Consider the following 57090-nt stretch of genomic DNA (forward strand, 5'->3'; position numbering starts at 1 on the left):
GCGAGTTGAACTGGTTGACCAGCCAGTAGACGTTCCCGTCCTGGGTGCGCAGGTAGCCGCCCCGGCAGCCGTTGCCGCCCAGGATCAGCCGGTCGGCCGGCACGGGGATGCCGGCCGGGGCCGGGAAGACCGCGCGCCAGGCGTGATGGCCCTCGTGCTCGCGGGCCTCCGCGCCCGGCACGAGTTGCGCGCGTACCGCCGAGTACGCCCCGTCCGCCCCGACGAGCACGTCGCCCTTCTCCTCGCTGCCGTCGGACAGCCGGACCGTGACGTGGTCCGCGTGCTCGTCGTAGGCGTGAAACCCGGTGTCCAGGCGGATGTTGGCGCGCCCCACGGCCTCGGCGAGCAGGTCGTTCAGCTTCGCCCGGTGCACCAGCAGGTACCGATGGTCCTCGGCCCCGAACTCCGGGGTTTCGAGCAGCCGCCCGGCCGGGTCGTGGAAGTACATCTCGGCGGGTTTGCCGACGGCGCGTACCTCGTCGCCGATGCCGAGTTCGTCGAACACCGCAAGCGCGTTGGCCCACAGCCCCAGCCCGGCCCCCGCGGCGCGGATCTCCGGCGCCTGCTCACAGATCACCACCTCGATCCCGGCACGGCGCAGCGCGAGCCCGGTCGTCAAGCCCACGATCCCGCCACCGATCAGCACAGCCCGCATCACAGCCCCCTTGGTCGTTCTCGGCACACGTTCCTTGTCGCGCTGCCCACCGTAGGAACGGCTCCGGATTAGCACCAGTGCAACATCGGTATGGAGTCTTTTCGCGTGTGATAATCGGCGGATGGACCACGTCGATCTCAACCTGATCGAGGCGCTGGACGCGCTGCTCGCCGAGAACAGCGTGACGAAGGCGGCGGCGCGCCTGCACACGTCGGCGCCGGCGATGAGCCGGGCCCTGTCGCGGCTGCGCCGCGCCTTCGACGATCCGCTGCTCGTACGCGCCGGGCGCGATCTCGTGCCCACGCCCCGGGCCCTGGAGCTGCGCGGCGAGGCCCACGCGATCGCCACCCGGGCGCGGGCCCTGTTCGCGCCTTCGACAGCGGCCGATCCGCGTACGGCGGTGCGCGTGTTCGACATCCAGGTCACCGACATGTTGTCCACGACGTTCATCCCGGCCCTCATCGACGACCTGCGCGTCGAGGCGCCGGGCATCTCGCTGCGGCTGCGGCCGGAGAACCTGGAGGACACCCCGGCCCTGCGCGAAGGGCTGGTCGATCTGGAGATCGGGATGATCCGCCCCGGCGATCCCGAGATCCGCATGGCGACGCTGGTCACGGAGGAGCTGGTCGGCGCGGTGCGGCCGGGCCACCCGCTGGCGGAGGCGGCGGCCGTCACGCCCGAGGGGTTCGCCGCGGCCGATCACATCGTGGTGTCGCGGCGCGGGCGGGCGCACGGCCCGATCGACGAGCAGCTGGCCGGCCTGGACCTGCGCCGGCGGGTGGTCGCCGTGGTGCCGACGTTCGCGGGGGCGCTGTTCCTGGCCCGCGAGACCGACGTCGTCTGCGTGGCTCCGGGCCGGCTGGGGCGGCCGATGCTGGACACGCTCGGGCTGCGTACGTTCCCGATCCCGTTGACGTTGCCCGCCGTGACGATCGGCATGGCGTGGCATCCCCGCAACCACCACGACCGCACGCATCAGCTGCTCCGCGAGCGCATCCGCCACATCATGGCCGCCGTGGCCGGCCTGGAGTGAAGCCACGGATTGCGTCTCGGTAAATCATTCGTTCCATCAGTTGCATTTGCCGTTATTTAGCTGAGTGCCTAGCGTCTCGGGCATGCATCTCACCGTTCTCGCGGCCTCGGGCCGTACCGGACTCGCCCTCACCCGGCAGGCGCTGCGGCGCGGCCACACCGTCACGGCCATCGCCCGCGACCCCGCGCGCATCGCGCTGCCCGACACGCCCGGCCTGACCAAGGTGGCCGGTGACGTGCACGATCCGGCGAGCATCGCCGCGATCGTCGGCGGCGACTCCGTCGTCCTGTCCGCACTCGGCACCGAGCAGGCGGGCGTCCTGCTCGCCGGCGCCAAGTCGGTCCTCGCGGCCGGGCCGCGGCGGGTCATCTGGCTCGGCGCCTACGGCACGGGCGACTCCGCCGGCGTGGCGGGACCGGGCGCGGGCGTCCTCGTGCGGTTGCTGGGCGACCGGCTCGCGGACAAGGTCGCGGCCGACGGCGCCGTGCTCGCCGCTGGGGGCACGGTCTTCCACGCCGGGGTGCTCGGCGACGGGCCGGAGGATCCGGGCAGGCGCACGGTCGGGCTGGACGCCGCGCCACCGTTCGACCTCGGCGCGAAGGTCAGCCGCGAGAGCGTCGCGGCGGCCATGCTGGACGAGGCCGAGTCGCCCCGCTTCCCCGGCGCCGTGGCCCTGCCGCTGCCCGCTTAGACGATCTCCGCCAGGCAGGCCCGTACCTGGTCGCGCAGCCAGGCGTGGGCGGGGTCGGAGTCGTAGCGCTGGTGCCAGTTACAGCTGATCACCGCCGCCGGGAACTCCACCGGCAGCGGCCGGACGACCAGCCCGAACGCCTCGACGTACGGGCGGCTGAGCCGCTCCGTGCAGGTGACCAGCACCTCGCTCCCGCGCGCCATGAGCAGGGCCACGGGCAGGCTCGCCACGGCCGCGACCACCCGGCGGCGCAGGCCCTGGGCGGTCAGCACGTCGTCGATCGGCGCGGTGAGACGGCCCCGCCGCGAGACCACCACGTGCGGTCGCGCCGCGTACGCGCGCACGTCGAGGCCGCCGGCGCACGGGTGGTCAGGGCGCATCGCCACGACGAGCGGATCGTGCCCGAGCGGCTGCGACCTGAACTCGGGCTGATCGGGCCGGCCGCCGCCGAGTTCCAGGTCGACGCGCCCGTGCCGCAGGTCGTCGGTGTCGGCGGAGTGCTCGCCCAGGACCCGGAGCCGTACGGCGGGGGCCTGCTCCTGGATCCTGGCGACCAGCGCGGGCACGAGCGTGGCGGCGAGCGCGTCGTGGCACCGGATCGTGAACGTGCGTTCCAGCGTGGCCAGGTCGGGGCGGCGGGCCGGCGCGAGCACGTCGTGCGCCTGCCCGACCAGCCGGTGCACGTCCTCCCTGATCGCCAGCGCGTACGGGGTAGGGGTCATCGTGTGACCGGTACGGACGAGAATGTCGTCGCCGGTGACCTTGCGCAGCCTGCCGAGGGTCCGGCTGACCGCGGGCGACGACAATCCCAGCCGCTCGGCCGCCCCCATCACGCTGCCCTCTTCGAGCAGGGCGTCGAGCACGGTGAGCAGGTTCAGGTCCACGTGCATGCCGGTGATTCTCCTCGTCCGTGCCTTCGTCGCACCGCGGTCGCACCCGCCGGCGGAGCGCCGTCAGCGGATCACCAGCACCAGCCTGCCCCGTACGTGACCATGCTCGCTGACATGACGGGCCCGGGCGATCTCGGCGAGCGGGAAGGTCCGCTCCACGGGGAGCCAGAACCGCCCGCTTGCAATGAGTTCGCCCACCTCGGCCAGCGAGTGGAAGGCGTGCCCGTCGACGAACCCGTTGCTGAAGTGCACGCCGTGCTCCTTGGCGCCGTCGAGCGCGGCGTCGACGCCGCCGGGGGCCAGGGCTCGGTCGCCCACGGCCACGGCGGTCACGCCCGCGCCGACCTCGTCGACGACCCCGGCGACGTCGCGGCCGGTCGTCTGGGGCAGCTCCGCGCCGAACGTCAGCGTGCCCGCGCGCAGCTTGACGTCCGTCGCGCTGATCCCGGCCGCGTGCACCACGATCCGGACCTGGCCGGGGCCTGGATGCGGGTCGGGAAGGTCCACGATCTCCAGGACCTCCGGCCCTCCGTACCGGCTGAACTGTGCTGCCTTCATGATGCTCCTTCTCCTGTACGCATGCCGGACACGCATGCCGGACGCGCATGCCGACGCACGGTCCGTCTTATGGAGTGAGGCCGCCGAAGAGCAGGCCGAGGGTGAAGTCGAACCGCGCGTGGCCCTCGCCTGAGGTCAGCTCCTCCGCGTGCGCGACCGTGATCGGGAAGCGGTCCGGCGGCAGCATGCCCAGGCGCTCGACGACCTCGGCCCTGGTCGCGGCCTGTTCGCCGGCGTCCTCCTCGGGATAGCGCCGCAGCGACACGGCGCTGTAGGCGCCGACGTAGAGGAACGCCGCGTCCGCCGCCCACGCGGCGCTCCGCAACGACGCCCCTCCGGCCAGCAGGATCGCCAGCATCCCCTCGTTGAGCCGGAGCGTGTGCAGGCTGTGCGGGGCGGCGGCGAGCGCGGCGCGCGAGATTCCCGGGTAGCGGAGATACTGGTCGCGCAGCTGCCCGCACACGTCAATGGCCTGCTCGGTCCACCGCGCGGGATCCGGCCGGGGCAGCGTCACCCGTGAGCACAGCTCGCCGATCATCAGGTCGTCGAGTTCCGCCTTGTCACGCACGTGCACGTACAGCGCTCCGGGGCTGGCCTTCAGCGCGGCGGCGACCCGGCGCATCGTCAGCTCGTCGAACCCTTCCGCCTCGACCAGCTCCAGCGCGGCGGCCACGATCCGGCCGGCCGTGAGGGGTTCCCTGCGGGGACGTGACGCACCGGGCGTCTCGGTCAGCGCCGCGACCTGTGCCGCCCACTCGTCACGGGAGACGATGCCGCGCGACGTGCTCTTCTTGGCCATGACCCGACGATAGCACCAAATGAACACCGTTCATATAAAGAATAATAGTCATTCGATGAACATCGTTCATCGACAGTGGCGCTCCCAGGAGCGAGGGCCGGGTTCAGGAGTCGCCGAGGAGGTCGACCGTGAGGCCGAGGTCGCGTCGTTCGGCTTCGCGGTAGGCCAGCAGGCTGAGGGCGAGGTCCTGCCAGGGCAGGCCCACCGGACCGTACACCGTGACCTGATCGGGGTCGGTGCGGCCCGGGTGGTCGCCGCGCAGGATCTCGCCGAGAGTGGCGTGCGCCGCCTCCGCCGGCAGGTCCGCCGCGGCGAGGACGCCCATGGCGGCGGCGAGCGGCCGATCATCTACGGCGAGTACGTCGGCGGCCCGCAGCATGGACGGCGCCAGTTCCTGCTTGCCCGGTTCGTCCACGCCGAGTGTGGTCAGGTGCCGGCCGGGGCGGACGTCGGAGAGGGTCAGCAGCGGGGTACGGGACCAGGTGGCGAGCACCACGATGGAGGCGTGGGCGGCGACCTCGGCCGCCGAGCCCGCGAGCCGGCCGCCGTGCCGGTCGCGGAAGGCGGCGGCCCGTTCCGGGGACACGTCATGAATGATCAGGTCGCTGACGGGACGCAGCCGCCGCAGTCCGGTCACCACCAGGTCCGCCTGAGCCCCCGCACCGACCACACCCACGACATCGCCCACGCCGTCGCCCGAGACCTGCCCCGCGACCTCGCCCGAGCCGTCGCCCGCGAGATCGCTTCCCCGGGCGGCCAGGGCGTCGGTGCCGAGGGCGGCGGCCAGGCCGGTGCGCCACGCCGTGATGGTGGCGCTGTCGAGCAGCGCCAGGAGCTCGCCGTCCTGGCCGTCGTGCAGGCAGATGACCCCGCGCAGCGCCGGGCGGGCCGCCGGGAACTTGGCGTTGACCTTCACCGTGTACGCGTCGATCCCGGGCAGCAGACCGGGGATCAGCGCGGTGGCCGTACCGGGGAACGGTAGCTCCGTCCGGATCCTCTGCCCGGGAAACCCTGCGTCACCGTCTTGAACGAAACCGTCGCGCAGGGCCGCGAGACAGGCGTCAGGATCGAGCAGGGTGAGCAGGTCGCCACGGGTGAGGATTCTGGTCATGGCGGTCATGATGACAGGCGCGGCACACCCGGGAGCCCCCGCCCCCGCACAGGTCAGGCGCGCAGTTTGACCACGTAACGGTAGCGGTCGCCGCGGGCCGCCGAGCGGGTGTACTCCACCGGCCGCCCCGCCCGGTCGTACGTCCACCGCCTGATGACGATGAGCGGGCTGCCGACCGGGACGCCGAGCACGCCCGCCTCCCGCTCGTCGGCGGCCTCGGCGTGGATGCTCTCGGTGGCCTCCGCGACCCGGGTGTCGAGGTCCTCGGCGAGGGAGGCGTAGAGCGACTGGCGCTCCGCCAGCACCTCGGGGTCGATGCGGGAGCCGATCCGGTCGGGGAGCCAGGAGTCGAGCAGCGCGAACGGGGAGCCGGAGCCCGTGCGCACCCTGCGGACCAGCCACACGGCCTCGGAGGGGAGGAAGCCGAGGATCTCCAGCGGCGGGGCGGGGTCGCGGCGGATCTCGACCCCGGTGATGCCCGGCTCAAGCCCGAGGTCGCGCAGCAGCGTGGTGAAGCTGCGCAGGCTGCCGAGCGAGTGGCTGATGCCGATCTCCACGTTGACGTAGCTGCCCGAGCCGCGGCGCCGGGTGATGAGGTTGGCCGCGGCCAGGCGGTCGAGCGCCACTCTGACGGTGTTCCTGCTGACGCCGTACTCGTCGGTGAGCGCCTCCTCCGACGGCAGCCGCTCGCCTGGTTTGTACCGGCCGTCCAGGATCTGCGTGCGCAGAGAATCGGCGACGATCTCGTGCGCGTGGCGCTTGGTCATCCGGGCATCTCCCTCGCTCACACAAAGCCGGCGCAGACCGAAGTATCAGTAACAGTCGACCAACACAACTTATACCAACAGAAATCAGATTAGTACCTACAACTCTTGACATTGTTAGGTACTGATTTCTAGCCTGGGGCCCACAGGCGGCACGGGGCGCGCCTTCGTGACCAGTCAGTCGTCTCGTGAGGATGCGATATGCGAAAGATCAGAGCCGGGATCGTGGCCACCCTGTCGGCGTTCGCGCTGGCGGCCTGCTCGACGGTGGGCGGTTCGGCCAGCCCGAGCGCCGCGCCGGACGGCGGCGGTGGTGGCGAAGGGGGCAAGAAGGTCGCCTTCGTCTCCCAGGTGGAGGGAGTCCCCTACTTCTCCGCCTTCAAGCAGGGCGCCACGGAGACGGCGAGCTCGCTCGGCATGTCGTACACCCAGGCCGGCCCGGCCACGGCGGACGCGACCGAGCAGGTCCGCATCTTCAACAGCCTGGTCCAGCAGGGCTACGCCGCCATCGCGGTCTCCCCGCTCGACCCGCGCTCCATGAACCCCGCCATCGCGGCGGCGCGCAAGAAGGGCATCGTGGTCATCACCTCCGACGCCGACGCGCCCGACAGCGAACGCCAGGTCTTCGTGCAGCAGGCCACCGACGCCGCTCTCGGCGCGACCGTCATGGACCAGATCGCCGAGAAGGTGGGCGGCCAGGGCAAGTACGGCATCGTCTCCGGCGCGGCCGACACGCAGACGTTCAACAGCTGGGTGGCCGAGGCGCGCAAGCGGCAGGAGGCGGCGTACCCGAAGATGCAGCTCGTGGGCGGAGTGCGCTACACCACCGACACCGCGCAGGCGCTCAAGGAGGCACAAGACCTCATGACCGCCAACCCCGACCTCAAGGGGCTCATCGCGGTGCCCTCGACGGCCGTGCCCGGCGTGGCGCAGGCCGTCCAGAACGCCGGCAAGGCCGGGCAGATCGCCGTCTCCGGTTTCGGTTCGCCGAAGACCGCGCGCACGTACGTCGACTCGGGCGCGATGACCTCCACGGTGCTGTGGGACGTGCCGCAGCTCGGCATCCTGACCGTCTGGGCGATGAAGCAGCTCCTGGACGGCAAGGAGTTCACCGCGGACAACACCGTGCCGGGGCTCAAGCAGCCGGTGAAGTACGACGCCGGCCACAAGACCCTGGTGCTGGGCCCGCCCATGGTCTTCACCAAGTCGAACATCGCGCAGTTCGACTACTAGGAGCGACGTGCGCACGATCCTCTCGGTGACCGGGCTCTCCAAGAGCTTCGGAGCCACCGCCGCGCTCACCGATGTCGGCTTCACGCTGGCGGCCGGTGAGCGGCTGGCCCTGCTCGGCGAGAACGGCGCCGGCAAGTCCACCCTGATCAAGCTGATCGCCGGCGTGCACCGGCCGGACGCCGGCGAGATGACGCTCGACGGCGAACCGCACCGGCCCGCCTCGCCCGGCGACGCGCTGGCCGCCGGCGTCAGCGTCGTCTACCAGGAGCCGTCGTTCTTCCCGCGCCTGTCGGTGCTGGAGAACCTCTTCGTCGGCCGGGAGCCGCGCGACCGCCTGACCCAGGTCGACTGGGGCGAGATGCGCAGGCGCGGCGTGGAGCTCTTCGGGCGGCTCGGCCTGCCCGTGGAGCTGCTGAACCGGCGGATGGACTCGCTCAGCCTGGCCGAGCAGCAGCTCGCCCTGATCACCAGGGCCGTGGACGTGGACGCCAAGGTGCTGATCCTGGACGAGCCCACCTCGATCCTGACCGACGCCGAGGCCCGCCGGCTCTTCCGTGTGGTCCAGCGCCTGTCGGAGGCGGGCGTGGCCATCCTCTACATCACCCACCGCTTCGAGGAGCTGGAACACGTCGCGGACCGGTTCCTCGTGCTGAAGGACGGGCACCTGGCCGGCGACCTGCCCGCGGCGGCGGCCGACCACGACCGGATCCTGGAGATGATGTCCGGCCGTCCGGTCAACGCCACGATCAGCCGGACGGTCGCCGACCCGGGCCCCGTGGTGCTGGAGGCCGACGGGATCACGGTGCCGGGCTCGCTGTCCGGCGTCGGGCTAACCGTGCGCGAGAGCGAGGTCGTCGGCCTGTACGGCCTGGTCGGCGCCGGGCGTACGGAGCTGGCCCTGACCGTCTTCGGCATGCTGCACCCCACGGCCGGGTCGATGCGGGTGCGGGGCGAGCCGTACGCGCCGAAGAGCCCGCGCGACGCCATGGCGCGCGGGATCGCCTACCTGCCCGAGGACAGGAAGACGCTGGGGCTCTTCCCCGGAATGGACACGATGAGCAACCTGACGGCCGTGCTGCTGCCCGCCCTGCTGGGGCGCTTCGGCGTCATCCGGCGGGCCAAGGAACGCGAGCTCGCCTCCACGTGGGTGCGCTCGCTGCGGATCAAGGCCCCGACGCTCGACTTCCCCGTCACCGGCCTGTCCGGCGGGCACCAGCAGAAGGTGCTCTTCGCCCGGCAGCTCGTCACCGGCCCGGAGATCCTCATCCTGGACGAGCCGACCCGCGGCATCGACGTGGCCACCAAGACCGACATCCAGCAGCGGCTGGTGGAGGTCGCCCGCGAGGGCACGGCGGTGCTGGTCATCTCCAGCGACCTGCCGGAGCTGCTGGCCGTGTCCGACCGCGTCTACGTCATGCGCGAGGGCCGGATGGCCGCCGAGCTGCACGGCGACGACCTGACCGAGGACGCCGTGCTGCGTGCCACGATGGGGGTGAGCCGGTGAGCACCACCGCCCTGTCCCCCGTGACGGCGCCGTCGGCGCGCGGGCTGACCCTGCTGCGCGACGCCCTGCTGCCGATCCTCCTCGTGGCCGAGGTGATCTTCTTCGGTCTGGCCGCCCCCGACTTCCTGTCCGCCTCCAACCTCGCCAACGTGGTGATCAACTCGGCCGACCTGGCTCTGCTCGCGGCCGGGATGACGCTGGTCGTGCTGCTGGCCGGGATCGACGTGTCGGTCGGCCCGATGCTGGGCGTGGTCGCCTGGGTCGGCGCCTCGCTGTTCGTGGCCGGCCTGCCACCGCTGCTCGTGGTGCTCGCCTCGGTGCTGCTCGGCGGGCTGCTCGGCGCGGTCAACGCCGGGCTGATCGTCGGCGGGCGGATCTCCCCCATCATCGCCACGCTGGGCACCGCCGCCATCTTCAAGACCGTGCTGTTCGTCCTGTGGAACAGCACCGACGTGTTCGCCGGGCCCGTCGTGCCGGTGCTCGGGCCCGCGCGGGCGGGCGGCGTGCCCCTGGTGGGCGTGGTCGTCCTGGTGGTGTTCGGGATCTTCGCGTACGTCCTGCGTCATCGCGTGTTCGGCCGGCGGCTGTTCGCCATCGGCAACGACGCCGAGGGCGCGCGGCTGCTGGGCGTGCCCGTCGGCCGTACCTCGTTCGCTGCGTACGTGCTGGTGGGAGCCCTCGTCGGCATCGCGGCCCTGATCTACGTGGGCCGGGTCGGCGTGGTGCAGGCCACCGCCGGGCAGGAGCTGACCCTGCCCGCCATCGCCGCCGTGGTCGTCGGCGGCACCAGCATCCTGGGCGGCGAGGGCGGCGTGCTGCGCACCCTCGGCGGCCTGGTCTTCATCGCCTTGCTACAGAACGGGGTCGTCCTCATGGGCGTGCCCCCGCTGTGGAACGGGGTGCTGGTCGGCCTGGCCGTCGCCCTCGCGGTGGCCTTCGACGTCCTGACCAGACGCACCCTCGACAAGCGGATCGGAGCGCGTAAATGACAACGACAGCCGTGGCCAGGCGCTCGCTGCGCGACCGGCTGAGCGACCGCCGGACGTTCCTCGCGGTGCTCGTCGTCGCGCTCGGCGCCCTGATGAGCGTGCTGTCGCCGTACTTCCTCCAGGTGAGCAACCTCCTGGCGATGACGCAGTACGGCGCGGTCATCGGCCTGCTGGCCCTCGGCCAGGCGTTCGTCATCCTGGGCGGCAGGGGCGGCATCGACCTGTCCGTGGGGTCGGTGCTGAGCCTGTCGGGCATCGTCATGGGGCTGCTCGCGCAGGACCTCGGTCTCAGCCCGTGGCTGGCCGCGCTGGTCACCGTCGCCGGCGGCGGCCTGCTCGGCTCGGTGAACGGCTTCATGATCGCCCGGCTCGGCCTGCCGCCGCTCATCGTCACGCTGAGCACGCTCTTCCTGTACGGGGCCCTCGCGCAGGTGCTGACCGGCGGCGGCCAGCTCGGCGGGTTCGACGGGGGCGGCTTCCCCGCGCTCGGGCAGAGCGCGATCCTCGGCGTCCCCACCCAGGTGCTCCTGGTCCTGGCGCCGATGTACGCCGTGGCCATCTGGGCGCAGAACCGCACAGCGTTCGGCCGCCGCCTGCACCAGGCCGGCACCAGCGACCGGGCCGCGGGCCTGGCCGGGATCGACGTGCAGCGGCTGCGGTTCCGGCTCTACGTGCTGTCGGGCGCGCTGGCCGCGCTCGGCGCCGTGGTGACCAACGCGTGGCTGCTCACCGCCAGGCCCAGCGCGGGCACCGGGATGGAGCTGCAGGCGATCACCATCGCGGTGCTCGGCGGCATCGACATCTTCGGCGGCCGGGGGCATCTCAGCGGGGTCCTGCTGGCGCTCGCCGTCGTGGTCGTCCTGTCGTGGGGGCTGCAGCTGGCGCAGGTCGGCAACTCGGTGCAGACCGGCATCCTCGGCCTGGTGCTCGTCGGCGCGGCCCTGCTGAACAACCTGATCGGCAGGAAGGCCGCCGGATGACACCCCAGAACGACCAGCCCTCGGACGACCGGGCCTCGGACGACCAGCCCGTGAACGACCGGCTCCCGGACGCCCGGCGATCGGGCGACCGAGCCTCGGACGACCGGCCCGTGGATGACCGGCCCGTGGATGACCGGCCCGTGGATGACCGGCCCGTGGATGTGCTGGCCGTCGGTGACGCCAGTGTCGACTACTTCGTACACGTGCCGCACATCGCGGTGGCCGACGACAAGGCGATCGGCCGGCTGGCCGGCGTGCACGGCGGCGGCATGAGCGCCAACCTGGCCGCCGCCGCGAGCTTCGCCGGGGCCCGCGCGGCGCTGGCCACGGCGGTGGGCGCGGACGACCTCGGCCGCCAGGCCCTCGACCGCCTCGCGGCCCAGGGCGTGGACGTCTCCCCCAGCGTCCGCGTACCCGGCGGGCACACCTGGTTCTGCGTGATCCAGCTCGACCCCAGCGGCGAGAAGTCCCTCGTCGGCGCGGTGACCGAGGTGAAGATCCCGGAGGTCGGCCAGATCTCCGACGAGCTGCTCCGCACGGCGCGGCTGGTCGCGCCGCTGGCCGACGACCTCGACTGGGCCATCGGCCTGGCCGGGCGGGCCAGGGCGGGCGGCGCGAAGGTGGCCGTGGACCTGGAGCCCGACGCGGTCGCCGGCCGGCTCGATCAGGTGCGGGAGCTGGCCCGGCTCAGCGACCTCGTCTTCTGCAACCAGCGCGCCGCCGACGTGCTGGCCGGCGGCGACCCCGAGCGCTGCGCCGCGCTGCTGCTCGCGGCCGGCGCCGGCGCCGTCGTGGTGACCAGGGGGCGTGACGGCGCCCTCTGCTTCGCCCCCGGGCAGAGCTGGTCGGCGCGCGGGCCGCGGGTCGAGGTCGTGGACACCACCGGCGCGGGCGACACGCTGGCCGGGGCGTTCACCGGGTCCTGGATCCGCGGGCGCTCCCTCGCCGACAGCCTGCGCGCCGGGGTCGCCGCGGCCTCGCTCTGCGTCGGCCATCTCGGCTCACGCGCCTATCTCGATGCCGGAACCGGCATCGACTCCCTCATGCGGAACGTCACCCTCGACGCCGCTCCTCCCCTGCAAGGATTCTGATGATCACTCTTCTGGACCGCATCCACGGCAGCCTGGCCGCCGCCTGCATCGCCGACGCCCTCGGTGCCCCCACCGAGGAACGCTCCATCCCGGAGATCAGGCGGCTGTTCGGCCGGCGGGTGGAGAGCTTCCACGCGCCGCTGCCCGACGCGCCGTACGCGGTCGGGCGCGGGCCGGCCCAGATCACCGACGACTCCAGCCAGATGCTGCTGCTGGCCGAGGCGTTCATCGCGCACGACGGGGAGGTCACCCCCGAGGTCATGGCGGACCTGCTCATCGGCTGGTCCGGCAACCCCGACTATTTCCCCCACTTCGCCGGACCCACCACGCGCCGGGCGATCGAGCGGCTCAAGGCCGGCGAGGACCCCTGGGAGGTCGGCCGGTCGGGCCGCATCATGAGCGAGGGCGCCAGCAACGGCGGGGCCATGCGGGTCGCCCCCGCCGGTCTGGTGCACCCCGGTGACATCGAGGGCGCCGTGCGTGCCGCGCACCTGACGTGCGTGCCCAGCCACCACACGAACATCGGCGTCGCCGGGGCCGCGGCCATCGCCGCCGCCACCGCCGCGGCGTGCGTGGACGGCGCCGACCTGTTCCAGGTCGTCCGGGCCGCGCGGCACGGCGCGGAGCTCGGCGAGCGGCTGGGCTCCGAGCAGGGCCGGCACGTCCCGGGGCCGTCGGTGGCCGAGCGGATCGACCTCGCGGTCACGCTCGCCGTGCAGTCGCGCGACCTGGACGACGCCATCGAACGGATCGCGGCCGTGATCGGCACCGGGTTGCCCGCGGCCGAGGCGTGCCCGGCCGCCATCGGCCTGCTCGTGGCGGCCGGCGGCGACCCGTTCCAGACGGCGGTCGCGGCGGCCACCGCCGGCGGCGACTCCGACACGGTGGGCTGCATGGCGGCGGCCGTCGCCGGCGCGCTCAACGGCGTCGCCGCCCTGCCCACCGAATCCGTCGCCCGGGTCGAGCAGGCCAACAAGCTCGACCTGGCCGGCGTGGCGGCCCGCCTGACGGCGGTCGCCCGCCCGGTGCCCGCGGGCCTGGTCAGCCCGTCCTGAGCTGGTCGAGGAGCGGGGTGCGGATGTCGCAGTTGGCGAGTGCGAACGAGTCGGCGAGCGCGATCAGGTCGTCGTCGCCGAGCCCCCGGAACAGCTCGGCGTACTCGTACGCCAGCGGTTGCGCGACCGCGATGTTGAGGATGAGCGTCCTGACCCAGTCGAAGCGGCCCCACGGATAGGGGTCGAAGCCGGGGACCTCGCGCGCGATCAACTCCTGGAACGGCTCGGTCACCTCCGCGACGCCCCGGCCGTCGCTGCCCCACTGGTCGGCGCCCAGGCGGTTCTTCTTCGCCACGAAGTCCCCGAACCGGGTCAGGTACGCGGAGTCCGGCCGGACCATGACCACGCCCTGCCGGCCGAGGTCCTTGTACATCCAGATCGACCACCCTGCCCCGTCCTGGCGGTAGATGTCGAGCTGGTCGTCGAGGAGTCGCCGGCGCATGGCGTCGATCCGCTCGTCACCGGTGTAGATGGGGCCGAACTCCCCCACCCAGACCGGCGTCCCGGTCCGGCGGCAGTACGCGGTGCGTTCGGCGTACTTGGCCGCCAGCGCCGCCTTGTCGTAGTGCCTGCCGTCGGTGAGCCCCGGGTAGTCACCGCCGCGCCCCAGGCCGGGGGCGGCGTAGTCGTGGCAGGCGTAGACGGTGTTCTCCCAGGGCTCGGCGAAGACGTCGAACTCGGTCGAGTACGTGTTGCCGTCGAGGAACAGGATGTGCCGCTCGTCGATCTTCCTGATGGCCTCGACCAGACGCCGGTAGAAGGGCCCGACCACGGCTCGCGACTCGTCCGCCGGCTCGTTGATCGGGTTGTACCCGGCCACCCACGGGTTGTCCTTGTAGTGGTCGGCGATGCGCTCCCACATCGCCACCACGCGGTCCTGGAAGTGCGGATGCTCCCAGAACGCGGCCCGGTGCGTGGGGTTGTCGGAGTGCCAGTGGTGGTTCTGCCCGCCCGGCAGCGCGTGCAGGTCGATGACCGAGTAGACGCCGTGCCGCGCGCACGCCTCGACGGCCCGGTCGAGGTGCCGGAACCCGTCCTCCTTGAACACGAACGGCGCACTGTCGTCCTCGAAGTGGTGGTAGTTGACCGGGATCCTGACGCAGTTCAGTCCGGCGCCGGCCAGCAGTTCCGCGTCGGCGTCGGCGAAGAACGCGGTCAGCAGCCGGTCGAAGAAGAGCTCGTAACGCTCGTCGCCGAGCACGGCCCGGACGGTGGCGCGCATCAGCGACTCGTTGCCGGAGTAGCCGGTGATGAAGTTCTCCATGTTGAGCCAGCCGCCCACGGCGACGCCGCGCAGCCGTACGGTGGCGCCGCTCTCGTCGACGAACCGGCGGCCCTCGGTGCGAAGAAACGTCATGCCCTCTCCTACTTCAGGGCGCCGGCCGCCAGGCCGCGCTCGAACAGTCCTTGCAGGCAGAGATAGGCCGCGATCTCGGGGATCGCAGTGATCACCGCGCTGGCCAGGACCTTGGTCTGGTCGTTGCTGAACTGGCTGACGAAGAACTGCGGCAGCAGCGTGATCGTCTGCTTGGCCGGGTCCTGGATGAGGACCAGCGGCAGCAGGTACGAGTTCCACGCGCCGATCAGCGTCAGCACGATGATCGCCGCGCCGATGGGCCGCGTCATGGGCAGGACGATGTAGCGGAAGGCGGTAAAAACGCCGGCGCCGTCCACCCGCGCGGCGTCGAACAGCGAGTCGGGCACCCCGTCGATGAACTTGCGAGTGAGCAGCACGGCGAAGGGGATCTGCAGCGCCGCCAGCGGCAGCACGACCGCCCAGTACGTGTCGTACACGCCGAGGGCCAGCGTGGTCGCGAACAGCGGGGTGAGCAGGACGACCTCGGGCAGCGTGAGCGCGGCCAGGATCAGCCAGAAGTAGACCTCCTTGCCGCGGATGCGCAGCTTGGAGAAGCCGAACGCGGCCAGCATGGTCAGCACGTACACGATCACGATGGTCGAGACGGCGATGATCGCGCTGTTCCTGAAGAACGTCCCGACCGCGCCGACCGCGAACACCGCCTGGTAGTTGCCCAGCCCCTCGCCCGCCAGCGAGCCCTGGACCATGGCGACCAGGGGGAACACGTACGGGATGATCAGCAGGGTCGCGAAGAGCTGGAGGAGCAGCCGCGTCGAGCGGCGACGGGCCTCAAACACCGGGCTCACGGTCCTTCCTGTTGGCACGGGCGGCGACGGCGATCGCGCCGAGCAGCGCCAGGACGAGCAGCATCACCGACAGCGCCGCCCCGTAACCGACGTGCGCCTGCGGGATGCTGACCCGGTAGATGTAGGTGCCGAGGAACTCGGTGGCGTAGTTGGGCCCGCCGATGGTCACCAGGTACGGCACGTCGAACGTCTTCAGCGCCCCGATCACGCCGAGCATGGCGAGGGCCACCGTCGTCCCCCTGACGCCGGGCCAGACGATGCTGACCAGGATCCGCAGGTTGCCCGCGCCGTCGGTGCGGGCCGCCTCCAGGGTCTCCGGGTCGATCTGCCCCATGGCCGCGTAGTAGAGGACGAAGGTCAGGCCGGTGAACTCCCAGACGGTGATGAACATGATGACCGGCATCGCCGTGCTCGACTGGGCCAGCCACGGCTGGGCCAGGAAGCCCAGCCCGAGGTGCTCCAGGGTCCAGTTGAGCTGGCCGTCGGCGGCGAACATCTGCCGGAACACCGGCGCCATCGTGGCCGGCGCGATGACGACCGGGGTGAACACGAGCACCTTGTAGACGGCGGTGAGCCTGATCTTCGAGTGCAGCACCGCCGCGAAGACGAACCCGATGAGGGTCTGCACGGCGAACGTCACCACGAAGAACAGCACCGTGTGCCAGAGCGCGAGCCAGAACACCGGATCGGCCAGGATCTCGGCGTAGTTGCGCGCGCCCACCGGCGTCGGGGTCGGGCTCGTGCCGTCCCAGTCGAGCGTCGAGAGGTAACCGGTCTCGATGATGCAGTAGTAGATGAGGCCGACGACGAGCACGAAGGCCGGGGAGATCCACGGCAGGCCGGAAGGACGCAGGTTCTTCCTGTTCCGGCGGGCCGTGGGAGGTGTGGCGGACGGAGGGCGACGGGTCTTGGTGATGGAGGTCATGAGCTTCCCGCGCGGCTACTTGATCTTCTCGGCGGTGCTCTGCAGAGTCTTCGCCGCCTCTTCCGGCGTGGCCTGCCCGGCGGCCACGGTGGTGGACGCGACGCCGATCGCGGTCTGCAGGTCGGCGCTCACGGTCGCCAGCCGCGGCTCGCTCGACTTGCCCGCGTCCGTGATCAGCTTCTCCAGCGCCGGCCGCTGCACCTCGGGGTTGACCAGCTTGACCGCGTCCCAGTTCGGCTGGGCGGTGGTCAGCGCGGGGATGTCGTTGAGAATGTCGGCCACGGCCTGCTGGCCCTCCTTCGAGGTGCCGAGCCAGGTGACGAAGGTGGTGGCGGCGGCAATGGACTTGGATCTCTTGTTGACGGCCAGCCCGAAGTCCGCGTCACCGTAGAGTGCGCCGACGTTGCCGGTGCCCGCCACGTCGGGGAACGGGATCGGGAGCTGGGTGAACGGCTTCGGGTTCGCCACCCCGGCGCCGGAGATGGCGTTCGTGCTGCCTTCGACCGTGGAGTACTGCATGTACCAGGTGCCCATCATCACCATGGCGTACTTGCCGGACATGAAGCCGTTGTTGGCGTCCGGGTACTGCTGCACCCCGAGCGCGCCCTCCTGCATGATCCCGTCGTCGAACAGCTTCTTCCAGATGGTCAGCGCCTCGACGATGGCCGGGTCGGTCCAGGAGGCCTCGCCCTTGAGCGCCTTCTCCCACACGCCCGGCTTGACGTTGTCGGTGATCGCCTGCAGCGTGTCCTCGTTGAACGCGGGCTGGCCGGCGCCCTGCACGAAGCAGCCGACGTCGTGGGACTTGAAGGTCGCGCAGACCTTCTTCCACTCGTCGTACGTCTTCGGCGGGGTGAGCTGGTACTTGTCGAACAGGTCCTTGTTGATCCAGACCGTGCCGGCGAAGACCGAGCCGACCGACAGGCCGGCGAGCTTGCCGTCCGTGGTCAGGCTCGACACCCCGATCGGGGCCAGCTTGGACTTCCAGTCCGATCCGAGGGCCTTCTCCACGGCGGGCGTGAGGTCGACGGCGTTGACCCCGTAGATGCCGACCGAGCCGTTGGCCGCGCCGGGCGCGACGGCGAAGACGTCCGGGCCGACCGTCGAGGCCAGCGCCGGCCGGATGGCGGCGTCATAGCCGTCGATGGTCAGCTTCTTGAAGGTGACCTTGATCTTCGGATACGCCTTGTTGAACGCCTTGATGTACGTTTCGGCGGGCGCGGCGTCGGGCGTCCACCCCCACCAGGTGATCTCGCCCGAGTCGGCCGCGCCCTTGTCCGCGGTCTCGGTCGAAACTCCGCCCGCACACCCGGCGAGCGCCAGCCCGGTGGCCACGAACAGGGCGGCGGTCCTGCGGAGGCGGCGATTCCTGGGTCGAGGGGATCCCAGCATGTGATCTCTCCTTGCACGTGATGGCACGTACGGGTCGTTTCGACGCCGGGCCACCCGCCGGGGAAACGACGCGGGTCGGGCTCGGGCTCGTGGAGACAGAACGGCCGGACGAACGAGGCCGGGCGGCTCTGCGGTATCAGAAAGTTTCGAAAAGGGTCTGTGCTCGTGAGCAGCGAAACACCGGACGACGTACAGTGTCAAGAACCTCACTCGAATTCGTTTCCGAGAAGTTTCGAAGAACGCACGGTCAAATGCCCTCGTTCCGACGGGGTCGGGACGGGCGCACGAGATGGCGTCACCGCCGGGCGCTTCGGTGAATATCCCGCTTCACCTGGCCTTATATGCTCGCGGACGGAGCCGGTGACTCGGCCGGCGGCGGTGCTACGGTGAAAGAAAGTTTCCGAACCTTCCAGCCTGAGAATGATGAGAGGTGTCGTGGCGACCGAGCAGGAGGAGACCGGCGCGCGGAAGCAGGTGCGGCACGTGGCGCGGCGCCGGGGCGGCGACCGCGTCACGATCGCGGAGGTCGCCCGCGCGGCGGGCGTGTCCGTGCCGACCGTGAGCAAGGTGCTCAACGGGCATGACGCGGTCGGCCCGCGGACCCGCCGCCGGGTCGAGGACGCCCTGGCCGCGACCGGCTACCGCCGCCGCGGCAGGTCCGAGCCCGGCCGGGCCGGCCTGGTGGACTTCGTGATCACCGAGCTGGACACCGCGTGGGCCTGTGAGCTGCTGCGGGGCGCCGAGCAGGAGGCGTACCGGCTGGGTGCCCGCCTGGTGCTGACCGTCACCCACGACCGTCAGGCCCATCCGCGCGAGTGGTTCAGGAGCCTCGCCTCCCGGCGCACCGACGGCGTCGTCCTCGTGCTGTCCAGCCGTACCCGCCTGATCGCCGCCGAGCGGCTGCGCTCGATCGACGCGCCGGTGGTCGTGATCGACCAGATGGGCGGCTACGACCAGGACGTTCCCGCGATCGGGGCCGCCAACTGGGCGGGCGGCTTCGCGGCCACCGAGCACCTGACCGGGCTCGGGCACCGCCGCATCGGCATGATCACCGGCCCCGACGACGTGCCGTGCGGCCTTGAACGGCTCGACGGCTACCGCGCCGCGCTCGGCCGGGCCGGGCTGTCGCCCGAGGAGGAGCTGGTGCGGCGGGGCGACTTCTACACCAGGGGCGGGCGCCGCGGCGCGGCCGAGCTGCTCGACCTGCCCGACCCGCCCACCGCCGTCTTCGCCGGGTCCGACCAGCAGGCGATGGGCGTGTACGACGAGGCCAGGGCCAGGGGCCTGCGCATTCCCGCCGACCTCAGCGTGGTCGGGTTCGACGACGTCGACATGTGCGAGTGGGTGACGCCGCGGCTGACCACGGTGAGGCAGCCGCTCGCCGAGATGGCCGTGCTCGCGGTGCGCAGCGTGCTGGAGGGCGGGCACGCGCCGGGCGAGCCGCCGCCGCGCCTTGAGCTGTCCACCCGGCTGGTGGTGCGGGAGAGCACCGCGCCGTGGCGACCGCCGGCGCGGGCCGCCCGCCGACGCAGGTGAAGGCTTTGACGGCAGGTCAGGGCCGGCGGGTCAGGGTTGCGGGATCAGGCTGCGCGGTCAGGGCTGGGGGACGCCGAGGGCCTCGCGCCAGGTGTGGCGTGGTTCGTAGCCCAGCTCTTCGCGGGCCTTCGCGCTGCTCAGCAGGCTCTCGTACCCCTCCAGCGGGCGACGGGCCGGCACGCCGGGGAACATCGACTCCACCAGCTCGGCCGAGGGCCGGTCCATGAGCGTGTCACGCGCGGCGATGACGTACGCGGGAGCGCCCGTGACCTCGGCGGACAGCGCCAGCCGGCAGGCCAGGGCGGCGTCGCGGACGTCCACGTAGCTCCACAGGTTGAACGCCCGCGCCAGCGGATCGTCCCAGCAGGACGGGAGCTTGCGGTAGTCGGCGGCGTCGTGCACGTTGGACAGCCGCAGGCCGACGATCGGGATGCCGGACCAGGCCGAGACGTGCTCGGCCAGCGTCTCACCGATGACCTTCGACAGCGCGTACGCCGAGTGCGGGTGCGGGTAGTGCTCCTCGTCCACGGGCAGGTAGCGCGGCGGCGCCTGCGGCCCGAACGGGAACCCGAGCGTGGTCTCGCTCGACGTCCACACGACCCTGCGCAGGCCGAGCTTGGCCGCGGCCAGGAAGACGTTGCTGTTCATGGCCGTGTTGTCGGTGAACGTGCGGGCCTCGGGGGCGAAGCCGGGCGCGGGGATGGCGGCGAGGTGGACGACGGCGTCCATGCCGGTCAGCGCGTCGACGGTGTCGCCGTAGTCGGTCAGGTCGGCCCGCATCAGCGGGGTGCCCAGCTCTTCGAAGAAGGGGCCGCGGTCGCCGGGCGCGCCGGTCACGTCCACGGCACGGACGTCGTGCCCGTGCGCCAGCAGATCCTGGACCACGGCGCGCCCGGCCTTGCCGTTCGCCCCTGTCACCGCGATGTTCACGGCCAGCCTCGCTTTCCCGATGGTGTCGATGGGTACGGGTGAGTCGTCGATGCAGTGTCGCAGATCCGGCCGATTCGTCGAAACTCTCCGCATGGGTTCGGTCGCCGCAGGAAGGGCTCTGACCGGCGAAGACACGGCTGGAGCCGGGGAATCTCGGTGGGCCTGCTCCCTTGACGTGCTTCGACATCCGGCTCTACGTTGTGAACGAGCGGTAGAAGTTTCGGAGACATTTTCGAAACGTTTCGACGCGATCCGGAGCCCGAGCCGAGCGCGTCAGGACGACTCACAGATTCCGGAGACTCGTAGTGAAGGTTCTCTACATCGGCGGCACCGGCACGATCAGCTCGTCCTGCGTGGCCGAGTCGGTGCGCCAGGGCATGGATGTGCACGTGCTGAACCGGGGCCGCACCGCCGGTGTCCGGCCGCTCCCCGACGGCGTCACCACCGTCACCGGCGACGTGCACGACCCGGAGTCCATGCGCGCCGCCCTCGACGGCTCCTCGTACGACGTCGTGATCAACTTCCTCAGCTACGGCGCCGAGGACGCCGCGGCCTGGGTGGACCTGCTGGCGGGCCGGATCGGCCAGTACATCCACATCAGCACCGCCTCGATGTACCACAAGCCGGTGCGCAAGGTGCCGATCGTGGAGTCGACCACGCGGTACAACCCCTACTCGACCTACTCCCAGGACAAGATCGCCGCCGAGGACGTGCTGCGGCGCGCGTACGAGGAGCGCGGCTTCCCCGTCACCATCGTGCGGCCCTCGCACACCTACGACGACGCGCGCCCGCCGCTGCCCGGCGACTGGACGGCATGGGACCGGATCGTGCGCGGCGACGAGCTGGTCGTCCCCGGCGACGGCACCAGCCTGTGGACGTTGACGCACGCCGAGGACTTCGCCGTGGGCCTGGTCGGCCTGGCCGGGAACTGGCCGGCGATCGGCGAGGACTTCCACATCACCTCCGACGAGGTGCTCACCTGGAACGAGATCTACGACGTCATCGCGAAGACGGCGGGGGCCGAGGCGCGGCTGCTGCACCTGCCGTCGGAGTTCCTGCCGATCGTGGCTCCCGACTGGTTCTGGTCCAGCCTGATCGTCGGCGACCTGTCGCACAGCGCGGTGTTCGACAACAGCAAGATCAAGCGGTTCGTGCCCGCGTTCCGTCCGGTGATCACCTGGCCGGCCGGCGCCAGGCGGCTGCTGGAGTGGCGGGCCGGGCACGCCGAGCACGCCCGCCCCGACGCCGGGACGGACGCGCTGCTCGGCCGCCTCGTCGAAGGACACCAGGCCGCGGTGTCCGCGGTACGCAAGCTGGCGCCGTGACGCGGCGTACCGGAATGGACTCAGGATCGCTCGCAGAGGCGACGCGATCGTCCCGGCACGGCGGCCGGGTGGCGAAAGGATTCGTGGACTGACATGGCAGGTGACCGCACCTCCCGCGAGGAGCTCGTCGAGAGCCTGGTCGCCCGGATGAGCCTGGCCGAGAAGGTCGCGCAGCTCTACGGCGTCTGGGTGGGCATCGACGGCGCCGACAGCGAGATGGCTCCGCACCAGCACGAGTTCGCTAGGCTGCACACCGCGTGGGACGACCTGGTGCGCGACGGCCTCGGCCAGCTCACCCGGCCGTTCGGCACCACTCCCGTCGGCGTCCGCACGGGCGCGGCGACACTGGCGAAGACGCAGCGCGAGATCATGGCGGCCGGGCGGTGGGGCATCCCCGCCCTGGTGCACGAGGAGACCCTGACCGGGCTGGCCGCCTGGCGGGCCGCCGTCTACCCGTCCCCGCTGTGCTGGGGCGCGAGCTTCGATCCCGCGCTGGTCGAACGCATGGGCGCGCAGATCGGCGCCACCATGCGGCGGCTCGGCGTGCACCAGGGCCTGGCCCCGGTCATGGACGTCGCCCGCGACCTGCGCTGGGGGCGCGTCGAGGAGACCATCGGCGAGGATCCCCTGCTGGTGGGCACGATCGGCAGCGCCTACGTGCGCGGGATGCAGTCGGCGGGCGTGCTGGCCACGCTCAAGCACTTCGTCGGCTACTCGGCGTCGAAGGGCGGCCGCAACCTGGCCCCCGTGTCGGCCGGCCGCCGCGAGATCGCCGACGTGCTGCTGCCGCCGTTCGAGATGGCGCTGCGGGCGGGCGCCGACTCGGTGATGAACTCCTACGCGGACGTGGACGGGATGCCGGTCGCGGCCGATCCTGCCCTGCTCACCGATCTGCTCCGCGACACCTACGGCTTCACCGGCACGGTCGTGGCCGACTACTTCTCGATCGCGTTCCTGCAGACCCTGCACAACGTGGCGGGTTCACCCGGCGAGGCGGCCGGGCTGGCGCTCGCGGCCGGGATCGACGTCGAGCTGCCCACCGTGCACTGCTACGGCCCGCCCCTGGTCGAGGCGGTCGAGCGCGGCGAGGTGGACGTCGCCCTGGTCGATCGTGCCCTGCGGCGTGTGCTGTGGCAGAAGGCCCGGCTCGGCCTGCTGGACGAGGACTGGACGCCGGAGCCCGACGTGCTCGACGCCGAGGAGGACGCCGAGTCGGGTGACGTCGTGCTGGACGACGCGGAGGCCCGGGCCCTGGCCGGGGAGCTGGCCCGCCGGTCCGTGGTGCTGCTGCGCAACACCGGGACACTGCCGCTGGCGCCGGGCCTGCGGCTGGCCGTCGTCGGGCCGCGCGCCGACACTCCGCAGGCCATGATGGGCTGCTACTCGTTCCCGATGCACGTCGGCGTGCACCACCCCGGCGTGGGCCTCGGCATCGAGGTGCCGACGCTGGTCGAGGCGCTGCGCGGCGACGCGGCCGGCTACGACGTCCGTTACGAGCAGGGATGTCCCGTGACCGGCGGGGACGACGCCGGGATCGCCGCCGCGGCCGGGCTGGCGGCGGACGCGGACGTCTGCGTGGCCGTGCTCGGCGACCAGGCGGGGCTGTTCGGCGGCGGCACCTCGGGCGAGGGCTGCGACGCGACGAGCCTGCGCCTGCCCGGGCGGCAGGAGGAGCTGCTGGAGGCCGTCCTCGCCACCGGCACGCCGGTCGTGCTGGTGCTGCTGGTCGGGCGGCCGTACGAGCTGGAGCGGCAGGTGGACCGGCTGGCGGCCGTGGTGTGCGGGTTCTTCCCCGGCGAGGAGGGCGCGCACGCCCTGGCCGACGTGCTGTCCGGCCGGACCGATCCCATGGGACGGCTGCCGGTGAGCTTCCCCGGCTCCGGCGGCAACCAGCCCGCCACCTACCTCGCCGCGCCGCTGGCCCGGCGCAGCAAGGTGAGCACCGTGGACCCGACGCCGCTGTTCGCCTTCGGCCACGGCCTCTCCTACACCCCGATCGAGTGGACGGCCGTCGCCTCGGACCCGTCGGGGACGTGGGCCACGGACGGCACCTTCGACGTGCGGGTCACGCTGCGGAACGGCGCGGCCGGCACGGTGTCCGAGGTCGTCCAGGTGTACCTGCACGACCCGGTCGCCGAGGTGGCCAGACCCGTGCAGTCGCTGCTCGCCGCGCCCCGGGTGGATCTGGCGCCCGGGGAGACGCGCGAGGTGACGATCACGCTGCACGCCGACCAGACCTCCTACACGGGCGCGTCGGGGCGGCGGCAGGTCGATTCGGGCGCGGTCGAACTACGGGTGGGGGCGTCCAGCGCCGACATCCGCGAGGTCATCGAGGTCTCGATGACCGGTCCGCGGCGGTACGTCGGCTTCGACCGGGTGATGGAGGCGACAGTCAGCCAGGGCTGATAGAGCCGTGTGTCCGGCCGGCGCCCGCAGGGGGCGTCGGCCGGATGCGCGTCATTCGGTCGCCAGCACGACGGCCGGTACCCGCGTCATTCGGCCGGCGCCGCGACACGAACGCCGGCCGTATGTGCGTCATTCGCCGGGATAGCGCAGCCCGATCTGGGCGCGTACCTCGTCCATCGTGCCCATGATCTGGCAGACCTCGTCCGACGGCAGCACCGGGCTCTCCAGCAGGCCCGCGCGCACGCACCGCGCCACCTCCTCGGTCTGGAAGCGCAGCCCGCTGCCCGGCACCGAAAACTCGTAACGCTCGGTCGCTCCGCCGCGCGTGGTCAGCGTGAACGTGGTCGCGCGGTACCACATGGTGTCGATGTCGATGCGCGCCTCGGTGCACGCGATCGTCGCCCGGTTGGGCAGCCACGCCTCCATGGAGGTGGTCGCCACCGCCTGGCGGCCCTCGTCATACCCCAGGACGACGGCGGTCTGCGCGTCCACCCCGGTGTCGCCGGCGTGCGAGGAGGCCAGCACGGACGAGGGACGGCCGAGCACCATGGACATGAAGGACAGCGGATAGACCCCCAGGTCGAGCAGCGCGCCGCCACCGAGGTGCGGGTCGAACATCCGGTGGGCCGGGTTCCGCCGGAACCACACGCCGTGCTCGGCGGTCACCAGCCTGACGTCCCCGAGCCGCCCCTGCGCGAGCAGTTCCCTGATCCGGACCATGTGCGGCAGGAAGCGCGTCCACATGGCCTCCATCAGGAACACGCCGCGCGAGCGGGCCAGCTTCACCAGCTCCTCCGCCTGGGCGCGATTGACCGTGAACGGCTTCTCCACCAGCACGGCCTTGCCGGCCTCGATCGCCGCCACCGCCACGTCCCTGTGCGCGGTGTGCGGCACCGCGACGTAGACGGCGTCGATGTCGTCCGACTCCAGCAGCGCCGCGTGGGTGCCGTGGCAGCGGGGCGCGGAGGTGCGCGCGGCGAACGCCTCGGCCCGCGCGGTGGAGCGGGAGGCCACCGCGACCAGCTCTCCCTCGTCGGAGTGGCGCAGGTCGTCGGCGAACTGCCCGGCGATGCCGCCGGTACCGATGATCCCCCACCGCAGCGGCCCCGGCCTGTAGGTCTTCGTCAACGCAACCACGTCCCGCTCGGCGGAGTCAGCTTGTCCAGTTCGGCCCACAGGTCGCCGGGGATGTCGAGCGAGGCGAGCTCCAGCGTGTGCGCGAGGCGTTCAGGCCTGGTGATGCCGACGACGGTCGTGCTGATCCGCGGGTCACGCATGGAGAACTGCAGCGCGGCGGCGGCCAGCGGCACCCCGGCCCGTTCGCAGGCGCGCCACATCCCGGCGGCGCTCTCCTTGACCTCGTCCGACGCCATCCGGTACGCGTACCGCGGAGCCGTGTCGGGGCCCTTGACGAGCATGCCGCCGCCGAACGGCGCGGCGTTGAGCACGGCCACGCCGGCCTCGGCGCACTGGTCGAGCAGGGGTTCGGCCGACCGGTCGAGCAGCGTGAACCGGTTGTGCGTGATGACCGCCTGGAACACGCCGAGGTTCACGAAGCGCCGCAGCATGTCGACCGGCCCGCCGGCCACGCCGAGGTGGCCGACGAGCCCTTCCTCCTGTGCCTGGACGAGCGCCTCGACCGGGCCGCCGGGGGCCGTGGCCTGGTCGAACGTGATGCGCTCCGGGTCGTGCAGGTAGACGAGCGGCAGGTGGTCCATGCCGAGCCGTTCCATGCTCTCGGCCAGCGACGCCCTGACCCGCGCGCCGGAGAAGTCGCCGCTCGCGTCGGGGTCGACCTTGGTGCTCAGCAGGAAGTCCGCCGGCACGCCGCCGATCTCGCGCAGCACCACGCCGATCCGTCTCTCGCTCTCCCCGCCGCCGTAACTGTTGGAGGTGTCCAGGAACCGGATCGGCCCGTCGAACACCGCCCGCAGCGTGCGCAGGGCCTGGTCGCGGTCCACCTCGTAGCCGTAGATGCCCGGGATGCTGCCGATCGCGCTGGTGCCGATGCACAGCGGCGGGGCCATCAGCCCGGTGGAGCCCAGGGGGCGCTTGGTGAGCATGCTCCTCGTCCTTTCTTCGCGTCCCGCCCTCGCCGTGCGAGGGGTTTCTCGCGTCCCGCCCGCGCCGTCCGTGCGCCGGGTCAGGGCGGGGTTCAGCCGCCGAAGCCGTCCTGGGCGTGGGCGCGCAGGTAGTCGATGTCGAAGTCCAGTCCGAGCCCGGGGCCCGCCGGCAACTTGAGCCTGCCGCCGCTGTTGTCCAGCGGCGTGCGCAGGAACCGGTTGTAGGCCGCCAGGTCGTGACCGCTCGACTCGATGCGGTAGAAGTTCGGCACGGTGATCATCACGTGGCCGCCGGCGACCAGGTTGACAGGACCGCTCGCGTCGTGGGGAGACACCGGCACGTAGTACGCCTCGGCCATGGTGGCGATCTTCTTGAGCTCGGAGATGCCGCCGGTCCAGGTCACGTCGGGCATGACGAAGTCGGCGAGCCCGTTCTCCAGGACCGGGACGAAGTCCCACCGGGTGTGCAGCCGCTCCCCCACCGAGATCGGCACCCGGACCCGCTCGCGCACCTGCTTGAGCGCGTGGTAGCTCTCCGGCGGCACCGGCTCCTCGTACCAGTGGATGCCGCCCGCCTCGTCCAGCGACTGGCCGAGCCGGATGGCCGTGGGCACGTCGAACCGGCCGTGCGCGTCGATCAGCAGCTCCACGTCGGGCCCGGCGACCTCGCGGATGAGCGCGGTCAGCTCCATCGCCTCGCGCTCGTGCGCGCGGCTCAGCCGGCCGTCGAGGTAGCGGTCGTTGCTCTCCGGCTCGCCGGGCGCGTGCGGGAACGGGTCGAACTTGATGGCCGTGTGGCCCGAGTCGACGATCTTCCTGATCTCGTCCTCGACCCCGTCGCGGGTGCCGAAACGGCTCTGGTCGGGGTGGGTGTAGAGGAGCAGGTCGTCCCGTACGGTGCCGCCGAGCAGGTCGCAGACCGGCTGGCCGAGCACCTTGCCGCGGATGTCCCACAGGGCGATGTCGATGGCGCTGGTCACGTTCGTCCCGGCGCCGCGGCTGCCCATGTAGGTGAAGGCGCGGAACACCTTGTGCCAGATGTCCTCGATCTTGGCGGGGTCGTCGCCGACGAGCAGTTCGGTGGCCTGACGCACCATGGCGGCGATGCCGCGGTTGGCCGTGCGCGTGGTGGTGGTGATCTCGCCCCAGCCGTCGACGCCCTCGTCCGTGCGGACCTGGACGAACAGGAACTCACCCCAGTAGGAACCGCCCGACCGGATCAGCCAGGGAACGAGCTCCACGATCTTCATCCGCGCCATCCTCTCACTCGGCCCGCCGCCTCAGGCGGAAGCGCCGCCGTCCGCGTCCCGGCCGCCCGCGCGCACGTCCAGGCTCTCCGCGTCCCGGCCGTCCGCGCCCTGTCCGTTGGCGTCCTGTCCGTTGGCGTCCCCGCCCGCCTGCGCGTCGCGCCAGCGTTCGTACTCGGGGCGGGCCTCCTCCGACAGCGGGTAGTAGGTGCGCAGGTCGCCGCCCTGCGACAGCCGCAGCCGGGAGAACTCCTCCCACTCCGCGTGGCTGCCCGCCTCCGCCAGCAGCGCAGGGGCGAGTTTGATCGGCACGACCACCGCGCCGTCGTCGTCGGCGACGATGATGTCGCCGGGCTCCACGACGGTGTTGCCGCACGCCACGGGCACGTTGACGGCCGTGGGGAAGATGTCGGTCTGCGAGTGGAAGTTCGGCGTCGTGCCGCGCAGCCACAGCCCGAGGCCGAGCTCACGCACCTTGCCGAGGTCGCGGATGCAGCCGTCCACGACCACGCCGACACCCCCGCGCTGCTTGAAGTAGATCATCATCATCTCGCCGAAGACGCCGCTGGCCATGTCGCCGCGCGCGTCCACCACCACGATGTCGCCAGGCCGGGTGTGGTAGAGCACGTGCCGGTGCAACTGCTTCTCCGGCTCGGCGTACTCGTCGACCTGGTAGAGGTCCTCGCGCTTCGGCATGAACTGCAGGGTCAGCGCCGGGCCGGCGACGCAGGTGCCCGGCGTGAACGAGACCGGGCCGCGGATGTGCGCGCTGCGGACCCCGAGCCGGTTGAGCTCGCTGCTCGCGGTCGCGCTCCCGATGGCCGCCAGAGCGCTGACGAGCTCCTCGGGAGGGCGAACGATGTCGTGGGTCTCGATCACGTCGGTTCTCTTTCGGGTCGTGAGCCGGGCCGGCGGTCAGGATTAGTTTCGGAGAAGTTTCGATACTGTGGCTGCAGGTCATCGTAACCCGATCGGCGCCCGAGCGCGATACCCGTGGATCATTCCTCCAGGTCGCCGGGCTGCCCGAGCCGCTTCTCCGCAGGTCGATGTCGGTCCTGAAGAGCCGCGCTGAGCGGTGATCCGGCGCCCGGAGGGCCGGGTGAGGTCTTGACGTCGTATTTTCGCCGCCGTAACTTGGCTCGAACGCAGTCGAAACTCGAACCGACCGCTTCGAAACTTCAGCCGAAGTCTTTCCGGCGGCTCCTCCTCTCCTTCCCTCCACCCTCCCCCTCCAAGAAATGGGTCGACATGAAGCGCAAACATCCGGTCGCGCTGACGATCGTGGCGGTTTCGGTCCTGCTCGGCGGATGCGGTGGTGGCGGAGGTGGCGGCGGCTCCCCCAGCGGCACTCCCGTCTCCGGGGGCACGTTCACGATGAACCTCGGCACCGATCCGGGGACGATCAACCCGTACAAGACCACGGGCGGCACCAACCGGCAGATCTTCGCCTTCAGCTACGACACGCTCGTCGGGCGGATGCCCGACGGCAGCGTGGCCCCGCAGCTGGCCACCGAGTGGAAGGTGGCGCCCGACCAGGTCACCTACACCTTGCGCAAGGGCGTCACCTGCGAGGACGGCACCCCGCTCAAGGCCAGTGACGTCGCCGCGGACTTCGACTACGTCAAGGACCCCAAGACGCTCTCCCCCTGGGTCAACCTCACCATCCCGCTGCCGTACACGGTGACCTCGGACGACGCGGCGGGCACCGTGACCGTCAAGACGAAGACGCCGTTCGGGTTCCTGCTGGAGGGCGCGGGCTCGCTGCCCATCGTCTGCCCGGCGGGGCTGAAGGATCCCGCCTCCATCGAGCACGCCTCCAACGGGACGGGCCCGTACAAGGTGACCGACTACGTCCCGGGCGACCACTACACGCTCGAAGCGCGGCCCGGCTACGCGTGGGGCCCGAAGGGGGCAGGGAACGCGGAGGCGGGCAGCCCGAAGACGGTGAAGATCGCCTTCGTGCAGAACGAGTCCACCTCCGCCAACCAGCTGCTCTCCGGCCAGATCAACGCCGCCCAGATCACCGGCCCCGACCGCGCCCGCCTGGACGCCACCCCCACGCTGAAGAAGTTCGACGTGCCGGTGATGGTCGGCGAGATGAACCTGAACGAGGCCAAGGGCCGCGTGTTCGCCGACCCCGAGGTGCGACTGGCCATGGCCGCGGCGCTCGACCGCGCGCAGGTCACCAAGGTCGGCACCAGCGGCACCGGCCAGGTCGCCGACAACATGATGGTGGAGAAGCCCGTCTCCTGCCCCGGCGACGAGACCACCGGCACGCTGCCCGCGTTCGACCCGGCCGCGGCGAACCAGCGGCTCGACGCCGCCGGGTACGCCAAGGGCGCCGACGGCATCCGTGCCAAGGACGGCAAGAAGCTGACCGTCAACCTGCTCTACCAGGTCGGCGCGCCGCAGACGGTCTCCGCGGTGGAGCTGATCGGCCAGCAGCTCATGGCCGTCGGCATCGGCACGAACCTCAAGGGCCTCACCCAGGCGGCGTTCCTCGAAGCGCTCTACACCACGCAGGATTTCGACGCCTACTACAGCGGGATCAACCTGGAGTTCCCCTTCATGATGACCGCGTACTGGGGCGGCGCGACCCCTGACAAGGGCGGTCGCAACACCGGCAGCATCCAGAACGAGGAGTTCGACAGCCTGTCGGCCAAGGCGCTGGCCGCCTCCGGGGCGGAGGGGTGCGAGCTGTGGAAGCAGGCGCACCAGGCGCTGCTGAAGCGGGTGGACGTGCTGCCGATCTCCGTCGGCAACCGGCCGTTCTACACCTCGAAGTCCTCGCTGCAGACCGTCGGCCTGTTCGCGGTGCCGACGAGCCTGCGGCTGTACCAGTGAGCGCGGGCCACGAGGCCGCGCAGGTGCGGCCTTTGCACGACGGGGCGCAGGACGGGGCTGAGCCGCCGGCGCGAGAGGGGGCGCGCCGGCGGTCCGGGGCCGGCCGCTGGGTGATGTTCGCCGGCAGGCGGCTGGTCCGGCTCGTGCTGTCGCTGCTCGTCCTGGTGGCGGCGACGTTCATCATGGTCCACCTGATCCCCGGCGATCCGGTGCAGACCGCGCTCGGCGACCAGGCCACGCCGCAGATGGTGGCCCAGCGCCGGCACGAGCTGGGCCTCGACCTGCCGCTGCCCGAGCAGTTCTGGCGGTACGTGGCAGGCGTCGTGACCGGCGACTTCGGCCGCTCCATCGTGACCGAGGCCCCGGTGGCCGACCTGCTGACCACCCGGTTCCCGAACACGCTGCGGCTGGCCGGACCGGCGTTCCTGCTGGTCGTGCTGATCGCGATGCCGGTCGGGCTGCTCACGGCGGTGCGGACGAGGGGCGGGCGCGGGCGGCACGTGCGCGGCTGGTTCGTGAACGTGACCGGCCTGCTCAACTCGATCCCCGACTACGTGCTGGCCACCGTGCTCAGCCTCGTGTTCGTGGTGACGATCAAGGCGTTTCCCGCGGCGGGCGACGAGGGGCTCAGCTCGTACGTGCTGCCCGTCGCGGCGCTCATCGCGGGCCCGGCGGCCTCGCTGTCCAGGATCGTCAGGGTGGAGGCGCTCAAGGTGCTGGACGCGGAGTACGTCAGGGCCGCCAAGGCGCGCCGCGTGCCGACGGCCCTGCGTTACTGGCGTTACGTGCTGCCGAACATGATGACCGCCTCCCTGACCTACGGCACCATGATCCTGGCCGGCCTGATCGCCGGAACCGTGCTGGTGGAGAACGTCTTCGGCTGGCCCGGGGTCGGCACGGTGATCTCGCAGGCGGTCATCCAGAAGGACTATCCGCTGATCCAGGGCATCCTGCTGGTCCTCGGCACCGCCGTCCTGCTGCTCAACATGGTCGTGGACGTCGTGCTCGGCGTGCTCGATCCGCGATCCCGGCTGGGGGAGGTCTGACATGACCGTTTCGACGGCTGCCTTCCGGGGCCTGCGTCCCGGCCGCCTGGTGTCCGGCGGCGTACCCCTGCTCCTGATCCTGCTGTTCGTCTTCCTCTCGGTCGCCGGCCCGTCGATCTGGGGGCAGTCCGCGTCGGCGAGCAACGTGGCCGAGGCCAACCAGTCGATCAGCGCCGCGCACTGGATGGGCACCGACGACCTGGGGCGCGACATCCTGGCCAGGACGCTCGTGGCGACGCGCAACTCGCTGGTGCTGGCCGTGGTCGCCACGATCGTGGGCGGCTGCGTCGGCATCGGGCTCGGGCTGATGTCCGCGATGTCGCGCCGCCTGGGCCGCGTGCTCGGCGCGCTGATCAACGTGCTGATCGCGTTCCCTGCGCTGCTGCTGGCGATCTTCTTCGCAGTGCTGTTCGGGATCGGCTCGGTGGGCAGCGTGCTCGCGGTGGGCGCCTCGTTCGCGCCGGGCTTCGCCCGTATCACGCAGACGCTCACGGCGTCGGTGGTGTCCAAGGAGTACGTCGAGGCGTCCCGTGTGCTGGGCAGAGGCCCGATCTACCGGACGTTCCGCCACATCCTCCCCAACATCGCCGAGCCGATCGTCCTGTACTCGACCATCCACATCGGGACGGCGGTGCTGGCGCTGTCCGGTCTGAGCTTCCTCGGGCTGGGCGTGCAGCCGCCCGTCTACGACTGGGGACGGCTGCTCAACGACGGGCTCACCCGTATCTACGTGACCCCCGGTGTGGCCATCGCGCCGTCCATCGCGATCGTGCTGGCCGGCCTGACGTTCAACCTGGCCGGCGAGCGGCTGTCCGACCTCATCGCCGGCCGCCGCTCCGCGCCGCCCACCCGGCGCCCCCTGCCGCGCCCGGCGGAGCCGGCGGCCGGCCCGGCGGAGGACGGCGGCGGCGCGCTCGTGGACGTCCGCCACCTGCGCGTCACCTACACCTCGCCGGACGGCCGCGTCACCACGCCCGTCCGCGACGTGTCCTTCACCCTCGCCCCGAAGGAGCGGGTCGGCATCGTCGGCGAGTCCGGGTCGGGCAAGAGCCTGACCGCCGCCGCCATCGCCCAGCTCATCGAGGAGCCCGGCCACGTGGAGGCGGAGCGGCTGCGCTTCATGGACGCCGACCTGCTCGCGCCGGACGCCGCCACCCAGCGCGTCCTCGGCCGCAACATGGCCATGGTCTTCCAGGACCCCGGCGAAGCGCTGAACCCCGCCATCAAGATCGGCACGCACCTCGTCGAACCGGCCGTCATCCACCTGGGCGAGAGCAAGCCGGACGCCAAGCGCAAGGCGCTGGACGCGCTGCGCGCGGTGGCCATCACCGACCCGGCCCGCCGCTTCGAGCAGCACCGGCACGAGCTGTCCGGCGGCATGAAGCAGCGGGTCGGCATCGCCATCGGCCTGATGGGCGAGTCGCGGCTGCTCATCGCGGACGAGCCGACCACCGCGCTCGACGTCACCGTGCAGCGGCAGATCCTGCGGCTGGTCGACCGGCTCGGCGCGCGGACGGAGGCGGGCCTGCTGTTCATCTCGCACGACATCGCCGTCGTGTCCGAGCTCTGCGACCGGATCATCGTCATGTACGCGGGCTTCATCGTGGAGGAGGCGACGACGGCCGATCTGCTCGACTCGCCCGCGCACCCGTACACGTCGGTGCTGCTCGCGGCCAGCCCGCGCATGGGGCTGGACAAGAGCCGGCCGCTGGTCGCCATCGACGGCCGCATGCCGGGCCCTGACACCGATCTGCCCGGCTGCTACTTCGCGGCGCGCTGCCCCCGCGCCGACGCCACCTGCCTGTCCAGCCGCCCGCCCCTGCGCGAGCTGGCCGACGGCCGCCGCGCCGCCTGCTGGCATCCGCTCACCGAACCCGGGGACGTGCCGACCAGCGAAGGAGCGACGATCTGATGACCGCCTCCGACGCCCTGACGGCCGTTCCCGACGCGCTGACCAGCGAAGGAGTGTCGATCTGATGGCCGCTCTGTCGGTCGAGGACCTCACCGTCCGGTACGGCTCCGTCACGGCCGTCCGCGGCGTCTCCTTCGACGTCGCCGCTGGCTCCGTACTCGGCCTCGTGGGCGAGTCGGGCTCGGGCAAGAGCACGGTGGCCCGCGCCCTCGTCGGGCTGACGCCGGCCACGGGCAGCATGCGGATCGACGGCGCCGACCTGTCGTCCCGTCAGGCGCGCCGCCGGGTGCAGCTCGTCTTCCAGGACTCGCGCAGCTCGCTGGACCCGCGTTTCACCGTGGAGCAGTGCGTGACGGAGGGGCTCACGGGGGTGCGCGGGCGGGACGCCTCGGCGCGGGTGGCCGAGCTGCTCGACCTGGTCTCGCTCGATCCCGCCGTCGCCAGGTCCCGTCCCGGCGACCTGTCCGGCGGTCAGCGGCAGCGGGTGGCCATCGCCAGGGCGCTCGCGGCCCGTCCCGACGTGGTGATCGCCGACGAGGTGACCGCTTCGCTGGACGTGTCGGTGCAGGCGGTCGTGCTGAACCTGCTCCGCCGGCTGCGGGCCGAGCTGGGGCTGACCATGATCTTCATCAGTCACAACCTCGCCGTCGTGGAGTACATGTGCGACGACCTGGCCGTGATGTTCGACGGCCGCATCGTCGAGTACGGGGCCGTGGACGAGGTCATCGGGCGGCCCGAGCATCCGTACACGCGGTCCCTGCTGGCGGCCGTACCGGAGATCGGGCAGCGCCGGCTGCTGTCGGAGGCCGACGTGGAGGCGTCAGCGGTCACCGATCCGGCCTCGGCGGGAGGATGCGCCTACCGGCTGCGCTGCCCGATCGGGCCGGCCGCGCACCCGGAGCGGGAGATCTGCGTGACCACGGAACCGGCCGCCACGGCCGCGCACGCGCACCGGGCCGCCTGCCACTTCGCCCGCGAACTGGACGACCCGGTCGGCCCGCGCGCCTGAGCCGTCGCCCGCCTCAGCGGGCGGGTGGGGCGGTGCTGGCGCGGACGATCAGTTTCGTGGACAGCTCGACGCGGCCCTGCGGCAGGTCGGCGCCCTCCTCGTGGGCGAGGAGGGTGCGGATGGCCAGCGCGCCCAGCTCGGCGATCGGCTGCCGCACCGTCGTCAGCGGCGGTGAGATCCACTGCGCCACCGGCACGTCGTCGAAGCCCACCACGCTCATGTCGTGGGGCACGGACAGGCCCCGCTGCTGGATCGCGGCGTAGACGCCGGTCGCCTGCTCGTCGTTGGCGGCGAAGATCGCCGTGGGCGGGTCGGGCAGGTCGAGCAGGGTCAGCGCCGACTTCAGACCGGAGGAGTAGTGGAAGTCGCCGTGCTCGACGAGCCCGTCGTCCGGCGGGATGCCCGCCCGCTCCAGCGCGGCCCGGTAGCCGGCCAGGCGGGCCTGGCTGCACAGGAAGCGCATCGGCCCGGTGATCGCCGCGATGCGCCGGTGGCCGAGCTCGATCAGGTGCCGGGTGGCGGCCAGCCCGCCGCCCCAGTTGCCCGCGCCGATCGACGGGTCGTCGGAGTCGACGTCGCCGACCGGATCGACGAGGATCACCGGCACGCCGAGCTGCGCGATCCGCTTGTGGTCGGCCGGCGACAGCTCCGACAGCGCGAGGACGATGCCGCGCGAGCCCCGGTCGGAGACGTCCTCCAGCCACTGCTGGGCCCGTCTCGGCCCGCTGTCGAGCACCGAGACGACGATGCCGACCCGCGCGGCCCGCGCAGCCGCCTCCCCGCCGCGGATCATCTCGGCGGCCCAGGGCGTGCTCGCGTCGTTGAAGAGCATCTCGATCAGGCCGCCGCGCCGGCCCGCCGCCACGGCGCGCTTCGTGCGTTTGGTGGGGACGTAGCCGCGTTCGACCAGCATCGTTTCGATCTGGGCCCGCGTGGCCGGCGCCACGTCCGCGCGACCGTTGAGCACCTTCGACACGGTGGCGCGCGAGACGCCGGCCGCGGCGGCGATATCGGCGACGGTGACCCGCCGTTCGACTGAGTCAGACACCAAGACATGCTCCATTGCGGAAACCGGGCTTCACTGTCGCAGCTACCATCGTAGGGGCCGTGAGACAGCCGGACCGAACCTCGCGAACGCCGGTACGACCGCGACGCGCCGGCCACCTGGAACCCGCGCGCAGGCGCGCCGGACGCCGGGTCACCGCGTTCACATCCATCCGCCGTCGACGATCCAGTTCTGGCCCGTGCACATCGCACTGTCGTCGGCCGCCAGCCACAACACCATGCGTGCCACGTCAGCGGGCATGACGTGCTCGCGCAGCGACTGGGCCCCGCGTACCTTCTCCAGCGTCTCGGGTGTGGCCCACAGCGCGAGCTGCCGTTCGGTGAGGACCCAGCCGGGGATGACGCAGTTGACCCGGATCCGGTCGGGGCCCACCTCCCGTGCCAGGGTGCGGGTCATGCCCTCGATGGCGGCCTTGGCCGCGATGTAGACCGGCAGCCCGACGAAGTCCGCGTGCGCGCTGATCGAGCCCAGGTTGATGATCGAGCCGCCGCCGAGCTCGCGCATGCCGGCGGTGACCGCCTGGATGGCGAAGAAGTGGTGGCGCAGGTTGACCGCCATCCCGTTGTCCCAGAACGCCTCGTCCACGGCCGCGCTGTCGTGGCGTTCGTCGTTGGCGGCGTTGTTGACCAGGATCGAGATCGGCCCGAGCTCCGTCTCCACCGCCGCCACCGCCGCGCGTACCTGCTCGACGTCGCGCACGTCGGCGGGGACGAACACGGGCTTCGGGCAGTCGAGCTCGGCGATCCGGGCGAGCAGCCGTTCGGCACCCTCGGCGTCGATGTCCGCGAAACCGACGCGGGCGCCCTGCGCGGCGAGGGCGGCGACGAACTCCGAGCCCAGCCCGGTCGAGCCGCCGCTGACGAAGGCGACGCGGTCGCGCAGGCTGGGGTAGACGGCGTAGCGCGGCTTCCCGGCCTCGGCGGCCTCGGCGGCTTGTGGTGCGATGGTCATGGCGACCCCCAGGGCAGTAGCACTCCTCGGCCGACCGAGCCGCCGGCCAGGTCGGCGAAGGCCGTGTTGACGTGGTCCAGCGGGTAGCTCCGGCCGATGAGCGCGTCGAGCGGCAGGCGGCCCGCGAGGTAGAGGTCGAAGATCCGGGGCAGGTCGATGAGCGGGTTGGCGGAGCCGTACAGGCTGCCCACCACCCGCTTCTCCCGCTGCACCAGCAGGTTCAGCGGGACCGCGAACGTCGTGCCGACCGCGCCCAGGCCGACCGCCACCAGCGTGCCGCCGGGGCGGAGCACGTCGATGGCCGTCTCCAGCGTGGCAGGCCGGCCGATGGCCTCGATCGCCCATTCGGCGCCGCGCGGCCGGACGGCCCTGATGGCGGCGGCGACGTCCTGGCTGGAGGCGTCCACGGTGTGCGTGGCGCCGAGCCGGGCCGCCATGGCGAGGCGTTCGGGGACGACGTCGACGACGATGATCGGGTTCGCGCCGGCCAGCCGGGCGCCGAGCACGCTCGACAGCCCGACGCCGCCCGCGCCGAAGATCACGATGGCGTCGCCCGCGCACTCTCCCACGGCGTTGAGCACCGCGCCGACGCCGGTGATGACGGCGCACCCGGCGATGGCCGCGATCTCGGGCGGCACGTCGGACGGAACGGGCACCACGGCGCGCTCGGAGACCACGCAGTATTCGGCGAAGCAGGACACGCCCAGCAGGTGATGGACGCGTGCGTCGCCGTCCCTGAGCCGGGTGGTGCCGTCGAGCAGGCCGCCCGAACTGGCCTGGATGCCCGCCGCCTCGCACAGGGCGGGCCGTCCTGCCAGGCAGTAGGGGCACTGACCGCACCGGGGCCGCCACATCAGGCAGACCCGGTCACCGGGCTTCACCCCGGTGACGCCGGGGCCGACCTCCTCGATCACGCCGGCGCCCTCGTGCCCCGGCACGACCGGGAGCGGGGCGCGCAGGTCGCCGGTCAGGTAGTGCTGGTCGCTGTGGCAGACGCCCGCCGCCTCGACCCGGACCAGGACCTCTCCCGCGTGCGGCGGGTCGAGTTGTAGTTCGCGGACGGCAAGGGGGGATCCGACGTGTTCCAGCAGCGCGGCTCTCATCTGCCCCCTCCGGTCGCCCTCGCAGCCGGCCGGTGAACGAGGAGACGGCGTACTCGTCCGGCAACGTGCTGCTCAGGTCTTGACTCGATCGTTGTAACGGTAGATGTCACGAACACTTGACGTCAACAGTTTCGGAACTTTCGACCGTGGTGGTCGCAGGATGCCGGACCGCCGTCCGGGTGTCCATCGGCGTCGGACGGCGGCGGTCTGGCGGGTGATGGCCTTTCGACATGGGGATATGCCGGGCCGACGGATGGGTTCCGGCACCCGTCGCACGGATCGCGACGTCTCGAAACTCGTCTCGACAGGATCGGAACTGTCCATCCGGCCGGGCCGCTCCCCGGCCGCCGATCGCGGTGTCCCGGGAGCGGGCCGGTCATCGTGGGTATCCTCCGGAAATGCCCCAGAGGACCGTGCTGACCTGCCCCCAGTCCGAACTCGTCGCGGTCTACGAGGCCGCCCTGCGCAACCTGCTCGACGTCAACACGATCGGCGGGATCATCCGCGCCGGCGGCGGCTATCCGACCCCGTGGACCAGGGACGCCTCGATCAACTCCTGGTACGCCGCCAGCCTCCTGTCACCGGACGCGGCCCGCGACACCCTCATGGCCGTCACCGACGGGGGGCTCGTCCAGCAGGACGACCAGTGGTGGGACCAGATCATCTGGGCCGTCGCCGCCTGGAACCACGTGCTGGTGACCGGCGACGAGGAGTTCCTGGCCCGCGCGTACCCGATCGCCGCGGCGACGATGGAGGTCCTGGACAAGGAGCGGCTCGACGGAAGGTACGGGCTCTATCGCGGTGGCTCCGTCATGCAGGACGGCATCTCCGGCTACCCGGAGCCGCCCAACGACCCCGCCATCGGCTCCAGTTTCGTGCTGGACTACCCGGAGGCGCACCGGATCATGTGCCTGTCCACCAACGCCGTCTACGCCGGGGCGCACCGGGCGCTCGGCCGGATGGCGGCCGCGCTCGGCGCCGACGCGCGACCCCACCTGGAGCGGGCCGACGCCACGGCCGCCGCGGTGAACCGGTGGCTGTGGCGGGAGGACGCCGGCCTGTACGGCTACTTCCTGCACGAGGACGGCCGCCTGGATCCGCACCAGGAGGCCCTGGGGCTGGCCATGGCGATCCTGTTCGGGGTGGCGCACGAGCGGCGGGCGGCCCTCGTCGCGGCGAACACGCACCGCGAGCCGCGCGGCGTGGTCAACGTCTGGCCGCATTTCGACCGGTACAGCCAGGAACGTCCAGGCCGCCACAACGCGATCTGCTGGCCGATGGTGATGGGCGTGTGGGGCGACGCGATGGCGCGCGGCGGTCATCCGGACCGCTTCCTCGAAACGCTGACGGACCTGCTCGGCCTGTTCACCGGCGTCCCGGCCGACGCGGCTACGACCGACGGTGGCCCGGCCAGCGCGGGTGGGCTGTACGAGGTCTACCACGCGATCACCGGCGTGCCCGACGGCGGCTGGCAGCAGGGCAGGCCATGGCCGTCGGAGCCCGACCAGACCTGGTCGGCCACCACCCTGCTCGGCCTGGTGCACCACGGCCTGTTCGGGCTCAGGTTCGAGCCGGAAGGACTGCGCTTCTCCCCCGCCATGCCCGCGCACTGGACCGAGGCCACGCTGAGCGGCCTGCGCTACCGCCACATGACCCTGGACCTCACCGTCTCAGGGGGCGGCACACGCGTACGGGACGTCCGCCTCGACGGACGCGAGGCGGACCTGATCCCGGCGGACCTCACCGGCCACCACGACGTCCGGATCACACTCGCCTGAAGCGCCTGGTGAGAAGCCCGATGCCCGCGCGACGAAAGGAGCAAAAAGCTCTCCGGCTATTCACGTGATCGCTTGCGCCACCTAACGTCTTTTCCTATCGGGGTCCTCCATCGGGCACACAGAAGGGGAGGAGATGGCCGACATGACGGATACGGCGGCGCAAGATGGCACGGCTTCCGACGACGGGTTAGCCCGCGACGACTACGCACTGCAGCGGGTCCCCCAGCAGGCCCGCTACGGCTGGCTCACCGTCGCCGTACAACGGTTCGGCATGCTGTCCGCGCTGTCGCAGTTCCTGCTCGGCGCCACACTCGGCATGGGCATGCGTTTCTGGGACGCCGTGCTCGCCATCACCCTCGGCGCGGTCATCCTCGAAGTGGTGGCCATCGCGATCGGCATCGCCGGCATGCGCGAGGGCCTGTCCACCGCCGTGCTCGCCCGCTGGTCGGGCTTCGGCCGGTACGGCTCCGGGATCATCGGCGTGGTGATCGCGGTGTGCCTGCTCGGCTGGTTCGGCGTGCAGTCCGGCGTCCTCGCCCAGGGGCTCGCCTCCCTCCTCGGCGGACCTCCGGTGTGGGTGTGGGCGATCCTGTCCGGGCTCGCCATCACCGCCATCGTCGTGCACGGGTTCGCCGGCATGGCCTGGACCGCGTGGATCACCGTACCGGCGTTCCTCGCGCTGGCCGGCTGGGCCATCGCGGTCGAGCTGGGCAGGCAGGACCTGGGCAGCCTGATGGCCTCGGCGCCGCCAGGACCGGCCCTGAGCCTGGCCCAGGCCACCACCATCGTGGCCGGCGGCTTCATCGTCGGCGCGGTCATCTCGCCGGACATGACCCGGTGGAACCGCAGCGCCGCCGACGTCGTCAAGCAGACCGTGCTCGGCATCACGCTCGGCGAGTACGTGATCGCCCTGGTCGGCGTGCTGCTGGCGCACGCGCTGCGCACTGGCGACGTGATCGCCATCGTCACCACCACCTCCGGCGCCGTCGGCACGATCGTGCTCGTCAGCGCCACCCTCAAGATCAACGACTGGAACCTGTACGCCGCCAGCCTCGGCACCACCAACGCCCTGCACACCGCGTTCGGCATGCGAGCCAACCGCGCGGTCGTCACCGTCGCACTCGGCGTCGTCGGCACGGGTCTGGCCGCGGCCGGCATCCTCGACCACCTCATCGGCTTCTTCACCCTGCTCGGCGTGGCCATCCCCCCGATCGCGGGCATCATGGTCGCCGAGTACTACGTGGTGCGCCACTGGCGCGCCGAACTCGACGCCTCCCGCGCCTCGGGAGAGCTGCCCGCGTCCGCGCCCGGCTGGGTTCCGGCCGCGCTGGTGATCTGGCTCGTCTCCTCCCTCGTGGGCCACTATCTGACGTGGGGCATCCCCGCGCTCAACGCCCTGCTCGTCGCGTTCGTCCTGTACGCCGCCGCGGGCCGCCTCCACCTCACCGGCTCCCCCTCCCGCACCACCACCTCCGCCTGACCCGACCCCCGCTTCGCCCCCTTTCAGACAGGAGTTCTTCGTGCGCGTTGGGATCGACGTGGGCGGCACCCACACCGACGCCGTCCTCATGGACGGGTCCACGGTGGTCGCCGAGGTCAAGGCCGCGACCACGGCCGACGTGACCGGGGGCATCGTCACCGCGTCGCGGCGCCTCCTCGACGGCGGCGGCGTCGACCGGAGCGCCGTCGACGGCGTCATGATCGGCACCACGCACTTCACCAACGCCCTGGTGACCGGCCGCCGGCTGGCGCCCACCGGGATCGTCCGGCTGGCGCTGCCGGCGACCGCCGCCCTGCCACCGCTGGTCGACTGGCCGGAGCGGCTGGTGGCGGCGATCCGCCCGAGCGTGCACCTGTGCCACGGCGGCCACGAGTTCGACGGCCGCCCGATCTCACCGCTCGACCCGGACGAGCTCAAGCGCGCGGCCGCCGACCTGGCCGCGCGGGACATCCGTACCGTCGCCATCAGCTCGGTCTTCTCCCCCGTCAACGCCGAGCTGGAGGAGGAGGCGGCGGCGATCCTGCTCGCGGAGCTGCCGCACCTGCACGTCAGCCTCTCGCATCAGATCGGCCGAATCGGGCTGCTGGAACGCGAGAACGCCACCATCGTCAACGCCTGCCTGCGCGATCTCGCCGGCGAGATCGTGGACGCCTTCGCCCAGGCCCTGGCCACGGTCGGTGTGAGCGCGCCGCTGTTCCTGTCGCAGAACGACGGCACGCTCATGGACGCCGGGCACACCCGCCGCTACCCGGTGCGCACGTTCGCGTCCGGCCCCACCAACAGCATGCGCGGCGCGGCGTTCCTGTCGGGGCTGAGCGACTGCGCGGTGGTCGACATCGGCGGCACGACCACCGACGTCGGCATGCTGTCCGGCGGCTATCCCCGGCAGGCGAGCGGCGAGGTCGACATCGGCGGCGTACGGACGAACTTCCGCATGCCGGACGTGCTGTCGATCGGGCTGGGCGGCGGCAGCCGGGTCACCGGCACGCCGGAGCCGGACATCGGCCCCGACAGCGTCGGCTACCAGCTCACCGAGCACGCGCTGGTGTTCGGCGGCCAGGTGCTGACCGCGACCGACCTGGCCGTGGCCGCCGGGCTGGCCGACGTCGGCGACACCTCCCTCGTCCGCGGCCTGGACCCCGAGCTGGTCCGCCGCGGTGTGGCCCGGATGTCCGCGACGGTCGCCGACCTGGTGGACCGGATGCGGGTCACCCCCGAGCCGCTGCCGGTGGTCATCGTGGGCGGCGGCGGCGTGCTGATGCCGTCCGAGCTGCCCGGCATCCCCGCGACGCACCGGCCGGAGCACGGCGCGGTGGCCAACGCCATCGGCGCCGCGATCGGGCAGATCGGCGGGGACGTGGACCGGTTGTTCGCCGTCACGCCCTCCGTCACCCGCGAGGACGTCCTCGAACAGGCCCGCGCCGAGGCCGTCGAACGGGCCGTCGCGGCGGGCGCCGCACCGGACAGCGTGCGGATCGTCGACGTCAACGAGGTGCACGTGCCCTACCTGCCCGGCAACGCCGTGCGCGTACGGGTCAAAGCGGTCGGCGATCTGGACCTGAGCGCGAAGACGTCCCCAGACGAGGAACAGGAGCAGCAGTGGGCTACGAGCTGACCGTCGAAGGGCTGCGGGACCTCGCCGAGGGCGCCGCCGTGCTGGGCACGGGCGGCGGCGGCGATCCGTACATCGGCCGGCTGCTGGTGGAACAGCAGCTCCGCGCCGGGCGCACCATCCGCGTCATCGGCGTGGACGAGCTGCCCGACGACGCGCTCGTGCTGCCCAGCGCCATGATGGGCGCTCCCACGGTGTTCGTGGAGAAGGCGCCGTCGGGGGCGGGCAACGTGATCGCGCTGCGGGCGCTGGAACGGCACCTGGGCCGTACGGCGGCCGCCACGATGCCGATCGAGTGCGGCGGGATCAACTCCATGATGCCGCTGCTGCTCGGCGCCCAGACCGGGCTGCCCGTGGTGGACGCCGACGGCATGGGCCGGGCCTTCCCCGAGCTGCAGATGGAGACGTTCGCCGTGTACGGGGTGCCGGGCTCGCCCATGTCGATCGCCTCCGACCACGGCGACAGCGGCATCATCGACGCCGTGGACAACCTGCGCATGGAGCGGCTGGCCCGGGTGATGACCGTGGAGATGGGCGGGGCCGCCTACATCTGCGACTACCCGATGGACGCGGCGACCGTCCGCCGCACCGCCATCCCGGGGACGCTCTCCCTCGCCATGAAGCTCGGCGCCGCGCTGCGCGTGGCCCGCGCCGAGCACGCCGACCCGTTCGAGCGGCTGAGCGAGGCGCTGGCCGGCACGATCTACACGCACGGCATCGTGCTGTTCACCGGCAAGGTGGTGGACGTCGACCGCCGCACGACCGGCGGCTTCGCCCGCGGCACGGTCACGCTGGCGGCCAACGACGATCCGGCCGACGAGATGGTGATCACGTTCCAGAACGAGCACCTGATCGCCCGCCGCGGCGGGCGCGTGGCCGCGATCGTGCCCGACCTGATCTGCACCCTCAACAGCGAGACCGGGCAGCCGGTCACCACGGAGGCGCTCGCCTACGGCCAGCGGCTCGCCGTCTACGCGATCTCGACGCCCGGCATCATGCGCACCCCTGAGGCGCTGGCCTGCTTCGGCCCGGAGGCGTTCGGGCTGAGCGAGCCGTACGTCCCGGTCGAGCGGCTGACCGGCGAACCTGTGTGATCGGCCATCATGGGGTGATGACACGTGGCACGGTGAAGTTCTGGAAGGCCGACAGGGGCTGGGGAGCGATCTCCTCCCCTGAGCTTCCGGCAGGGCGCGACGCGTTCGCGCACTTCAGCGAGGTCGTGGGCGAGGGATACCGGGTCCTGGAGGAGGGCGACGAGGTCGAGTTCGACCTCGTCGAACGGCCGCAGGACAGCTTCGACTACGTGGCCGAGAACATCCGCAAGCGGTGACGGCCGTTCCTTCGTGGGACGGGGACGCCCGCGCTCAGCTGCCTACCGACGGATGCCTCAGCTGGATTCGCGGTCACGACCTGGACGAGGTGGTGCGGATCCTCGGTGGTGACCCGGCCTCGATCTCCCCGGCGACGTTCGCGGAGGTCGAGGAGGAGGCCAGGGACCTGCTCGGCGAGGAGGACGGCGCGGAGACCGAGCGGGGCGGTGATGCTGGCGGCGCGGCACGGCGGCTGGATCGTCGTGCTGGAGATCTTCCACGCGCGGGCACCGGAACACCTGCCCGAACTGTCGGCCACGGGTGCGGCGCTGACCGTGCGATGGCTGCTTCACCGGCCCACCATGCTCGCCTACGCCGAGGCCGGGCGGCCGATCGCCGGCCCAGGAGGGTGGCCGCGATTCCGCGCAGCGGGCCGCTGAGCAGTTGCAGGCGCTGGGGCTGGAGCCGGAGGACGGGATGAAGGCCGCCCTGCTGCGGGACCTCGCCTACTACCTCGCCCACGGAAAGAATGCCTGAGCGCGCCGGTCAGCAGTGCAGGGACGACGCCGAGGGCTGGGTGGGGGCGGGCTGGGGCAGGGTCAGGACGAAGCCGCTGGCGGGGAGGGTGGGGATGCGGCGCAGGGAGATGGTGAGGTCCTGCTCGGGAACGTCGTAGTCGAGCCGGGCCAGGCGGACCGCGAGGGCCTGGATTAGGGCGAGGGTGATGTCATCCCCCGGGCAGCGGTGGCCGGTGAGCGGGTCGCCGCCGCCCTGCGGGATCAGCTCGTACGGGCCGAGCTCGCGGCCGGCGAAGCGCCCCGGGTTGAAGGTGTACGGCTCGGCCCACAGCTCGGGGTCGTGGTTCTGCCCGAAGACGTCGAGCAGCACCAGGGTTCCCTCGGGGATGCGTTCCCCGGCCCACGTCAGGTCGCGGGCCGCGACGCCGGCGACGAAGGGCGCGAACGGGTAGAACCGCCGCACCTCCTGGGCGAACGCCTCGGTGTGGGCCGCGTCCCCGTCGCGCAGCGCCTTGCGGTGTTCGGGCCAGCGGTGCAGGGCGTGGGCGGCGAACGTCACGTACCAGGCCACCGCCGCGGTCGGGCGGATGATGTTGAGCAGCTCCACCGCCGCCGTACGGGCGTCGAGCGGCCTGCCGCCGGCGTCGCGGCAGTTGACGATCACGTCGAGGGCCGAGCCCGCCGGCGCGGTGTCGGTACCGTCGCGCAGGTCGCCGACCAGGTCGGCCAGCCACGCCTCGCGGCGGATCCTGGCCAGCCGGCCGCGCCAGTGCCGTGGCCCTGCGCTGCCGAACCCGTCCACCATGGCCGTGAGGTCGGCGGCCAGGTCGGGCACCTCGGCGTCGCAGACCGGCATGCCCGCCCACCGGCACACGCCCGCCGTCAGGACTTGCGCGGCCTGCTCGAAGAGCACGACCCGGCGGCCGTCGCCCCACGTGCCGGCCGCCTCGTCCCAGGCCGCGCCCGTGTGCGCCGCGAGTGAGCCGACGCCGACGCCGGTCAGCACCGACATGAACACCGCCTTGCGCACGCGGTGGCAGGCGCCGTCCAGGGTGTGCACCGCGCCGGGCCCGGCCAGCGTGCTCCTGACCGGCTCGGGCAGCGCCGTGCCGCGGCGGACGTTGCCGTCCTCGTAGAAGAAGCGTGCCACCTCCGGCCCGCGCAGGCCCACGGCCCGCCGTCCGAGCAGCCGGGTGTGCGCCACCGGCCCGTGGGAGCGCCGCAGCAGGCCGGGCAGCCACCCGTAGCCGTCGAGGAGGAGGAAGATCGTGTCGTCCAGCACCAGCATGAGATCAGTCCCCGCCTTCAAGGTCACCGGCGAAACGGCCGCGCCCGGCCGCGCGCAGGTCAGACGCGGTCATGATCGGAGCCGCCGCGTCCGTCACGAGGGCGGGCCGCCGGGATGAGATCCGCGCCGCGCAGCCCCGAGTACGGGCCGGCCGCGCCCAGCCCCGCGGTCTGGATGACCCGGCTGATGTCGGTGGGGGTGATCAGGCCGATCAGGCGTCCTGCGGGATCCAGCACCACGGCGCGCCCGTCCGTGCAGCCGCCCATCCGGTCGAGCAGGTCGGTCAGCGCCTCCTCAGGAGCGGCCCGCGGCACGTCCTGCGGGGAGCAGGCGATGTCGCGCAGCAGGGTGTGAGGCCGGCGTTCCGGGCTCACCCGGCGGATGCGGTTGAGCGTCACCAGCCCGACGAACGCGCCGTTCTCGTCCACGAGGGGGTACGTGGACAGGCGCTGACGCATCACGACCCGTTCGATGAGGCTCGACACGCTCTCGTCGGGATGGGCGGCGACAGGCGGGCCGGACATCACGTCGGCCACCCGCACCCCGTACAGTGCCGTGCCCAGCCGGGCGTGCTGCTCCTCGGCGCTGGCCGCGTTGACCAGGAACAGGCCGATCAGGGCGAGCCACAGCCCCTCGAACCCGCTGCCGGTGACGACCTGGAGGAAGCCGAGGGCGATGAGCACGTACCCGAACACGCGGCCGGCGCGCGCCGCGGCGATGGCCGCCCGCGCCCGGTCTCCCCAGCGCGCCCACAGGGCCGCGCGCAGCACCCGGCCGCCGTCCAGCGGCGCCGCCGGGATGAGGTTGAAGATCGCGAGCAGCACGTTCACCGCGGCGAGGTAGGAGAACATGCCGGCCAGCAGCGCCGCGCCTCCCGTGGCCCCGACCAGCCCCGCCAGCACGCCGAAGACCAGCCCGGCCAGCAGGCTCGCCCCCGGCCCCACGACGGCGATCCTCAGGTCGGCGCCCGGCGAACGGGGTTCCCCGTGCAGCTCGGCCACCCCGCCGAGCAGCCACAACGTGATCCGCTCGACCTCGATGCCGTTGCGTCGCGCCGTCACGGCGTGGGCCAGCTCGTGCGCGAGCAGGGACGCCAGGAACAGCACCGCCGAGGCCAGCCCGGCCAGCAGATACACCACCGGCGAGTAGCCGGGGAAGACCACGGGGAAGCGCCCGAGGGCCAGCCCCGCCACCAGGATGACGACGATGACGAGCACGCTCAGGTTGAGGCCGACCTGGACGCCGGCAATGCGGCCCAGCGGGATCGAGGAGCGCATCATTCCTCCTGCCGTTCGGTGTCCGCTTCCCGTACCCGGGCGTGACGGGAGGTCACGCGGCGTGCACGTTGCTCTCCTCCTACCCCGGCATAACGGGAGGTCACACGGCAAATACCGCGATCTCCGCGTCCTCTCTGATATCGCTTTTCTTGGACGTACTTGGACGTACGGCGCGCTCAGTCGAGGAGCTCGACGTACCCGTTCGTTCCGTGCACGCGGATGCGCTGACCGTCCCTGATCAGCCGGGTGGCCCGCTCGACCCCCACCACGGCCGGCAGCCCGTACTCCCTGGCGACCACCGCGCCGTGCGTCATGATGCCGCCCACCTCCGTCACCAGCCCGGCGGCGGTCACGAACAGCGGGGTCCAGCTCGGGTCGGTGTAGGCGGTGACCAGGATGTCGCCCGGCTCCAGGTCGGCGTGCGCCATGTCGGTGACGACCCGAGCACGGCCCTCGACCGTCCCCGCCGAGACCGGGAGCCCGATCAGTGCGCCCTCGGGGGCGTCGTCATGCCGGTACTGGCCGGTGAGGGCCTCGCCGTCCGAGGTGAGGACGCGGGGCGGGGTGAGCGTCTCGTACGAACGGAACTCCTCCCGCCTTGTCTGGATGAGTCCGGCGTCCACGTCACCGGTGCGGACGACCTCGCGCAGTTCCTCGAACCGGAGGAAGAAGATGTCCTCCCGCTCCTGGAGGACGCCGGAGTCGACGAGGCGATCGGCTTCGCGGAGCAACGCCTGCTTGTAGGCGAAATAGCGGCTGATCATGCCGTATTTCGGATATTCCCGGTAGCCGGCGAAGGCGCGGACGCGGTCGATCATGCGCTTGGTCTCCTCGGCCTTCTCCTCCCCGTCCGGCAGGGCGCGCAGGCGGGCCAGCACGTCCCGCTCCTTCCGCCGCGCCTCCTCCAGCCCCTGCTCGAAGTGCCGCTTTGCGGCGCCGGGCGCGAAGTTCCTGACGTTGCCGAGGAGTGCGGGCAGGAGCATGGCCGGGTTCTCGCTCCAGCGCGTCCTGGTGATGTCGATCTCGCCCGGGCAGCGCATGCCGTACTTGCCGAGATAGCTCCGGATGGCATCGCGCGCCTCCCGGCCGCCGTCCAGCGCGGCCAGCTCGTCCAGGAAGGCGTCCCCCTCTCTGCCCTCGTCCACGCCCTCGTCCACGACGCGGTGCAGGAGTGCGACGAGCTGGGCGTGCGGCCTGATCGTGTCGGCGACGTCGAGCAGCTCCAGGCCCATCTCCGACGTGACGTTGTACGGGACGGACTGCGTGAGCACGTCGGCCGCGTTCTTCTCGCCCAGCCACTCCTCAAGGTGCTCGTTGAGCCACCAGCTCGCGTCCATCCCCGCCATGATCAGGGGGAGGCTGCGCGGGTCGAACAGGACGCGCCTCAGCTCGGCGATGTCCGCCAGGACGAAGTCGAGCAGCTCCGTCCCGGACAGTTTCTCGATGTCGTGCCGCAGGGTGAGCAGGGACTCCTCACCGCGCCTGATCAGCTCGGCGACGAGCGCGGGGTCGGGGTCTTCGCCGGCCTTGGTGAGATCAGTGGGTACGGCCTTGGCCGGGGCGTCGGCGGGGTCGTCGTCCGGGGTCGTGCGGATGAAGTCGCCGCGGTCGAGGACGGCCCGCAGCGCGTCCCGCATCAGCGGATCCGACTTCCCCACCATCTCCAGCATGGTCGCCCGGCCCGACGGCGTCCTCAGCTTGGGCGCCATGTCGACGAACAGCCGCCCGCCCGCCTCGTACATCGGCTGCAGCGTCGTCCGCTGCCACACGGACAGCCCCAGCGGCTTCATCGCGTCCGTCATCATCTGCTGGTGGCCGACGGAGACGTAGACGTGGTTCTCCTGGTCGCCGGCCTCGGGGATGGGGAACAGGGTAGTGATCGGCCGGCTCTGGACGATGTGGAAATCCTCGCCCACCAGGCACCATTCGATGTCCTGGGGCCGGCCGAAGTGCGCCTCGATGTGCCGGCCCAGCCGTACCAGCCGCAGGACCTGGGCGTCGGTCAGCGCCGGCTCCGTCTGCCGCCTGGCCTCGACCGGCGCGTCCTCGACGCCGCCTTCGCGCGCCGCCAGGACCGAACGGGTCTTGGTGGCGACCGCCGTGCCGATGACCTGGTCGTCGCGCACCGTGTAGACGTCCCCGGCGACCAGCCCGGCGACGAGCGCCTCGCCGAGCCCCCACCCGGCCTCCACGGTGGCGACCTTCCGGTTCGAGGTCACCGGGTCCGCGGTGAACAGGATCCCGGCCGCGTCGGGGAACACCATCCGCTGCACGACCACCGCCATGCGTACCTTGCGGTCGTCGAAGCCGTTGCGGCGCCGGTAGGTCACCGCGCGTTCGGTGAACAGCGAGGCCCAGCACCGCCGGACGTGCAGCAGGACCGCGTCCAGACCCGCGACGTTGAGGTAGGAGTCCTGCTGGCCGGCGAAGGACGCGGTCGGCAGGTCCTCGGCCGTGGCGCTGGACCGTACCGCGCAGGCGGCCCCCTCTCCCAGCCGGGCGAGCGCCGCGCCGATCTCCGCCACGAGGTCGCCGGGCAGCGTGACGCCCTCGACGACCCGGCGGATCTCGGCGCTCAGGGCGCCGATCGCCTCGCGGTCATCCGGTTCGGCCCGCGCGAGCTGGTCGAGCTGGGCGTCGAGCGACGGCGTCGCGGCCATGACCCGCTGGAACGCGTCCGTCGTGACGCAGAAGCCGTCCGGCACGCGGACGCCCTCGACCGTGGAAAGCTCCCCGAGCTGCGCCCCCTTGCCGCCGACCTCCGCGACCTTCGTCGAGTCGATCTGATCGAAATGCATGACGTAAGCCAATTTCCGTCGCTCCATCGCTCGTCTGGTCGATTGGCAACCGGCAGTATGGAGCACTTTTCGATTTCTCATGAGGCGGGAGCATCTGCTATAACCTGAAACTGACGGGGAGAAGGCTTACCTCCCGTTTTGACGCCGCTCGCACGGCTCGTCTCACGTGTTACGACGCGCGTACGACCACGCTCCCACGACGAGCGCGCAGCCCAGCCCGCCGAAGGCCATCCCGCCGAAGAGGATCATCCACGTCACGTCCCCGCTGCTGGTGAACGGCGCCGGCGGCGCGAACGGCGGGATCACCCCGACCAGGCTGAGCGGTACCATGACCAGCAGGACGATCCCGTACCCGCCCAGGCACAACCCCACGCCCCAGGCCGGGACCAGCGGCAGGAGAGCCGGCACCCGCCGCCCGGCGACCAGCGGCACCCACCGCGGGAACACCTTCCCCCACCGGTGCACCAGCCCAAGGGCCAGGAAGACGCCGAGCAATGCCGCCAGCACGGTCAGATCGACGCCGACGGCCGCCAGCGCCTGGTAGACGGCGCCCCCGTCACTCTCGATCCCCCGCCGCCAGTCCCGGCCGGTCACGCCCAGGACATCACCCCCGAGGGTCCACACGGTCTTCACCGCCGCCCACGGCACCAGCCCGCACAGCAGCAACCAGACCGTCACCCTGACCCGCGACGAAGCGGCCACATCGCCCTCCAGACCTCGAACACCCGCCCCAAGCGTCCAGCTTTCGACAACGTGCGCGCCTCCCCCGCACGGGGGGAGACATTCACCCTTGGGAGCCTGGCCCCTGCCGCTCGCGCGCGTTGTCTCCGGCCACTTCACTGATGTCGCGCTGTCGTTCGAATGGCCGTGAATTCTGCGGACACGGCGCGAGCCGGATGACACAATGTGACCATGCGACCACCCCGAGCGAAGTACTTCAACACCACCGGTCCCTGTGATCCGCGGCTGCACTACATGCTGCCTCCCACGCCACGGCTTCCCGAGGCGCGGGCGCTGATCGAGATGGACCGCTATTTCGTGTTGCACGCGCCCCGGCAGACCGGCAAGACGACCATGCTGGACACCCTGGCATCCGAGCTGACCGCTCAGGGCGACATCGCCGCCCTGTCGTTCTCCTGCGAACGCGCCAAAGTAGCAGGCGACGACGTCGGCTGGGCGGAGGAGATGCTGCTGGACTCCATCCGCCAGGCCGCCGCGCAGTCGGGATGGCCGAAGAAACTGCTGCCGCCGGATCCCTGGCCGCAGATCAGGCCGGGCAGCCAGTTCATCAAGGCGCTGAGCGAGTGGTGCCGCCACAGCCCCCGCCGGGTCGTGCTGCTCATCGACGAGATCGACGCCCTGCAGGGCGACAGTCTGGTCAGCATCCTCAGCCAGCTCCGCGACGGCCACAACGCGCGGCACAAGGGACACCCGTTTCCTGCCTCGGTGGTGCTCTGCGGGCTGCGCGACCTGCGCGACTACAAGATCGCCTCCGGCAGCACCCCCGACCAGTTCAACCCGGCCAGCCCGTTCAACATCCTCGCCGACTCACTACGCCTGGGCGACTTCACCGCCGATCAGATCGCCGAACTCTACGACCAGCACACCCAGGCAACCGGCCAGGAATTCACCAAAGACGCGGTCGACCGAGTCCACGAGCTGACCCAGGGACAACCCTGGCTGGTCAACGCCCTCGCCCACGAGATCACCTTCAAGATGGGAGTGACCGGCACCATCACCGTCGAGTCGGTGGACGTTGCCAAGGAACGGCTGATCCGAGCTCGCAGCACCCACCTCGACTCCCTGGCGGCCCGGCTGCAGGACCCCCGAGTCATGCGGGTCATCGAACCGATCGTGGCCGGCATGTCGCCGGACACGGACATGTCCTTCGACCACGCCGTCTCCTACGTCCACGATCTGGGCCTCATCCGAGACACCCGAACCCTGGACATCGCCAACCCCATCTACCGGGAGGTCCTGCTCCGGGTACTGGGCGATCGCACGGAGCGGTTCATACGCGCCGACCCGCGCAGTTTCGTCCCGCCCGACGGCCGGTTCGACCTGACGCGCGTACTTGAAGAGTTCGTCGTGTTCTGGCGCGAACACGACGAAGTCCTCATCCAGCAAGAGGGCTACCACGAAGCCCCTGCCAGATCATCCTCATGGCCTTCATGCACCGCCTCGTCAACGGCGGCGGCCAACTCGACCGCGAATACGCCACCGGCAGCAAACGCCTCCACATGCTGATCCGCTGGTTCTACCCCGGCCCCAACGGCGAACGGCTCGTACAACGCCAGGCCATGGAACTCAAAGTCTGGCGACCGGGCGAGAACGACCCGACCCCCGAGGGCCTCACCCAACTCGACAACTACCACGACCGCCTCACCCTCGACACCGGCGTACCGGTGATGTTCAACCGACGCTCCAAAGCCCCGCCCTGGGCCGAACGAGGCGCCTTCGAGCAGGCCACCACACCGTCCGGCCGCCAGGTCACCGTCCTGCGCGTGTGAGGCCGACGCGGCCGTACGCCCGCTGTGTGATGCTTTCACTGGACGGCCTGCCGGATCCCTGGACCATCACACCGCCCCCGCGCGCGAGACGGTGCGCCCGAACGGGGCCACTGCGGCATCTCGCGGCCGAGTTGTTGCAGGATCCGATCGGCGGCGTGGCGGACTGAGCCCCGCCGGGCGACAACCCGCCGCAGGCCTCGCACCGTACGGCCACAGCACGCCTCGACCACCGCTGACCAGCGCTCTCACCGCCTCGGGCAACACCCTTCCGGTGTATGGAGGAACGCGAACGGCCGGGCAGGCAGCCTCCCCCAACCCCGCGATGAAAGTTTCACGGCTCGTTGACACGAGGAAAGCGCTTTCCTACGGTCACCCCGGGCACTGACGCAAACCCACGACCGGCCCGCCGCCGCGCCCCCCGCGGCCATCGGCCCATGCCTGGGAGCGCGCCAGGGACCGTGAGAAACGCATGCGGCATCCGACGACGAAGGCGGGACGAGCATGAGACGAGCAGTCGTGTTACGACTCGGGGCGGCGCTGGCCGCGGCGGCCACGGCGGCCGCCGCCGCGGTGGCCCTGCCGATGATGCAGGCGTCGGCGGCGGTCGGCACCGTCACCGGGTACGCCAGCGCCAACGGCGGGACCACCGGCGGCGCGGGCGGGCAGACGGTGCGGGCCACGACGGGGACCGCGATCCACGCGGCCCTGTGCGGCCGGGCCAGCAGCAGCACCCCGATCACCATCGAGGTCGAGGGGACGATCAACCACGGCAACACCTCCAAGGTGTCGGGCGGGAGCTGCAACACCGCCGCCGGCGTGATCGAGCTCAAGCAGATCAGCAACGTCACGATCATCGGCGTCGGCAACGGCGCCGTCTTCGACCAGCTGGGCATCCACATCCGCGAGGCCCGCAACATCATCATCCAGAACGTGACCGTCAGGAACGTCAAGAAGTCGGGCTCCCCCACGTCGAACGGCGGCGACGCCATCGGCATGGAGAGCGGCGTGCGCAACGTGTGGGTCGATCACGTCACCCTGGAGGCGTCGGGCGGCGAGCCGGAGGGCTTCGACGGCCTCTTCGACATGAAGGACGACACCCAGTACGTGACCCTGTCGTACAGCACCCTGCGCAACTCCGGCCGCGGCGGGCTCATCGGGTCCAGCGAGAGCGACCGTTCGAACGGCTACGTCACCTTCCACCACAACCTGTACGAGAACATCGACTCCCGCACACCCCTGCTGCGGGGCGGCATCGCCCACATCTACAACAACCACTACGCGGACCTGCACGAGTCGGGCATCAACTCCCGGGCCGGCGGCCGTGCCAAAGTGGACAACAACTACTTCGAGGACTCCAAGGACGTTCTCGGCACCTTCTACACCGACGAGGCCGGCTACTGGCAGGTCAGCGGCAACATCTTCGACAACGTGACCTGGTCCAGCCGCAGCGGCGACAACAACCCCGCCGGTCCCAACCCGCAGTCGAACACGTCCGTCAGTGTCCCGTACTCCTACAGTCTCGACGGGGAGAACTGCGTGCCGGACGTCGTCCGCCAGACGGCGGGCGCCAACAAGGGGCTGCGGGTGTCGGACGGCTCCTGCACGCCCCAGACACCCACGACCACCCCGACGGTGACGCCGACCGTGACGCCGACGGTCACCCCTCCGCCCGGCGGGACCAACCTCAGCATCGGGGCCGGCTCCGACGGCTCCAGCAAGGCGAGCGGGACGAGCTACGGCAACGTGCGCGACGGCGACATGAGCACCTACTGGTCGCCCTCCGGCTCGACCGGTGACATCTCGATCAAGTGGGGCTCCGCCACGACGGTCTCCAGCGTCGTCATCCGCGAGCCGTCGGGGTCGAGCGGTGGCATCGGGTCCTGGCAACTGCTCAACGCCGGCAACGGCGCGGTGCTGAAGTCGGGCACGGGGGCGGGCGCGATCACTTTCACGCCGACCTCGCTGAGCAAGATCACGTTCCGGATCACCAGCTCGAACGGCACGCCAAGGGTCGCCGAGTTCGAGACCTACGCCGGGTAGTGGGCTCAGGTCGGGCGGAGGCCGTCGGTCCGACGGCCTCCGCGGCCGCCGGCCGCCTCGGAAAGCGCCGTCACCGAGAAATGCGCGCGTTTGGCGAGCTCGCGGTAGCTGGGCTGCCCGGCCTTGACCCGCAGCTGTCTGAGCTCGTGCGCGAACCTGTGCAGCGGGTCGTTGTCCGGATCCAGCACCCGCTCAGGACGTGCCGTCTCCCGCATCCCCCGTGACAGTGAAGGTGAATCGGCGGGCGCGCCTATTCGGGGAAAAGTGCGGGCGGGGCAGGGTCGTGGTCGCGCAGCCTCGCCCGTACGTCGTCGGCCGCGGGGTGCCCCAGCTCGACCAGGACGGCCAGGGAGCGGCGCCAGGTGTCCGCCGCCTGGCCGGGCCGGCCGGCGGCCTGGAGCGTGTCGCCGAGGTGGAGCAGGATCTCGGCCTCGTCGTAGCGGTGGCCGAGCGCACCGCACGAGGCCAGGGCGCGCCGGTAGTGCGCGACCGCCTCGTCGTGCTCGCCCCGGTGGTGCCGGATCATCCCCAGCGTGTCGAGGATGTGGCCCTGCACGGACTCGTCGCCCCGTTCGGTGGCGATGGCCAGCGCCTTCTCGGCGGCTTGCAGCGCCTGCTCGTGGTCGCCGAGCGCGCGCCGGCACCAGGCGATCAGGTTCAGGACGTAGGCCTCCGTGACGGTCAGGCGGGCGGCGCGCAGGGGTTCGAGCGCGGCCAGCGCGTGACCCAACGCCTCCTCCATCCGTCCACCGTGGACGCAGGCCAGGCCGATGTCGAAGAGCGAGAACGTCTCCTCGGCCAGGTCGCCGACCTCGCGGGCGTACGCGATCGCCCGGCGGAAGTGTGTGTAGGCCTGGTCGGCCTGGCCGCGTTCGGCGGTCACCGGGATGAGCCAGCGGTGCGTGGCCGCCCGCGCCCGCTGGTCGCCCGTGCGGGCGGCCGCCTCCAGCGCCGTGTGCAGGCAGTCGAGGTGTTCCTGCCGGTGTCCCTGGCGCAGCAGCCAGAACTGCAGGGCCGAGACCAGCCGGACCGCCTGGGCGTACCGGCCGCCGGTCATGGCTTGGCGGAGCACGGCCGCGAGGACCGCGTGCTCGGCCTGGAACCAGGCCAGCGCCTGCCGGCGCCCGGCCGGGGATTCGGCCCGGACGCCGGGCGCGGGTGGCTCGGAGGGCAGCAGCCACTCGGCGGGCACGTGCAGGCGCAGCGCGGCCTCGTACGCGGTGTGCAGGTAGTGATCCACGACCCGGCCCGCCGCCGCCCCGATCTCGTCGCCGGTGCTCTCCGTCAGCTCCAGCGCGAAGGCGCGGAGCAGGTCGTGGCAGGCGTAGCGGCCGTGCGTGACCTCCATGACCAGGTGCGCGTCGAGCAGGGCGGCGAGCAGTTCCTTCACCCGCGCCTCGTCGATGCCCGCCAGGCTGGCCGCCGCCGGCGCGGTGAGGTCGGGCCCGGGGTGGACGGCGAGCAGCCGGAACAGGCCGGCCACGTCACCGGGCAGCACGTCGTAGGAGCGGGCCAGGACGAGCCGCAGGCTGGTGGCCGGGTCGCCGGTGGTCAGCCCGCCCAGGTCGCCGCCACCCCGCCGCAGGTCCGCGGCCAGGGCGTCGAGCGGCAGGACGGGGCTGGTGACCGCCCGTCCCGCGGCGATGGCCAGGGCCAGGGGCAGGCGCGCGCACGCGTCGATGATCTCGTCGGTGGCGGCGGGGGCCGCCTCGATCCGGCTCCGGCCGAGGCGGTGGGCGAGCAGGTCGCGTGACTCCGTACGGGAGAGCAGGTCCAGCGTGACGAGACCGGCTCCTTCGGCGGTGATCAGGCCGCTCAGGCTGTGCCGGCTGGTGACGATGACGCAGCAGCCGGGGCCGCCGGGCAGCAGCCAGCGCACCTGCTCGGCGTCGCGGGCGTTGTCGAGCACGACCAGGACGCGCTTGTCGGCCAGCGTCGTCCGGTACAGCGCGGCCCTGGCCGCCAGTTCCTCGGGGACGCGCCGTGTCGGCACGCCCATGGCCTCCAGGAACGCCCCGAGCGCATCGCGCGGATCGACCGCGTCGCCCGCCGGGCCGAACCCCTGGAGGTTCAGATAGAGCTCGCCGTCCTCGAACCGGCCGCGCCCCCGGTGAGCCCGATGGTGAGCCCAGTGCAGCGCCAGCGACGTCTTGCCGACGCCGGCCGTGCCGGAGACGACGCAGATCCTCGTGCCTCCCGCGCCCGGGTCGAGGTGGCGGTCCAGCTCTTCCAGCGCGCCGGTGCGCCCGGCGAACCCGGTCACGCCGACCGGGAGCTGCCGGGGGCGCGGCGGCTCCTCGATGTCCGTCCCATCAAGCTCCACGGCCGGTGTACGCGCCGCGGCGGTGAGCACGTCCCGTTCGCGCGGGTCCAGCCCGAGCGCGTCGGCCAGCAGCCGGAGCGAGGCCGCGCGGGGCCGCTCCACGGCGTCGCCTTCGAGCCGCCGAATGGTCCTGACGTTGACGCCCGCCCGGTCTGCGAGCTGTTCCTGGGTCAGCAGCGCCCGGTCCCTCCAGGCCCGCAGCAGCGTTCCCAGGCTGCGGCCCGCCTCGCCGGCGCCCTCTGCCGTCCCAGCTGACATGACACTCCCTCGATCCCGGCGGCGGGCACCCGCCATGACACCACAATGTCATGCGGCCGTTCGCCCGGCGGTCGGGATCAAGCCCGGCTCGCGCCGGGGACAGGCCTGTTCGAGGGGGGTCAGCGGCGGGTCCGGTCCTTTCCTCTGCCGATCCTCCAGGCGATGGTGAGGGCGATCATGATGCCGATGGCGGAGATGATCCAGCCTGCGGTGTCCATTGAGCCTCCTTCGCGTCGTCGGACGGACGCTCGGCGGCGCCGTCAGGCGGTCGTGTCGTCCGCGTTCCGCCGGCGGGCCGCCGATCCCGCAAGGTGGTAGCGCTGCCCCGATCCGCGCCGGGCCAAACAGGACCGTTCCCGCGCGTCAGTTCACGGCACGGTCGGATTCGGGCAGTGACTCCTCCTCGGGCGGGGCCGACGGGGTGATTCTCGTGGGGCGGATCCGGCCGCCCAGCTTCGTCCGCCAGTACGGACGTCCCCGCCGTGCCCCGCCGCCCGGGCCGTCCCCCGTACCGCCATCTGAGCCGTCTCCTGGGTCGTTCTCCGGCCCGCTCGCCGGGAGGGGCTCGGCGCGGGCCGGTGAGACCGGCGTCGTCGATGCCGGCGC

49 protein-coding genes (2 of these 49 only partly in view) are annotated in these 57090 nt (G+C 71.8%); 24 read left to right on the plus strand and 25 right to left on the minus strand.

Annotation, left to right across the window (positions count from 1 at the left end):
* Positions 1 to 655 carry the 5' portion of an FAD-dependent monooxygenase gene (locus AB0C27_RS00275; RefSeq protein WP_357835406.1) on the minus strand. Its footprint begins 452 nt before the window's first position, so the window shows 655 of its 1107 coding nt (coding positions 1-655); it begins with the start codon at positions 653 to 655; its stop codon lies off the left edge, out of view.
* A gap of 121 nt (positions 656 to 776) precedes the next feature.
* On the opposite strand from AB0C27_RS00275, the gene AB0C27_RS00280 reads away from it, so the two are divergent.
* Together AB0C27_RS00280 and AB0C27_RS00285 are read left to right on the plus strand one after the other, a co-directional pair.
* On the plus strand, positions 777 to 1688 hold the full coding sequence (locus AB0C27_RS00280) for a LysR family transcriptional regulator (protein ID WP_357835409.1): 912 nt from the start codon (positions 777 to 779) through the stop codon (positions 1686 to 1688).
* Positions 1689 to 1770: 82 nt separating this feature from the next.
* The gene (locus AB0C27_RS00285) at positions 1771 to 2379 is read left to right on the plus strand and encodes an NAD(P)H-binding protein (protein ID WP_357835412.1); all 609 of its coding nucleotides are present in this window, start codon (positions 1771 to 1773) and stop codon (positions 2377 to 2379) included.
* Here AB0C27_RS00285 and AB0C27_RS00290 read toward each other — a convergent pair.
* The 5 genes from AB0C27_RS00290 to AB0C27_RS00310 form a co-directional block, all read right to left on the minus strand.
* A complete protein-coding gene (locus tag AB0C27_RS00290) occupies positions 2376 to 3269 on the minus strand; it encodes a LysR family transcriptional regulator (RefSeq protein WP_357835415.1) in 894 nt (297 codons plus the stop codon). The genes AB0C27_RS00285 and AB0C27_RS00290 overlap by 4 nt on opposite strands.
* Before the next feature lie 63 nt (positions 3270 to 3332).
* On the minus strand, positions 3333 to 3827 hold the full coding sequence (locus AB0C27_RS00295; protein WP_357835418.1) for a zinc-binding dehydrogenase: 495 nt from the start codon (positions 3825 to 3827) through the stop codon (positions 3333 to 3335).
* Positions 3828 to 3894: 67 nt separating this feature from the next.
* Positions 3895 to 4626 (minus strand): TetR/AcrR family transcriptional regulator, encoded by a 732-nt coding sequence (locus tag AB0C27_RS00300; RefSeq protein ID WP_357835421.1) that lies wholly within the window; start codon positions 4624 to 4626, stop codon positions 3895 to 3897.
* Between the two features lie 103 nt (positions 4627 to 4729).
* Complete coding sequence (locus AB0C27_RS00305; RefSeq protein ID WP_357835424.1) at positions 4730 to 5737, minus strand: ornithine cyclodeaminase family protein; 1008 nt, start codon at positions 5735 to 5737, stop codon at positions 4730 to 4732.
* Between the two features lie 53 nt (positions 5738 to 5790).
* The gene (locus AB0C27_RS00310; protein ID WP_346106667.1) at positions 5791 to 6504 is read right to left on the minus strand and encodes a GntR family transcriptional regulator; all 714 of its coding nucleotides are present in this window, start codon (positions 6502 to 6504) and stop codon (positions 5791 to 5793) included.
* Positions 6505 to 6702: 198 nt separating this feature from the next.
* On the opposite strand from AB0C27_RS00310, the gene AB0C27_RS00315 reads away from it, so the two are divergent.
* Genes AB0C27_RS00315 through AB0C27_RS00340 form a run of 6 tightly spaced genes read left to right on the plus strand, consistent with a single transcriptional unit; the run spans position 6703 to position 13353 of the window.
* Positions 6703 to 7734, plus strand: coding sequence for an autoinducer 2 ABC transporter substrate-binding protein (locus AB0C27_RS00315; RefSeq protein ID WP_357835427.1), 1032 nt, complete (start codon positions 6703 to 6705; stop codon positions 7732 to 7734).
* A 7-nt stretch (positions 7735 to 7741) separates the two neighbouring features.
* A complete protein-coding gene (locus tag AB0C27_RS00320) occupies positions 7742 to 9238 on the plus strand; it encodes a sugar ABC transporter ATP-binding protein (protein WP_357835430.1) in 1497 nt (498 codons plus the stop codon).
* Positions 9235 to 10227 carry an ABC transporter permease gene (locus AB0C27_RS00325; protein ID WP_357835433.1) on the plus strand — a complete coding sequence of 331 codons (993 nt, stop codon included), beginning with the start codon at positions 9235 to 9237 and terminating at the stop codon, positions 10225 to 10227. Before AB0C27_RS00320 ends, AB0C27_RS00325 begins: the two co-directional genes overlap by 4 nt.
* Entirely contained in the window at positions 10224 to 11207 is a 984-nt protein-coding gene (locus AB0C27_RS00330) for an ABC transporter permease (RefSeq protein ID WP_346106659.1), read from the plus strand. The genes AB0C27_RS00325 and AB0C27_RS00330 overlap by 4 nt, the downstream gene beginning before the upstream one ends.
* Positions 11204 to 12298 (plus strand): carbohydrate kinase family protein, encoded by a 1095-nt coding sequence (locus tag AB0C27_RS00335; RefSeq protein ID WP_357835437.1) that lies wholly within the window; start codon positions 11204 to 11206, stop codon positions 12296 to 12298. Before AB0C27_RS00330 ends, AB0C27_RS00335 begins: the two co-directional genes overlap by 4 nt.
* Positions 12298 to 13353 (plus strand): ADP-ribosylglycohydrolase family protein, encoded by a 1056-nt coding sequence (locus AB0C27_RS00340; protein WP_357835440.1) that lies wholly within the window; start codon positions 12298 to 12300, stop codon positions 13351 to 13353. Before AB0C27_RS00335 ends, AB0C27_RS00340 begins: the two co-directional genes overlap by 1 nt.
* Here AB0C27_RS00340 and AB0C27_RS00345 read toward each other — a convergent pair.
* The 4 genes from AB0C27_RS00345 to AB0C27_RS00360 are packed head-to-tail and all read right to left on the minus strand — an operon-like array spanning position 13340 to position 17833.
* A complete protein-coding gene (locus AB0C27_RS00345) occupies positions 13340 to 14710 on the minus strand; it encodes a cellulase family glycosylhydrolase (RefSeq protein WP_357835443.1) in 1371 nt (456 codons plus the stop codon). The genes AB0C27_RS00340 and AB0C27_RS00345 overlap by 14 nt on opposite strands.
* 8 nt (positions 14711 to 14718) lie before the next feature.
* Positions 14719 to 15516 (minus strand): carbohydrate ABC transporter permease, encoded by a 798-nt coding sequence (locus AB0C27_RS00350; protein ID WP_357835446.1) that lies wholly within the window; start codon positions 15514 to 15516, stop codon positions 14719 to 14721.
* Entirely contained in the window at positions 15500 to 16441 is a 942-nt protein-coding gene (locus tag AB0C27_RS00355; RefSeq protein WP_357835449.1) for a sugar ABC transporter permease, read from the minus strand. Before AB0C27_RS00355 ends, AB0C27_RS00350 begins: the two co-directional genes overlap by 17 nt.
* A 15-nt stretch (positions 16442 to 16456) precedes the next feature.
* Positions 16457 to 17833: an ABC transporter substrate-binding protein gene (locus tag AB0C27_RS00360; RefSeq protein ID WP_357835453.1), complete on the minus strand. Its 1377-nt coding sequence runs from the start codon at positions 17831 to 17833 to the stop codon at positions 16457 to 16459.
* Positions 17834 to 18256: 423 nt separating this feature from the next.
* Here AB0C27_RS00360 and AB0C27_RS00365 point away from each other — a divergent pair, with 423 nt between their 5' ends.
* Positions 18257 to 19369: a LacI family DNA-binding transcriptional regulator gene (locus AB0C27_RS00365; protein WP_357835456.1), complete on the plus strand. Its 1113-nt coding sequence runs from the start codon at positions 18257 to 18259 to the stop codon at positions 19367 to 19369.
* Positions 19370 to 19426: 57 nt separating this feature from the next.
* Here AB0C27_RS00365 and AB0C27_RS00370 read toward each other — a convergent pair whose 3' ends face one another.
* Entirely contained in the window at positions 19427 to 20299 is an 873-nt protein-coding gene (locus tag AB0C27_RS00370) for an NAD(P)-dependent oxidoreductase (protein ID WP_357835459.1), read from the minus strand.
* A gap of 305 nt (positions 20300 to 20604) precedes the next feature.
* On the opposite strand from AB0C27_RS00370, the gene AB0C27_RS00375 reads away from it, so the two are divergent.
* Positions 20605 to 21624 (plus strand): NAD-dependent epimerase/dehydratase family protein, encoded by a 1020-nt coding sequence (locus AB0C27_RS00375; RefSeq protein ID WP_357835462.1) that lies wholly within the window; start codon positions 20605 to 20607, stop codon positions 21622 to 21624.
* Positions 21625 to 21717: 93 nt separating this feature from the next.
* The gene (locus tag AB0C27_RS00380; RefSeq protein WP_357835465.1) at positions 21718 to 24030 is read left to right on the plus strand and encodes a glycoside hydrolase family 3 N-terminal domain-containing protein; all 2313 of its coding nucleotides are present in this window, start codon (positions 21718 to 21720) and stop codon (positions 24028 to 24030) included.
* A 129-nt stretch (positions 24031 to 24159) separates the two neighbouring features.
* Here the strand turns inward: AB0C27_RS00380 and AB0C27_RS00385 are convergent, their stop codons facing one another.
* The 4 genes from AB0C27_RS00385 to AB0C27_RS00400 form a co-directional block, all read right to left on the minus strand.
* Positions 24160 to 25158, minus strand: a complete 999-nt coding sequence (locus AB0C27_RS00385; protein WP_357835468.1) for a Gfo/Idh/MocA family oxidoreductase — start codon at positions 25156 to 25158, stop codon at positions 24160 to 24162.
* On the minus strand, positions 25155 to 26093 hold the full coding sequence (locus AB0C27_RS00390) for an aldo/keto reductase (RefSeq protein WP_357835471.1): 939 nt from the start codon (positions 26091 to 26093) through the stop codon (positions 25155 to 25157). Before AB0C27_RS00390 ends, AB0C27_RS00385 begins: the two co-directional genes overlap by 4 nt.
* 92 nt (positions 26094 to 26185) lie before the next feature.
* Positions 26186 to 27343, minus strand: a complete 1158-nt coding sequence (locus tag AB0C27_RS00395; RefSeq protein ID WP_346114658.1) for a mandelate racemase/muconate lactonizing enzyme family protein — start codon at positions 27341 to 27343, stop codon at positions 26186 to 26188.
* Positions 27344 to 27373: 30 nt separating this feature from the next.
* On the minus strand, positions 27374 to 28219 hold the full coding sequence (locus AB0C27_RS00400; RefSeq protein ID WP_357835475.1) for a hypothetical protein: 846 nt from the start codon (positions 28217 to 28219) through the stop codon (positions 27374 to 27376).
* Positions 28220 to 28588: 369 nt separating this feature from the next.
* Between AB0C27_RS00400 and AB0C27_RS00405 the strand changes: the two genes are divergently transcribed.
* The 4 genes from AB0C27_RS00405 to AB0C27_RS00420 all read left to right on the plus strand — a co-directional run bounded on the left by AB0C27_RS00405 (position 28589) and on the right by AB0C27_RS00420 (position 34151).
* On the plus strand, positions 28589 to 30184 hold the full coding sequence (locus AB0C27_RS00405; protein ID WP_357835478.1) for an ABC transporter substrate-binding protein: 1596 nt from the start codon (positions 28589 to 28591) through the stop codon (positions 30182 to 30184).
* Between the two features lie 32 nt (positions 30185 to 30216).
* On the plus strand, positions 30217 to 31230 hold the full coding sequence (locus AB0C27_RS00410) for an ABC transporter permease (protein WP_357835481.1): 1014 nt from the start codon (positions 30217 to 30219) through the stop codon (positions 31228 to 31230).
* A gap of 1 nt (position 31231) precedes the next feature.
* Positions 31232 to 33142, plus strand: a complete 1911-nt coding sequence (locus AB0C27_RS00415) for a dipeptide/oligopeptide/nickel ABC transporter permease/ATP-binding protein (RefSeq protein ID WP_357835484.1) — start codon at positions 31232 to 31234, stop codon at positions 33140 to 33142.
* Between the two features lie 64 nt (positions 33143 to 33206).
* Positions 33207 to 34151 carry an oligopeptide/dipeptide ABC transporter ATP-binding protein gene (locus AB0C27_RS00420; RefSeq protein WP_357835487.1) on the plus strand — a complete coding sequence of 315 codons (945 nt, stop codon included), beginning with the start codon at positions 33207 to 33209 and terminating at the stop codon, positions 34149 to 34151.
* A gap of 13 nt (positions 34152 to 34164) precedes the next feature.
* Here AB0C27_RS00420 and AB0C27_RS00425 read toward each other — a convergent pair whose 3' ends face one another.
* From AB0C27_RS00425 to AB0C27_RS00435, 3 genes are all read right to left on the minus strand, one after another.
* Positions 34165 to 35199, minus strand: a complete 1035-nt coding sequence (locus tag AB0C27_RS00425; protein ID WP_357835489.1) for a LacI family DNA-binding transcriptional regulator — start codon at positions 35197 to 35199, stop codon at positions 34165 to 34167.
* 159 nt (positions 35200 to 35358) lie between these two features.
* On the minus strand, positions 35359 to 36168 hold the full coding sequence (locus tag AB0C27_RS00430; protein ID WP_357835492.1) for an SDR family oxidoreductase: 810 nt from the start codon (positions 36166 to 36168) through the stop codon (positions 35359 to 35361).
* The gene (locus tag AB0C27_RS00435) at positions 36165 to 37271 is read right to left on the minus strand and encodes a Zn-dependent alcohol dehydrogenase (protein WP_357835495.1); all 1107 of its coding nucleotides are present in this window, start codon (positions 37269 to 37271) and stop codon (positions 36165 to 36167) included. The genes AB0C27_RS00430 and AB0C27_RS00435 overlap by 4 nt, the downstream gene beginning before the upstream one ends.
* A 398-nt stretch (positions 37272 to 37669) precedes the next feature.
* On the opposite strand from AB0C27_RS00435, the gene AB0C27_RS00440 reads away from it, so the two are divergent.
* From AB0C27_RS00440 to AB0C27_RS00465, 6 genes are all read left to right on the plus strand, one after another.
* Positions 37670 to 39049: a glycosyl hydrolase family 65 protein gene (locus AB0C27_RS00440; RefSeq protein WP_357835498.1), complete on the plus strand. Its 1380-nt coding sequence runs from the start codon at positions 37670 to 37672 to the stop codon at positions 39047 to 39049.
* Positions 39050 to 39191: 142 nt separating this feature from the next.
* Positions 39192 to 40529: a cytosine permease gene (locus AB0C27_RS00445; RefSeq protein ID WP_357835501.1), complete on the plus strand. Its 1338-nt coding sequence runs from the start codon at positions 39192 to 39194 to the stop codon at positions 40527 to 40529.
* A 40-nt stretch (positions 40530 to 40569) separates the two neighbouring features.
* Positions 40570 to 42165, plus strand: a complete 1596-nt coding sequence (locus tag AB0C27_RS00450; RefSeq protein ID WP_357835504.1) for a hydantoinase/oxoprolinase family protein — start codon at positions 40570 to 40572, stop codon at positions 42163 to 42165.
* Entirely contained in the window at positions 42150 to 43256 is a 1107-nt protein-coding gene (locus AB0C27_RS00455) for a DUF917 domain-containing protein (RefSeq protein ID WP_357835507.1), read from the plus strand. Before AB0C27_RS00450 ends, AB0C27_RS00455 begins: the two co-directional genes overlap by 16 nt.
* Before the next feature lie 17 nt (positions 43257 to 43273).
* Positions 43274 to 43492, plus strand: coding sequence for a cold shock domain-containing protein (locus tag AB0C27_RS00460; RefSeq protein ID WP_357835510.1), 219 nt, complete (start codon positions 43274 to 43276; stop codon positions 43490 to 43492).
* A 207-nt stretch (positions 43493 to 43699) separates the two neighbouring features.
* Positions 43700 to 43912, plus strand: a complete 213-nt coding sequence (locus AB0C27_RS00465) for a hypothetical protein (RefSeq protein WP_357835513.1) — start codon at positions 43700 to 43702, stop codon at positions 43910 to 43912.
* Between the two features lie 106 nt (positions 43913 to 44018).
* Here AB0C27_RS00465 and AB0C27_RS00470 read toward each other — a convergent pair whose 3' ends face one another.
* The 4 genes from AB0C27_RS00470 to AB0C27_RS00485 form a co-directional block, all read right to left on the minus strand.
* Complete coding sequence (locus AB0C27_RS00470; protein ID WP_357835516.1) at positions 44019 to 45278, minus strand: cytochrome P450; 1260 nt, start codon at positions 45276 to 45278, stop codon at positions 44019 to 44021.
* 59 nt (positions 45279 to 45337) lie between these two features.
* Positions 45338 to 46555, minus strand: coding sequence for a site-2 protease family protein (locus AB0C27_RS00475; protein ID WP_357835519.1), 1218 nt, complete (start codon positions 46553 to 46555; stop codon positions 45338 to 45340).
* A 176-nt stretch (positions 46556 to 46731) separates the two neighbouring features.
* Entirely contained in the window at positions 46732 to 49353 is a 2622-nt protein-coding gene (rph, locus tag AB0C27_RS00480) for a rifamycin-inactivating phosphotransferase (RefSeq protein ID WP_357835522.1), read from the minus strand.
* Positions 49354 to 49515: 162 nt separating this feature from the next.
* Positions 49516 to 50055, minus strand: coding sequence for a hypothetical protein (locus AB0C27_RS00485; protein WP_357835525.1), 540 nt, complete (start codon positions 50053 to 50055; stop codon positions 49516 to 49518).
* Between the two features lie 210 nt (positions 50056 to 50265).
* On the opposite strand from AB0C27_RS00485, the gene AB0C27_RS00490 reads away from it, so the two are divergent.
* The 3 genes from AB0C27_RS00490 (at position 50266) to AB0C27_RS00500 (ending at position 53903) form a co-directional block, all read left to right on the plus strand.
* A complete protein-coding gene (locus tag AB0C27_RS00490; protein WP_357835528.1) occupies positions 50266 to 51600 on the plus strand; it encodes an ATP-binding protein in 1335 nt (444 codons plus the stop codon).
* A complete protein-coding gene (locus AB0C27_RS00495) occupies positions 51594 to 51863 on the plus strand; it encodes a hypothetical protein (RefSeq protein ID WP_357835531.1) in 270 nt (89 codons plus the stop codon). The genes AB0C27_RS00490 and AB0C27_RS00495 overlap by 7 nt, the downstream gene beginning before the upstream one ends.
* Before the next feature lie 501 nt (positions 51864 to 52364).
* The gene (locus AB0C27_RS00500) at positions 52365 to 53903 is read left to right on the plus strand and encodes a polysaccharide lyase family 1 protein (RefSeq protein ID WP_357835534.1); all 1539 of its coding nucleotides are present in this window, start codon (positions 52365 to 52367) and stop codon (positions 53901 to 53903) included.
* 5 nt (positions 53904 to 53908) lie between these two features.
* Here AB0C27_RS00500 and AB0C27_RS00505 read toward each other — a convergent pair whose 3' ends face one another.
* The 3 genes from AB0C27_RS00505 to AB0C27_RS00515 form a co-directional block, all read right to left on the minus strand.
* Entirely contained in the window at positions 53909 to 54118 is a 210-nt protein-coding gene (locus AB0C27_RS00505) for a hypothetical protein (RefSeq protein ID WP_357835537.1), read from the minus strand.
* A gap of 35 nt (positions 54119 to 54153) precedes the next feature.
* Complete coding sequence (locus AB0C27_RS00510) at positions 54154 to 56484, minus strand: tetratricopeptide repeat protein (RefSeq protein ID WP_357835540.1); 2331 nt, start codon at positions 56482 to 56484, stop codon at positions 54154 to 54156.
* 363 nt (positions 56485 to 56847) lie between these two features.
* Positions 56848 to 57090, minus strand: partial view of a potassium/proton antiporter gene (locus tag AB0C27_RS00515; RefSeq protein ID WP_357835543.1) — the 3' end only. The gene runs 1521 nt beyond the window's last position; the window shows 243 of its 1764 coding nt (coding positions 1522-1764); the start codon falls outside the window, past its right edge; its stop codon occupies positions 56848 to 56850.

The organism is Nonomuraea sp. NPDC048882 (assembly GCF_040649755.1).
In the GTDB taxonomy this organism is placed as follows: domain Bacteria; phylum Actinomycetota; class Actinomycetes; order Streptosporangiales; family Streptosporangiaceae; genus Nonomuraea; species Nonomuraea maheshkhaliensis.

Excerpts from the sequence above, each read along its gene's own strand:
- AB0C27_RS00280 (WP_357835409.1), top strand. The coding sequence starts at position 777 with ATGGACCACGTCGATCTCAACCTGATCGAGGCGCTGGACGCGCTGCTC.
- AB0C27_RS00285 (WP_357835412.1), top strand. The coding sequence starts at position 1,771 with ATGCATCTCACCGTTCTCGCGGCCTCGGGCCGTACCGGACTCGCCCTC.
- AB0C27_RS00290 (WP_357835415.1), bottom strand. The coding sequence starts at position 3,269 with ATGCACGTGGACCTGAACCTGCTCACCGTGCTCGACGCCCTGCTCGAA.
- AB0C27_RS00295 (WP_357835418.1), bottom strand. The coding sequence starts at position 3,827 with ATGAAGGCAGCACAGTTCAGCCGGTACGGAGGGCCGGAGGTCCTGGAG.
- AB0C27_RS00300 (WP_357835421.1), bottom strand. The coding sequence starts at position 4,626 with ATGGCCAAGAAGAGCACGTCGCGCGGCATCGTCTCCCGTGACGAGTGG.
- AB0C27_RS00305 (WP_357835424.1), bottom strand. The coding sequence starts at position 5,737 with ATGACCAGAATCCTCACCCGTGGCGACCTGCTCACCCTGCTCGATCCT.
- AB0C27_RS00310 (WP_346106667.1), bottom strand. The coding sequence starts at position 6,504 with ATGACCAAGCGCCACGCGCACGAGATCGTCGCCGATTCTCTGCGCACG.
- AB0C27_RS00315 (WP_357835427.1), top strand. The coding sequence starts at position 6,703 with ATGCGAAAGATCAGAGCCGGGATCGTGGCCACCCTGTCGGCGTTCGCG.
- AB0C27_RS00330 (WP_346106659.1), top strand. The coding sequence starts at position 10,224 with ATGACAACGACAGCCGTGGCCAGGCGCTCGCTGCGCGACCGGCTGAGC.
- AB0C27_RS00335 (WP_357835437.1), top strand. The coding sequence starts at position 11,204 with ATGACACCCCAGAACGACCAGCCCTCGGACGACCGGGCCTCGGACGAC.
- AB0C27_RS00340 (WP_357835440.1), top strand. The coding sequence starts at position 12,298 with ATGATCACTCTTCTGGACCGCATCCACGGCAGCCTGGCCGCCGCCTGC.
- AB0C27_RS00345 (WP_357835443.1), bottom strand. The coding sequence starts at position 14,710 with ATGACGTTTCTTCGCACCGAGGGCCGCCGGTTCGTCGACGAGAGCGGC.
- AB0C27_RS00355 (WP_357835449.1), bottom strand. The coding sequence starts at position 16,441 with ATGACCTCCATCACCAAGACCCGTCGCCCTCCGTCCGCCACACCTCCC.
- AB0C27_RS00360 (WP_357835453.1), bottom strand. The coding sequence starts at position 17,833 with ATGCTGGGATCCCCTCGACCCAGGAATCGCCGCCTCCGCAGGACCGCC.
- AB0C27_RS00365 (WP_357835456.1), top strand. The coding sequence starts at position 18,257 with ATGAGAGGTGTCGTGGCGACCGAGCAGGAGGAGACCGGCGCGCGGAAG.
- AB0C27_RS00380 (WP_357835465.1), top strand. The coding sequence starts at position 21,718 with ATGGCAGGTGACCGCACCTCCCGCGAGGAGCTCGTCGAGAGCCTGGTC.
- AB0C27_RS00390 (WP_357835471.1), bottom strand. The coding sequence starts at position 26,093 with ATGCTCACCAAGCGCCCCCTGGGCTCCACCGGGCTGATGGCCCCGCCG.
- AB0C27_RS00395 (WP_346114658.1), bottom strand. The coding sequence starts at position 27,343 with ATGAAGATCGTGGAGCTCGTTCCCTGGCTGATCCGGTCGGGCGGTTCC.
- AB0C27_RS00405 (WP_357835478.1), top strand. The coding sequence starts at position 28,589 with ATGAAGCGCAAACATCCGGTCGCGCTGACGATCGTGGCGGTTTCGGTC.
- AB0C27_RS00415 (WP_357835484.1), top strand. The coding sequence starts at position 31,232 with ATGACCGTTTCGACGGCTGCCTTCCGGGGCCTGCGTCCCGGCCGCCTG.
- AB0C27_RS00420 (WP_357835487.1), top strand. The coding sequence starts at position 33,207 with ATGGCCGCTCTGTCGGTCGAGGACCTCACCGTCCGGTACGGCTCCGTC.
- AB0C27_RS00430 (WP_357835492.1), bottom strand. The coding sequence starts at position 36,168 with ATGACCATCGCACCACAAGCCGCCGAGGCCGCCGAGGCCGGGAAGCCG.
- AB0C27_RS00435 (WP_357835495.1), bottom strand. The coding sequence starts at position 37,271 with ATGAGAGCCGCGCTGCTGGAACACGTCGGATCCCCCCTTGCCGTCCGC.
- AB0C27_RS00440 (WP_357835498.1), top strand. The coding sequence starts at position 37,670 with ATGCCCCAGAGGACCGTGCTGACCTGCCCCCAGTCCGAACTCGTCGCG.
- AB0C27_RS00445 (WP_357835501.1), top strand. The coding sequence starts at position 39,192 with ATGACGGATACGGCGGCGCAAGATGGCACGGCTTCCGACGACGGGTTA.
- AB0C27_RS00460 (WP_357835510.1), top strand. The coding sequence starts at position 43,274 with ATGACACGTGGCACGGTGAAGTTCTGGAAGGCCGACAGGGGCTGGGGA.
- AB0C27_RS00470 (WP_357835516.1), bottom strand. The coding sequence starts at position 45,278 with ATGCTGGTGCTGGACGACACGATCTTCCTCCTCCTCGACGGCTACGGG.
- AB0C27_RS00475 (WP_357835519.1), bottom strand. The coding sequence starts at position 46,555 with ATGCGCTCCTCGATCCCGCTGGGCCGCATTGCCGGCGTCCAGGTCGGC.
- rph (WP_357835522.1), bottom strand. The coding sequence starts at position 49,353 with ATGCATTTCGATCAGATCGACTCGACGAAGGTCGCGGAGGTCGGCGGC.
- AB0C27_RS00490 (WP_357835528.1), top strand. The coding sequence starts at position 50,266 with ATGCGACCACCCCGAGCGAAGTACTTCAACACCACCGGTCCCTGTGAT.
- AB0C27_RS00495 (WP_357835531.1), top strand. The coding sequence starts at position 51,594 with ATGCTGATCCGCTGGTTCTACCCCGGCCCCAACGGCGAACGGCTCGTA.
- AB0C27_RS00500 (WP_357835534.1), top strand. The coding sequence starts at position 52,365 with ATGAGACGAGCAGTCGTGTTACGACTCGGGGCGGCGCTGGCCGCGGCG.
- AB0C27_RS00505 (WP_357835537.1), bottom strand. The coding sequence starts at position 54,118 with ATGCGGGAGACGGCACGTCCTGAGCGGGTGCTGGATCCGGACAACGAC.
- AB0C27_RS00510 (WP_357835540.1), bottom strand. The coding sequence starts at position 56,484 with ATGTCAGCTGGGACGGCAGAGGGCGCCGGCGAGGCGGGCCGCAGCCTG.